Source organism: Blastococcus sp. CT_GayMR19 (assembly GCF_004570385.1).
In the GTDB taxonomy this organism is placed as follows: domain Bacteria; phylum Actinomycetota; class Actinomycetes; order Mycobacteriales; family Geodermatophilaceae; genus Blastococcus_B.
Genome location: NZ_SPQL01000013.1, coordinates 57672 through 112121, shown reverse-complemented (window position 1 = coordinate 112121; position 54450 = coordinate 57672). Strand labels below are relative to the sequence as shown.

The window sequence follows — 54450 nt, the reverse complement described above, 5'->3', positions numbered from 1 at the left end:
GGCCGCACTCCGAGAGCGCGTCCGCGAAGCCCTGGCTGCGGTCCTGGGTCAGCGGCAGCGAGTCGATGCCGGCGATCTCGGCGATGACGGCATCGGGGTTGTCCTCCAGCCGCGAGCAGATGTACGCGCCGGCCGAGACGCCCATGCCGTAGTTGTCGCCCAGGATCGTGGCACGGGAGGCGGCCGGGTCGTTGAACTCGCGGTCGACGTTGATGACCGGGATGCCGGCCTCCATGGCCTGGAGGGCGACCGGCGTGAGGGCGGCGCCGTCGAAGGGCAGCAGCACGATGGCGTCGACGCCCTCGTTGATGAAGGTCTCCACCTGACTGATCTGCGTGCTCACGTCGTTGGTGCCCTCGGCGACCTGGAAGTCGATGTCGTCGTACTTCTCGGCCTCGGCCCTGGCGGACTCGGTGATGCCGGCGATCCAGCCGTGGTCGGCAGCTGGGGCGGAGAAGGCGATCGAGACGGTGTCGCCGGTCTCGTCGTTGTCGCTCGCGGCGCTGTTGCCGCCGCCGTCGCCGGAGTTCTCGGGGGTGTTCCCCGTGCAGCCGGCGAGAAGCGCACCGACGCCGATGAACGCCACCGCGGTGGACGTCAGGCGACGGTATCCGCGCTGTCTCGTTGCAGACATGTTCTCTCCTCGGGTAACGCCTCCCTGGCCCGTCGCCAGGTGGTCGGTGTGCCGCTGGTGCTGTGCTCGGTGCTGTTGCCGGGAGGCCGGGCGGCCTCCGGGGTGGTGCTGACCCGTGGAGGGTCAGGTCGTGGGTTCGCCCGCTCCGCCCTGGCGGGCTCCGGCAGGGGCGCCGGGGGTGGCGCTGCCGCCCCCGGACGCGCCGCCGGGACCGCCGGGGGCCGACCCGGCGATCGCCTGCTTCGACCGCCGGGTCCGGCCTTCGCCGGTGGCCAGCCGCATCTGCAGCAGGACGGCGAGCACGATGATCACGCCCTTGGCGACCGCCTGCGCAGAGCTGGAGAGGTCGTTCAGCACGAAGACGTTGCTCAGCGTCTGGAAGATCAGGACGCCCAGGACGGTGCCGACGATCGTCCCGCGGCCGCCGATCAGGAGCGTTCCGCCGATGACGACCGCCGCGATCGTGTCGAGTTCGTAGAGCGTGCCGTGGGTGGAGCTGCCCGTCGTCGTCCGCGCCATGAGCATCACGGCCGCGATGCCGCAGGTGACACCGGAGAGCACGTAGAGCTTCACGGTGTGCCGCTGGACCCGGATGCCGGCCAGCCGGGCGGCCTCGGCGTTGCCGCCCACGGCGAAGGTGCGACGGCCGAACGTCGTGCGGTTGAGCAGGACCCAGCCCGCTACCGCGACCAGCGCGAAGATGAGGACCAGGCTGGGGATGCCGAGCACGTCCCCCGAGAAGAAGTCGAGGAAGTCCTGGTTCTGGACGATCTGGGTCCGCCGGTTGGCGAGGATCTCGGCCAGGCCACGGGCCGCCGCGAGCATCGCCAGGGTGGCGATGAAGGCGACCAGCTTGCCGTAGGCGATGACGACGCCGTTGATCAGCCCTGCGCCCGCAGCCACCGCGATCGCCGTGAACACCATGACGATCCAGTGGAAGTCCTCGGCCATCGCCTGGGTGGCCAGCGTGGTCGCCCAGATCGAGCCGAGAGCGACGAGCGCGCCGACCGAGAGGTCGATCCCGCCGCCGATGATCACGAAGGTCATGCCGACGCTGACGACGCCGATGACCGAGGCCGCTCGCAGGATCGTCAGCACGTTGTCGACGTCGGCGAACCTGTCCCCGGCGGTGGCCACGCCCACGACGCAGAGGATCGCCAGGGCGACGACCAGCCCGAGGTTGCGCCCGAGCGGACCCGACATCAGTCCGGGCCGCCCGCCTGACGATGCCGCGGCGGATTCCCGGCCCACGTCCCGCTTCGTCGCCGTCGCGCTCTCACTCATGCCACGTCCCCTTCGGACTGCCGTGCTGGCTGGGAGGTCCCGGGCACGGCACCGTGGTGGCCCGTGCCCTCCATGATCAGGTCGAGCACGCGGTGCTCGTCGAGAGCCTCGGCCGCGTCCGCATGGACGACGGCGCCCTCGGCGACCACGAGCACGCGGTCCGCCAGGCCGAGCACCTCGGGGATCTCGCTGGAGACGACGACGACGGCCACGCCGCGGTCGGCGAGGTCGCGGACCAGCGCGTAGATCTCCGAGCGTGCGCCGACGTCGACCCCGCGGGTGGGCTCGTCGAGCAGCAGCACCCGGCAGTCGCGCAGCAGCCAGCGGGCGAGCACGACCTTCTGCTGGTTGCCGCCCGAGAAGGTCCGCACGATCCGCATCACGTCGGGCGGCCGGACGTCCAGCGCCTCGGTCTGCTCCCGGGCCGCTGCCTTCTCCGCGCTCCCCGACAGGAACCCGCCGCGGGCGAAACGGCCCAGGCTGGAGACCGTGATGTTGCGGTAGACCGCGTCGTCCAGCAGCAGGGCCTGGCTCTTGCGCTCCTCCGGGGCCAGCCCGATACCGGCGGCCACCGCAGCGCCCACGTTGCCGGGACGCAGTCGCCGCCCGGCGAGGCGGACGGTGCCCGCGGTGGCCTTCCGCGCACCGTAGATCGTCTCGAGGATCTCCGAGCGTCCCGAGCCGACCAGTCCGGCGAGGCCGAGGATCTGACCGGGATGCACCGCGAAGGAGACGTCGGCGAACCGGCCGCGCAGGCTCAGCCCCTCGACCTCGAGGAGGGGGGCCTCCTCCGTGTGCGGAGCGGTGCGCCGCTGGGGGAAGACGTACTCGATCGTCCGCCCGGTCATCAGCGTGATGACCTCGCGGGTGGGCGTCTCCCGCGCCGGCAGTCCGGTGGCCACGGTCCGCCCGTCCTTGAGGACGGTGATGCGGTCGCCGACCTGGCGGATCTCCTCCAGCCGGTGGGAGATGTAGACGACGGCGACATCGTGCGCGGTGAGGTCGCGGATGACACCGAAGAGCCGCTCGACCTCCTCGTTGTCCAGCACGGCCGACGGCTCGTCCATGATGATCAACTTCGCGTCCTGGGAGAGCGCGCGGGCGATGCTCACCATCTGCTGCTGCGCCGCCGACAGGGCACCCACCTCGGCCGTGGGCCGGATCTCCGGATGCCCGAGCCGGGTCAGCAGCTCCGCGGCTGCGCGGTTCCCGGCCGCGGGACGGGTGATCCCGAAGCGGGAGACCTCGCGACCGAGGAAGATGTTGTCGGCCACGGTCAGGCCGGCGACGAGATCCAGCTCCTGGTAGATCGTGGCGATGCCCAGGCTCATGGCGGCCTGCGGATCGCCGAGCGTCACCTGCTCGCCGCGCCAGGCGATGGTGCCTTCGTCGGGCTGGTGCGCGCCGGCGAGCACCTTGATCAGCGTGGACTTGCCTGCGCCGTTCTGGCCGAGGAGGCAGTGCACCTCGCCCGGTCGGACGTCGAGGTCGACCCCGCCGAGCGCCCGCACACCCGGGAAGGTCTTGACGATGCCGTGCATCTCGAGCAGCGGAGCCACGGCCGTGCCTGCAGGATCGTTCACGCCACCACCCGGGGACTTTTGCTCAGCGTTGACCATTAGTCGGTAGAGGCGTCAACATATGTCCGGGGCGGGATGTGGTCAAGGTCGCATTTCCGGGGTTACCGAAACGCAATAACACCGCCGTCCTCCGGACCGCACCGCGGTCACGTGCCGTCCTCGGCTCGCGCGGAGCCGCTGCGTCCTGCCTGCCCGGAACCCTGACACTGCGGTCCTCCGGACCGCACCGCCGCCACCTGCCGTCCCGGTTGACGCGGAGCCGCTGCGTCGCGCCCTGCGCGGACCATCACACTGCGGTCCTCCGGACCGCACCGCGGTCAGGTGCCGTCCCCTGTGACGCTGAGCCGCTGCGTCGCGCCTGCGCGGACCATCACACTGCGGTCCTCCGGACCGCACCGCGGTCAGGTGCCGTCCCCTGTGACGCTGAGCCGCTGCGTCGCGCCTGCGCGGACCATCACACTGCCGTCCTCCGGACCGCACCGCGGTCAGGTGCCGTCCCCTGTGACGCTGAGCCGCTGCGTCGCGCCTGCGCGGACCCCTCCGGGGCCCACTCGGCGCGACCGTCCTCGCTGGCGCCCTGACCAGGCGTGCGCCCGGATACGGTGCCGCGGGCGTGCGTACGCGTCGGGCTCTCTTGCCCCCCCCTTCTGCTTTACTGTGATCCTAGTAAAGCAGTAAGGGGCAACCGTGTTCGTCTTCCGGCTCGACACCCACTCCGGCGTGCCGCCGTACCTGCAACTCGTCCAGCAGGTCCGCCAGGCAGTCCTGCTGGGCTTCCTCCAACCCGGGGACCGCCTCCCGCTCATCCGCGAGGTGGTCGAGCACCTGGCGATCAATCCGAACACCGTCGCCAAGGCGTACCGGCAGATGGAGCAGGAGAACCTGGTCACCGGCCGGCCCGGCCAGGGCACGTTCGTCAATGAACAGCAGTCGGCCGCGATGCCGGCATCGACGTACACGTCGCTGGGCCGCGGCCTGGCGACCTGGCTGCGCCGCGCCTACGCCGCCGGCCTCGACGAGCAGGCGGTCAACGCGCTTTTTGCTTCCGTCCACCAGCAGACCAGGAATGAGGGCGTGGCGTGACGGAGACCGAGTTCGCGCTGCGCACCGAGGGTGTGGGCAAGCGATACCGGAAGGGCTGGGCGCTGCGCGACTGCACCCTGACCCTGCCGGCCGGCGGCGTGATCGCCCTGGTCGGGCCGAACGGCGCGGGCAAGACCACGCTGCTGCGCCTGGTCGTCGGGTTGCTGGCACCGAGCACCGGCACCGTGGAGGTCCTCGGCCACGACGTCACCGCCAGCACCCCGCACACCCTGTCCCGGGTCGGGTTCCTGGCCCAGGACCACCCGCTGTACAAGCGCTTCACCGTCGCCGAGATGCTCCGATTCGGCCGGGCCTGCAACCTGCGGTTCGACCAGGGGCTGGCCGAACGCCGGCTGGCGAAGCTGGGTATCCCGCTCGACCGCAGAACCGGGTCGCTCTCCGGTGGGCAGCAGGCCCAGGTCGCGTTGGCCCTTGCCCTGGCGAAGCGTCCGGACCTCCTCGTCCTCGACGAGCCGGTGGCCAGCCTCGACCCGCTGGCCCGGCACGAGTTCCTTCAGGTCCTCATGGGCGCGGTCGCCGAAGGCGGGGTGACCGTCCTGTTCTCCTCCCACCTCGTGCACGAGCTGGAGCGCGTCTGCGACCACCTGATCGTGCTCAACCACGGCCGGGTCACGCTCACCGGTGACATCGACACCCTCCTCGCCGAGCACCGGCTGCTCGTCGGCCCGCGCACGGCCACCGACCTCGACCGGGCGGGCGCCGTCGTGGAGGCCGTCCACAGCGACCGGCACACGACCCTGCTGGTCCGCGACGGCGCACTTCCCACCGCGCCAGGCTGGCAGGCCCACCCGGTCGCGCTGGAGGACCTGGTGCTGGCGTACCTCCGTCGGCCGTCCGAGCCGAGCGCCACGGTTCCGTCGGGGGCGGCGGCATGACGTGGTTGATCTGGCGCCAGCACCGGGCCGAGGTCTGCGTCCTGGGCCTGCTCGTCGGCATGTTCGGCATTGCCCTGCTCGTGCTCGGGACGCAGGCCCACGACCTGTTCCCCGGCGGTCCCGCCCGATGTGCGGGCGAGGCCGGCATCAACGAGGGCTGCGCGGCCTCCTTCCGCCGGCTCGACGAGGACTTCGGGTTCGTCGAGAACCTCCTGGCGGCGTTCTACCTGGTCCCAGTCGTCATCGGTGCGTTCCTCGGTGCGCCGCTGCTCGCGCGCGAACTGGAGGACGGCACCTGGCAGCTCGCCTGGACGCAGGCCATGCCGCGGATGCGCTGGCTGGCGGCCAAGCTCGCGGCACTGGCCGGCGTCACCGTCATGCTCACCGCGCTGTTCTCCGCGGTGCTCACCTGGTTCCGTCAGCCATTCGACGCGTGGGAAGGGCGGTTCCAGTACGACGCCTTCGACCTGGAGGGACTCGTTCCGGTGGCGTACGCGCTGTTCGCGTTCGGCGTCGCCACCGTCGCCGGGGCGATCCTGCGGCGCAGCCTGCCCGCGTTCGGCGTCGCGTTCGGGGCGTTCCTCGCCGCCCGGATGTCGGTGGCGCTGTTGGCCCGTCCCGCGTACGCCACGCCGCTCACCACCATGGAGCCGGTCCCCGTCGGCGGCTCGACGGACCAGGCGGGGAACGGGACCGTGCCCAGCTTCGCCGACTGGACGATCGAACACGGCTACGCAGACGCCACCGGGCGCAAGCTGAGCGGGACCGAGTACTACGAGCTGGAGGGCGCCGCCAACCAGGCCGGCACCAACTTCAACCAGTTCCTGCACGCGCGGGGCGTCCAGCAGTTCGAGGTCTACCACCCGGCCGACCGGTTCTGGACGTTCCAGCTCATGGAGGCGGCCCTGTTCGTCGCCGTCGCGGTGGTCCTGATCGGTGTGGTGGTTTGGCGGGTACGGCGCCGTATCGTCTAGTGCCCTGACCAACACCCACACGGTGTTGGTTGACACGCTGTTCGGCTTGTCGGCCGGGCGGCGTGTCGACGTTCACGCTCTGTGGATGGCAGAACCCGTGCGTGTGCGGAGGCTGTCTGACCGGGAGGATCAGCAAGTTGCCGCGGATCACTCGAGAGGTACTGGCTCGGCGATTCGGCTGCGTCGGGCGATAGTGGTGCCGGCCTCGGCCGGTGGGATCACCGTGGCGGCGAATGCCCGGCTGCTGCAGGCCGACGAGGACTCGGTCCGCCAGGTCATCCATCGGTTCAACGAGCTGGGGATGGCCAGCCTGGACCCCGCCTGATCAACACCACGGACGTTTCTGGTCCAGGCACTAGCTGCCGTGGAGCAGCGCGAGGGCCTGGACCGAGTCCTCGTCCAGGAACTCGTCGATCGCCATCAGCGCGGCGCCGACCCTGCCGGAGAGGTCGGGCGCATCGCTGACCGTGATCTCCAGGGCCCGGGCAGCCAGCGGCATGGAACGGCCGTAGACCGCCTCCCGGATCCCCGCGAGCAACGGGGCGCCCGCGCGGGCCACTCCTCCGGTCATGACGATGGAGTGCGGGTTGAAGAAGTTGACCAACGCGGCGAGCACCGTGCCGATCGTCCGGCCGGCATTGCGGACCAGCTCGATCGCCGGACCGTCGCCCTGGGCCGCCAGCTCGACGAGCTGCCGCACCGTGGTCACCGGCAGGCCCGCCGCGATGGCGTCGCGGAGCAGTGCCCCGCCCCCGGCGATCGCCTCGAGGCAGTTCTCGTTGCCGCACCGGCAGACCACCGTGCGCCCGTCGGGCTGCGCGACGTAGATGTGCCCGATGTCGCCGGCGCTGCCCTGCGCCCCGCGGTACACCCGCCCCTCCACGATGACACCGCAGCCGATGCCCGTCCCGACCTTCACGACGAGCACGTCCTGGATCGATCCGCCGATCCCGATCTCCCCCAGCGCCATCACGTTCACGTCGTTGTCGACGTAGACCGGGCACTCGTAGCGGCCGAACGCGCCGGGGATCGGGTAGTCGTGCCAGCCCGGCATGATCGGCGGATGGGACGGCCGCCCGGTCGAGAATTCCACCGGACCGGGCACTCCCACGCCCACGACGCACACGTCGGCCGGGGTGAGGCCGGCCTCGGCGAGTACCTGCTGGGCCAGCCGGTCGACCTCCGCGAGGACCACGACGGGACCGTCGGCGATGTCGATCGGGTGACCCACCGTGGCGAGGATCCGCGCGGACAGATCGGTGACCGCGACGTCGACGCTCGTGACTCCCAGGTCCACCGCAAGGACGCACCCCGCCCGGCTGTTGAACTGCAGCAGCGTGGGCGGTCGCCCTCCCGTGCTCCACCCCCGCCCGCCCTCTTCCAGGAGGTTGGCCGCGATCAGCTCGTCGACCCGCGCGCTCACCGTGTTGCGTGAGGCTCCGGTCAGCGCCACCAGCTCGGTGCGGCTGCGCGCGCGCCCGGTACGCACATGGCGCAGCAGGGCGCCGGCCGAGGCAGAGGTGTGCGCCACGCCGCCATAGTGGCACGCCGCAGCGTCCGGTCCTCCCGCCCGCGAGACCGGTTCCGGGGAGGCACCACCCGAAAGCAGGAGCCGGCCGGTCATCCGCCCAGGGCGTCCCGCAGGATGCCCGCGACCTCGTCCGGGTGGGTCTGCACCGTCATGTGCGCGGCACCGGGCAGCTCGACGAGCCGCCCCCGCGGCGCGGCGTCGGCGAGCCGGACCGCCCAGTCATGCGGGCAGAGCCGGTCGCGGGTCCCCCGGACGACGACCACCGGCACGCGCACGTCCCGCAGGCGGGAGTCGATCCGGTCCGGGGCCGCGGACCGCCACAGCGCGACCATCGCCCTGGGCCCGGTGTGCCACCACTGCGCGAGGACCAGCGGCAACTGCCACCACGACTCCGCCCACGCCGTCCCCAGCCACCGCCCGGCCAACCCGGCGGCCGACCGCAGCCGGGGGTCCGTCGTCGGGCCGAGCAGCACGACGGCGACCACCCGCGGGTCGCGCGCCGCGACGGCCACCACCTGACAGCTCTGCGAGTGCCCGGCCAGGACGACCGGCCCCTCCCCGACCTCCGCCAGCAGCCGGCGGGCCAGCTCGTCCAGCGGGGGGACCGGCCCGGGCAGGCCCATGCCGGGCAGGGCGACGACGGCCGCCGGTATGCGTTCGCGCACCCGGGCCGAGGACCGCTCGTCGAGGCCGAGGCCGGGCACCAGTACGACGCAGGCAGGGGCAGCACGCATCCCGAGTGGTCTACCCCGCTCCCGCGGGACCCGCGAACCGGCGCCGGAGCGGGCAGACTGTGTCCCGGATCGCTCAATGGCACCCAGGGCGGCACCCCCCGAAGTGGGAGGATGAAGTCATCATGACGACATCACTAGCGCGTGCTCCTGCAGGTCACGACTCCGCCGGCGGCCGGCCGCGCGTGGTCATCATCGGTTCCGGGTTCGGCGGCCTGTTCGCGGCCCAGGCGCTGCGCAAGGCCCCGGTCGACGTCACGATCATCGCCAAGACCGGCTACCACCTCTTCCAGCCGCTGCTGTACCAGGTGGCGACCGGGATCCTCTCCGAGGGGGAGATCGCGCCCGCCACCCGCGAGATCCTGCGCAAGCAGGCGAACGCGCTGGTCCTGCTCGGTGAGGTCACCGACATCGACCTGGCCGGCCGCACCGTCACCTCCTCGGTGCTGGGCCGCACCACTCTGCACCCCTACGACGAGCTGATCGTCGCGGCCGGCGCGGGCCAGTCCTACTTCGGCAACGACCGGTTCGCCGAGTTCGCACCCGGCATGAAGAGCATCGACGACGCCCTCGAACTGCGCGGGCGGATCTTCGGCGCCTTCGAGCTGGCCGAGCTCGCCGAGGACCAGGCCGAGATCGACCGGCTGCTCACCTTCGTGGTCGTCGGCGCCGGCCCCACCGGTGTCGAGATGGCCGGGCAGATCGCGGAGCTGGCACGGCGCACGCTGCGCCGCGACTTCCGCCGCATCGACCCCACCACCGCCCGCGTCGTGCTCCTGGACGCCGCCCCCTACGTGCTGCCCTCGTTCGGGGAGAAGCTCGGCGGGCGCGCCCGCCGCCAGCTCAACCAGACCGGCGTCGAGGTGCAGCTCGGGGCGATGGTCACCGACGTGGACGCCGACGGCATCGAGATCAAGGAGGCCGACGGGCAGGTCCGCCGCATCAACGCGGCCACGAAGATCTGGGCCGCGGGCGTCCAGGCCAGCCCGCTGGCGCGCCTGCTGGGCGAGCAGTCCGGCGCCGAGGTCGACCGCGCCGGGCGGGTCGCGGTGCTGCCGGACCTGAGCCTCCCCGGGCACCCCGAGGTCCAGGTCGTCGGCGACATGATGTCGCTGGACAAGCTGCCCGGTGTCGCACAGGTGGCCATCCAGGGCGGCCGCTACGCCGCGGACCAGATCAAGCGCCGCATCGCCGGCAAGGCCCCCCGCGAGCCGTTCAAGTACTCCGACAAGGGCTCGATGGCGACGATCTCGCGGTTCCACGCCGTCGTCGACCTCGGGAAGCTGAAGTTCGAGGGATTCATCGCCTGGCTCATGTGGCTGGCCCTGCACCTCTTCTACATCGTCGGCTTCAAGAGCCGGATCACCACCGTGCTCCACTGGCTGGTCAGCTTCATGGGCCGCGGGCGTTCCCAGCGGGTCGCCACCCAGCAGCAGGTGTACGGCCGCCTGGCGCTGGAACACCTGGGCCCCGACTTCGAGGCGTCCAAGACCGGCGGTCCGAAGACGTCACCCGTGGACGAGGACATCACCGGGCGCGAGTCGGCCTGACCTGCCGGGTCACGGCCCGTCCGGCCACCGACGCGGGAGCCAGGACCAGGACGCCGCGGTCGCCCGCGAGCCGGCCGATGACCGCGGGGCTGTGCCCGCCGCCGCCCCCCGCGCCGTGGATGAAGACGACGAACGGGCGCGGGCGTGGCGTGCCCCGGTGGCACGGCGAACATCGCCTCCGCGCCCGGTCCCGGCTCGAGAGCGTGCAGACCAGCGGGCAGCGGAGCGGACGGGAGCTCCGGTGGGGGCCGGCTCGCCAGGCGCGCGTCGCGGGTACGCCCGGGGAAGACCACCGCTCAGACCGCGTGGGCCAGGCGCGGGACGTGCTCGTCGGCGCGCTCCAGGTGCAGCGGCTGCAGCGCCGAGGTCTCCTCCAGGTAGAGGAAGGCGTCGTAGCGGTCCCCCAGCACGGTGGACACGTAGTTGCCCCACTTCTCCCGCTCCGGCCGGTAGACGACGCCGATCGCCCGGTGATCCAGCCGGCGGTCGAGCCACTCGGCGCGGCCCCGCCGCGGCCAGACGAACAGCGCGTCCTCGCCCACATTGTCGTGCAGCAGCGCCTCCAGGCTGCCGGAGCGCGCGGGCGGGACCGCCATGCGCGCCATCTGCGCGCCCCACTGTCGCGCGGTAGTAGCGCTCGGCGTCGACGACGACTGCGGCGTTCTGCTCGGCCGAGAAGCGCTCCTCCGGGTCGTCGTCGAACCTGCGGCTGCCACGTTCCTCGCACAGGTGGTGCCACAGGTCGACGACGGTCTGCTCGCAGGAGTTGGGTGCGAACCGGCTGGCGAAGGCGTACTCGGCGCCGTCCTCGCCGAACGGCTCGAAGCACGCGAGCGCCTGGACGGCCCGGTCGACCTGGCCGGGCTCGTGCTCGCGCAGCCAGCCGATCAGCGCGTGCATCGAGTCCCACAGGCTGTAGATGCCGTCCATCGCACTCCCCCGGCGTTCCGCGGCAGTCGGACCTGCCCTGCCGTGGGCCTGCGATACCCCGGCGGCCGGGCCGGCTCACCCGCGTCCGGTCGGTTCAGACGCCGGGGACGCCGTCGGCGACCATCCGGGCGGCGATCGCCCGCCGGTCGCCGGTGCGCAGCCAGATCTGCCGCTGCCGCGCCGCCGAGGTGCCCCGCGAGAACAGCCGCGCCACCAGCTCGCTGACCTCGGTCCACTCGTCGCGACCGCGGAGGTCGTCCTCCAGTTCGGCCAGCAGGCGACGGACCGCCAGTCGCGCGTCCACGGCCGCGCCCAGCACCGGGTCGAACAGCTGGCCGCCGATGCCGTGCCGGGCGGCCCGCCAGCGCGCCGCCCGGAGCAGCTCCGCGCGCGGCTGCGGGCACGGCTCGCCCCGCTCGGCCCGCGCGGCCAGCACGCGCACCAGCGACCGGACGAGCGCCGCGTGCAGGACGGCGTCGTCCACGTGCGTGCAGACGTCGGCGAGGCGGAACTCCAGGGTGGGCAGGTGGTAGGAGGGCCGCACGTCCCAGTACAGATGCGACCGGTCCGCGACGACGCCGGACGCGACCAGCCCGGCCACTACCTCCTCGAACCGCTCGGGGCTGCCCATGTACTCGGGCGGCCCGGTGGTCGGCCAGCGCGACCACCAGAGGGTGCGGTAGCTCTCGTAGCCGGTGTCGACGCCGTCGTGGAACGGCGAGCTGCCGGTCATCGCCAGCAGCACCGGCAGGTAGGGCCGGGCGCGATCCATGACCGCGACGGCGGTGGCCAGGTCGGGCACGCCGACGTGCACGTGGCAGCCGCAGATGTCCTGCTGGGAGGCCAGCCCCGCCCACCGGTCGACCATCGCCTGGTAGCGCGGCGCGGGCGTGATGACCTGCTGCTGCCAGCCCCCGAACGGATGGGTGGACGTCGGCAGCACCGCGACGCCGGCCGCCGCGGCGGCCGCGGACGCCTCCCTCCGGGCGGTGACCAGCTCGGCCCGCAGCCCGTCCAGCGACTCGCAGATGCCGCTGGCCGTCTCGAGCTGGGTGGTGGCGATCTCGGCGTGGATCCGGGGGCCGATCTCCCGGCGCAGCGCCGCCGCGCAGAGGTCGGGGCTGGGGGTCAGCTCGAAGGTGACGGGGTCGACGAGGTGGAACTCCTCCTCGATCCCGAACGTGGCGCCGGCGGGAACCGGTTCGGGCACCGGCCCCGGCAGCACCGGGCCGGCGCTCACCGGGTCAGGGGGAACCATCGGAGGAGCCGCGGCGGAGTGCGCCAGGCGTGCGTCGGGAAAGGTGTCGGGACCTGCCGGCCGGACGGTCCACGCGCGGCTCCAGTGCACGGAGGGGACGTCGGCCTCGACGCCGCCGGCTGCCCCGCACGCGGGGTCGGCTGGTCATCAGCCGCGCGTGAAACGGTACGGCGCAGGGGTCCGGCCCGCATCCATTTCCGCGGCCGTCGCTCAGGGCTCGGCGAACCAGGCGTACCCGAGCCCCGGGAGCAGCAGCCGCCCGTCGCGGATGTCGGGCTGACCGTCACTGGTCAGCACCGGCTCGAACGTCCCGAAACCGGTCACCGTGTCCGCGTGGACGACCTGCATCGAGCGGCTCATGTTGGCCAGGCCGATGAAGGTGCCGTTGCGCGCGCTGCGCCGGCGCCACGCCAGCACGGCTGGGTTGCCCACGTCGAGGACCTGGCACTCGCCCCCGCCGCGCAGCACCGGGAGGGTGCGCCGTGCCTCCCCCAGCCGCCGCAGGGCGGTGAAGACCCGGCCCTCCAGCGAGGTGGGGTCCGACCGGCGTGCGGCGGCGGTCCAGTCCATCGGCGGACGGTGCATCCAGCGGTTGTCCGGGGCGCGCTCGGGATCGTCGAGGTACCCGGCGTCGTTGCGGAGGGCGAGCTCGTCGCCCATGTAGAGGAGCGGGATGCCGCCGAAGGCGTAGATGACTGAGTACAGCAGGACGAGGCGGCGGATCCCGCGTTCCAGCGCCACGGCGTCGCCCCGCTGCAGGGCGTCGTCGATCCCGCAGAGCGAGGCGGCCGACCCGGAGATCCGCGCGTCGCCGGTCGCCTCGTTCTCCTGGAACAGCGCCCCTCGCGCGAACGACCCGGGGAACCGGCCGCTGAAGAACTCGTTGAGGAAGCGCCGGTGGCCGTGGCCGCTCACGCCGACGGACCAGGCGTCGGTGTCGCTGACCGCCCAGCCGATGTCGTCGTGCCCCCGGACGTAGGTGACCCACGACGTCGACGGCGGGATCTGCGGGAGTCGGGCGAGCGCGTGCGCGGCCAGCCGGGCGTCCTCGGTGGCCAGGCTGCTCCAGAGCATCACCATGAGCTGGTTGTGGTACGCCAGCTCGCACTCCGGGCGGTACCGCTCGTGGCCGCCGAGGTAGGGCACCAGGTCCTCGGGCGACACGATGGCCTCGGCCTTGAAGACGACGCCGGGCGCGGCGAGCCGGGTCAGGGCGTGCAGCAGCTGCAGGAGGGTGTGCCCCTCGGGCTGGTTCTGGCAGGTGGTGCCGAGCCGCTTCCACATGAACGGGACGGCGTCCATCCGGAAGACGTCGATGCCGCGGTTGGCCAGCCAGGTGATCTCGCCCAGCATCGCCAGCGTCACCGCGGGGTTCGTGTAGTCGAGGTCCCACTGGTAGGGCCAGAACGTCGTCCACACCCAGCCGCCGGCGCCGCCGCAGGCCTCCGGTACCCAGGTGAACGAGCCCGGCGCCCGGTCGGGGAAGACCTCGGGGATGGTCGCGTCGTAGGCGTCGGGCATCGACCGGTCGGGGAACGCCGTGTAGAAGCCTGCGTAGGCCGCGTCGCCGGCCAGCCAGCCCTGCGCCCAGGGGTGCTCGCGCGCGGTGTGGTTGACGACGAGGTCGATGCACAGGTTCATCCCGCGGTCGTGCAGCTGCCGGGCGACGTCCTCGAGCTCGTCCATCGTGCCCAGCCGGGGGTCGACCGCGCGGTAGTCCAGCACCGCGTAGCCGCCGTCGTTCTCGCCGGGGCGCGGCGCCAGCAACGGCATCAGGTGGAGGTAGGTGGTGCCGAGCTCGGCGAGGTAGTCGAGCTTCCCGGGCAGCTCGCCGAGGGTGCCGCAGAAGCGGTCGACGTAGCAGACGTAGCCCTGCATGCGGGTGCGCTGGAACCAGCCGGGGTCGATCTCCCGCCGGCGGTCGAGGCGCCGGAGCTCGGCGGGGCGCTCGACGGCGGCGGCCAGCGCGACGCGCAGGGCCCGCCCGAGGAGCTGGTCGACCTCGGCCCGGCCGCCGTAGAGCACCGCGAGCCACTCGTGCAGATCGGCCAGGACGATCTCGACCCGGGCCAGGAAGGCGTCCGCCTCGTCGGGCCCCAGCGCGGCGACGGCGTCCGCCGTGAACGCGGGCCCCAGCCCCACCCACGCCTGCTCGGCCGCGCGGCGACGGGCCGCCTCCGTCGCCGTCACCGGGGCTCCGAGGAGATCACCGGGTCAGTATCGGGGTCGTGTTCGCCGAGGGCATGAGGCCGGAGCTGTTCCGCTCTGCTTCCGAGGGGTTCACTGGTCCTGTAAGCCGGTAATCGCGGAGGAGGCGGCCGATGAGCATCGCCCCGGAACCCGATCTCACCTCGGCGCTGGACGCCTACTCCCGGATCGTCACCGCCGTCGCGGCGGACCTCACCCCGCACGTCGCCGCCCTCGAGGTGACCGGCCACGACGGGCGGTCGGGCGCCGGTTCGGCCGTCGTGGTCAGCGCCGACGGCCTTCTCCTCACCAACGCCCACGTGGTGGCCCGCGCGGTCCGGGGCCGGGCGGTGTTCAGTGACGGCACGGAGGCCGACGTCGAGGTCGTCGGCGCCGATCCGCTGTCGGACCTGGCGGTGCTCCGATCGCGGACGGCGACCCCGCCCCCCGCGACCCTCGGCGACGCCGGCACGCTCCGGGTGGGCCAGCTGGTCGTGGTCGTCGGCAACCCGCTGGGGCTCACCGGGTCGGTGACCGCCGGGGTGGTCAGCGGGCTCGGCCGGTCGCTCCCCACCCGCGACGGGCGGACGGCGCGGGTGGTCGAGGACGTCATCCAGACCGATGCGGCCCTCAACCCGGGTAACTCCGGCGGCGCGCTGGCCGACTCCTCGTCCCGCGTGGTCGGGATCAACACCGCGGTCGCCGGCTGGGGCCTGGGGCTCGCCGTGCCGATCAACGACACCACCCGCCGGATCGTCGGCTCGCTGGTGAGCGACGGCCGGGTGCGCCGGGCCTACCTCGGGCTGGTCAGCACGCCGGCGCCGCTCCCGGCCCCGCTGGCCGAGCGCACGGGCCGCCGCCGCGGGCTGCGCATCGTCGACGTCGTGCCCGGCTCGCCAGCCGACCGGTCGGGGCTGAAGGCCGGCGACCTGGTGCTCGAGGCGGGGCGCCGGCCGGTCGCCGACGCCCAGAGCCTGCAGCGGCTGCTGTTCGCCGACGCGATCGGCCGGCCGCTGCCGATGACCGTGCACCGGCGTGGCGCGATGGTCGACGTGATCACCCTGCCGACGGAGCTGACCGGCGCCCGGTAGACGGGATCAGCCGGGGACGGTTCCGGCCAGCCACGCGTCGATCGTGATGGTCACCGTGCGGCCGATCATCAGGCTGGGCGCGCGGATGCCGACCGCCGTCCGGTCCAGCGTCGCGGTCGCCAACACGTGGACGGCGTCGCCGGTGGAATCGGCCAGGACGGCGCCGCAGAGAACCAGCGGGCAGGAGGTGCCCCGCAGAGTCAGAACGCCGTCGGCACGCCAGCCCGACGAGTCCCGCGTGATCGAGTCCGCCGTGTAGGTCATCACCGGGTGGTCGTCGACGTCGAGCAGACTCCGCTTGCGCAGGTCCAGGTCCCGGCGGGCGATGCCCGTGTCGACGGTGTCCAGGTCCAGTTCGGCCCGCATCCCGACAGGAATGCCGGACCGATCGACCTCGACCTCTCCCCGGGTGACCGCGACACGTCCGTGCACGACCTTGAACCCCAGGTTCGAAACGGTGAACGTCGCGCTGGTGCGGTCGACGATCGCGACCCAGAGGCCGGCGGCCAGCCGGACATCCGGTGTGGTGGCGGTCATGACCGCTCCCCCACGGTCGTCAGCACGGGCAGGTCCGCGAACAGCACCCGGTCGAGATGGACCCGGTCCGGCTCGGCGAGCAGCGCCGGGTCCTCGCCCGGCAGGAGTTCCGTTGCGAAGATCGCGCGCTGCACCTCCTCGTGCGTCTCCAGGTCGGTCGAGAGAGCGACGACCACCACGCCGTTGTCGGTGTCGCGGAGCTCGTGGACGGTGACGATCCCGGCCACGTCCCGGACCGCGGGCCACAGGCGTTCCCGGCCGGCCCGTTGCATGGCCTCGGCCTGGGCCTGGCTGCGCGGCCCGTCGAGGCACGTGCGCTGCGCGAACCGGGGGGTCCGGCCGGCCGCGACGCCGACGTGCGTCGCGGAGACCTCGTAGATCCCGGCGTCGAGCCAGACGGTCGAGCCGCCGGTGCGCCGGTCGACCGCGCCCGCCGCGGCGTCCGCGGTCGGCCAGAAGGCCAGCACCGCGCCGGTCAACCCGCTGAACTCGGCCAGCGTGCAGATGCCGGTGGCCGCTCCGCCGTGCAGGTCCCTCGCCAGGGCGGCGGCCCACTCCGGCGACTCCTCGGCGACCGACCGCCGGAACAGGTGGATGGTGGCGTGCATGGGGCGCTCCTCGGTCTCGTGAACCGGCCGCTCGGATGGACCGGTCATCGCGGTGCCGACCTTCCGGCGGACCGCCCCCGCGCACATCAGTGGGAGCACGCACCCGCACCACGCAATGCGAGGGCCCACGCAAATCCGGTACTGCGAACGGGCGGACGGGCGCGACACTGTGCCGGTGGCGGCGCCCGCGCATCGGAGCCCCTTCGTCGGCCGCGAGCGTGAACTGGCCGAGGTCCGGGAGGCGATGGCGGACGCGCGGGCGGGCACAGGCGCCCTGCTCCTCCTGAGCGGCCCGGCGGGGATCGGGAAGACACGGCTGGTCGAGGAGGCCGCGCCGCGCGGTGGCCGCGACGGCCTCCGCGTTCTCTGGGGCCGGGCAGTGGACGATCCGGGGGCACCACCGCTGTGGCCATGGCGGCGCGTGCTCGGGGCCCTCCCCGAAGTCGCGGCTGCAGTCACCACTGCGCTGGCCGAGGTCGACCTCCGCCCGGGCCGGACGGCCGACGCCGAGGCCGCCCGGTTCCGCTTCGTCGCGGCCGCCACCGAGGCCCTCCTGCAGGCGGCCGAGCCCGCGGGACTCGTGGTGGTGCTCGAGGACCTGCACTGGGCCGACGAGACGACGCTGCGGCTGCTGCGCCACGTCGCCGCGGACGTCCAGCGGTCCCGGCTGCTGGTGGTCGCCACCTATCGTGACCCGTCCTCGACGCCGGCCGCCACGGAGACGGTGACGGGCCTGCTGCGCGTACCGGCGGCGCACGCGGTCGTCCTCCGGCCGCTCACCGAACCGGACGTCCGCACGTACCTCCGCCAGGTGCTCCCCCATCCCGTGGCCGAGGCGACGACCCAGCAGGCCCACAGCCGGAGCGGCGGCAATCCGCTCTATCTGCGGGCGGTGGCCCGGTTGCTGGCCGACGGGCGGGGGCAACTGGCCTCGGGAGCCGCGGACGACGAGCTCCGCCAGGTCGTGCGCAGGACGGTCGCCGAACTGCCCCGCGACGTGCTGGACCTGGTGGCGACGGCGGCGGTGCTGGGCGAGGAACTCGACACCACGGTGCTCGCCGCGGTCTCCCAACGCCCTCCCGACGACGTCACCGAGGCCCTCGACGCGGCGATCCGGGCCGGGGTGCTCGCAGCCGACGCCGACGCCGCCGGCCGCCGCCGGTTCGTCCACGCGGTGGTCCGGGACGCGATCTACGCCGACCTCGACGCCAGCGCCCGCGAGATGCTTCACCGTCGCGCGGCCGAGGCACTGGAGGAGGCGGCGGCGACCGACTCCTCGGCCGCGGGCGTCGTCGCCGGGCACTGGCTGCGCGCGGCGGTCGAGCCGGCGACGCTCCGCCGGGCCGCCGGCTGGGCGCGGCGCGCGGCAGCGGCGGCGACCCGGTCACTCGCGTTCGACGAGGCCGCGCGCTTCCTCACCATGGCCCGGGACGGCCTGGTCCGGGCCGGCGCCGGCGACGACGAGCTCGCCGAGGTGCTGCTTGACCTCGCCACCGCGGAGTTCCGCGCCGGCCGGTTCGCGCAGAGCCTCGACGACGCCGAACGGGCATCCGCGGCCGCGCACTCGTGCGGGCGCAGGGACCTGGTGGCGGCCGCGGCGCTCGTGGTGCACGACGTGTCGTCCCCCGAGTTCCCGCCGATCCTCCTCCGGCTCTGCGAACGGGCACTGGCCGCCGTCGACGGGAGCGCCCAGCCCGCCCTACGGTCGCGGCTGCTGGCGCAGACGGCGTCGGCGCTGTGCGACGCCGGGCAGTTCGACCGGGGCGGCAGCGCGGCGGCCGAGGCGCTCGCGCTCGCGGAGGGCTCCGGCGATCCCGAGGCGCTCATCGACGCCGTCCGGGCGCGCGTCAAGTCCACACCGTTCGGGCTCGACGTCGCTGAGCGCCTGCGGCTGGGACAGATCGCGGTGAGCCTCGCCGAGTCGACCGGCCAGCCGCTCGTGGCGCTCTGGGGACACCAGTGGCGGATCGAGGGTGCGCTGTTGCTGGGCACGACGGCGGTCGTGGACCAGGAGCTGGACCAGGTCGGGGCTCTCGCCCGCGCCACGGGCCTGCCGCTCGTCCGCTGGCACGAGCTGCGGATGCGGGCGTCACTCGCGTGTCTGCGGGGCAGGTTCGCCGAGGGGCGGGCCCTCAACGCCGACGCTCGCGACCTGGCCCTCACCCGGCTGGCGCAGGACCGGTCCGCCCTCGGCATGTCCCATGCCTTCCTGCTGCAGCTGGCGCTGGTCACCGGGGAGCGCCCGCCGTGGGACGACGAGGCGCGGACGACCCTCGCGGACGCACCGGCCGTGCCCATCGTGCGGATCTCGCGCGCCCTCCTCCTACTGCTCGAGGGCCGGCGCGACGAGGCCGCCGATCTGTACGAGGAGCTGCGGCCGGAGGCCGGTGCACCGCACTTCGGCACGATGGTCCAGGGCGTGGTCATCAACCTGGTCCGGCTCGTGGCGGAGTTCGGCGACACCGAGACGGCGCGGGTGCTCGAGGCGGACATCGCCGCGCACCCCTTCGCCTCGGGTGGGGCGGGCATCTACTGCTCAGCGCCGTCGGACTACTACCTGGGGCGCCTCGCCGTGGTCCTGGGCCGGCCCGACGATGCCGCGGACCGCTTCGACCGGGCGGTGACCGTCGCCGCGCGGATGGGCGCCCGGCCCGCCGTCGTGCACGCCCGTCTCGGCGTGGCCGCGGCGCTGCTGGACCGAGCCGTGGGTGCGGAGCTTCCCCGGGCCGAGGCGCTGGCCCGCCAGGCGCTCGACGAGGCACGCCGGCTGGGCATGCCGGGATCGATGCGGTCCGCGGAAGCGCTGCTCCGGCGGGCGCGTGAGGCCGGGCGGGCCGCCGATCCACTGTCCGGCCGGGAGCGCGAGATCGCCACGCTGGTCGCGTCAGCCCTGAGCAACCGCCAGATCGCCGACCGCCTGGTCATCTCGGAGCGGACCGTCGAGAGCCACGTCCGGAACATCCTCGCCAAACTCGGCGTCGCCAATCGGACCGAGATCGCCACGTCGATGCTGCGGTCGGGCAGCGGCGCACGCACGTCCGCCGTACCGGTGAAGCAGTAGGCATGGGATCCGTCCTGATCTGCGGCGGCGGCGTCATCGGGCTGTCGACGGCCCTGATGCTGGCCCGCGACGGCCACCGGGTCACCGTGCTCGAGGCCGACCCGGCCGTGCCCCCGGCGCCCGGCGCCGCCTGGGACTGGGCGCGCCCCGGGATCGCGCAGTTCCACCAGCCGCACATCCTGCAGGCCCGCTTCCGCGAGATCTGCGACGCCGAGCTGCCCGGGCTGACCGACCGGCTCCGGGCGGCGGGCTGCGCGGCGGTCGACTACCTGTCCACCCCGCCACCAGGCCTCGACCGGACGTCGCAGCCCGGCGACGACCGCTTCCGCATGGTGACGGGCCGGCGGCCCGTGGTCGAGGCCGTGCTCGCCGAGGCGGCGGCCGAGGAGCCCGGGATCCGGCTGCGGCGGGGCGAGCGGATCGCGGGGCTGCTGCCCGGACCCGAGGTGCTCGAGGGCGTGCCGCACGCCGCCGGGGTGGCGACCTCCGAAGGTGAGGAGCTCGCCGCCGACCTGGTCGTGGACGCGACCGGGCGGAAGACACCGTCGGCGGCCTGGCTGGCGGGACTGGGCGCGCGTCCGCCGGTGCAGGAGTCCGAGGACCGCGGCTTCGCGTACTACAGCCGCTACTTCACCGGCCCGGTTCCGCCGCGACTTCTCGGGCCGGCGATCTCGCCGATGGGCAGCTTCTCGCTGCTGGCGCTGGACGGCGACAACTCCACCTGGTCGCTCACCGTCTTCGCCCTCACCCGCGACGCCCCGATGAAGGCGCTGCGCCTCCCCGAGGTGTTCGACCGGGTCGTCCGCGCCTGCCCGATGCAGGCGCACTGGCTCGACGGGCGCCCGCTGACCGGCGTCCTCGCCATGGCCGGGGTGCTCGACCGCCGTCGCCGGTTCGTCGTGGACGGCCGGCCGGTGGTGACCGGTTTCGCAGCGGTCGGCGACGCGTGGGCCTGCACCAATCCCTCCGGCGGCCGGGGACTCTCGGTCGGCCTGCTGCACGCGGCGTCGCTCCGTGCGGTGGTCCATGACCACCTGGGCGACCCCGCGGCGTTCGCGGCGGCGTGGGACGAATGCACCGAGCGGGTCGTGACGCCGTTCTGGGAGGCCCAGCGGTCGGCCGACCGCACGCGGATCGCCGACATGGCCGCCCGGGCGGAGGGCCGCGAGCCGCCGCCTCCCGACCCCGTGTTCGGCCGGTTCGCCGCCGCCGCGATGCACGACCCCGTCCTCTTCCGCGGGCTGCTGGAGATCGGGCTGTCCCTGGCCCTGCCCCGGGAGGTCCTCGCTCGTCCCGGTATGACCGAGCGCATCGAGCGGGCGGGTGCCGCCGAGCCGATGCGGCTGCCCGGCCCCGACCGGGGGCAGCTGCTGGAGCTGCTCGGGGCCTGAGGGCGGCTCAGGGCCGGCGCCAGTCGTCGGTCGTCAGGTGCGACCCGGCCATCGGACCCATCTGCAGCATGCCGCCGTCGACAGCCCACGACGCACCGGTGACGTAGGCGGCGGCCGGGGAGGCGAGGAACGCGACGACCGCGGCGACCTCGCGGGCGTCCCCTGGGCGGCGCAGCGGCACGCCCTGTCGCTCGTGCCCGGGGGCGGTCGGGTCCTCGTCCTCCTGCCCGGTCATGGGGGTGGCGATCTCGCCGGGCGCGACCGCGTTGACGGTGATGCCGTGCTCGGCGAGCTCCAGGGCCGCCACCTTGGTGAGCAGGTCGAGGCCCCCTTTCGCCGCGCAGTACGCCGCCGCGCCGACCCGGGGCTGATGCTCGTGGACGCTGGTGATGTTGACGATCCGGCCACCCCGCCCGGCGGTGATCATGCGGCGGGCGGCGCGCTGCAGGCAGAGGAACGCGCCGTCGAGATCGGTGGCCATCACCTCGCGCCAGGTGTCCAGGTCGAGGTCGAGCAGCGGGGTCGAGTGCCCGGTGCCGGCGTCGTTGACCAGGACGTCGACGCCGCCGAGCGCATCGGCCAGCGCGTCGACGACGTCGGCCGCGCCCGGGAGCCGGGTGAGATCGAGGTGCCGGACCTCCGCGCGCCGGCCGAGCCCGCGCACCTCCGCGGCGGTCTCCTCGGCCGCGGACTCCTCGCGGTACCAGGTGATGCCCACGTCGAAGCCCTGCCGTGCGAGCGCGACGGCGGTCGCCCTCCCGATGCCCGACTCCGATCCGGTGACGATCGCGACCCGCTGCCTCTGCCCGACCATGCCGCCACGCCAGGGATGGCGCACGGTCACCGCAGCGCAGCGATCGGCTGTCGACCCACGGCCGAGCCCCGAGGATGCGCGCCGGCGGTCCGGCCGCGGCGGCGGATCGAGCGTCTACTGCCGCCCGGCCCCGACCCGGCCGGCCGGGGCGGACATGGTCGTCGCCGCGGCCTCCGCCGTGACGAGCATCGAGGCAGGCCGGCGGAGGTCGTGGACGACCGCACCCCCTCGCATGATGAGAAGACGCGACACATCGAGGAACTCCGGTCTGCCCCACAACCGAGGCGCCGACTCGCGAAGTGCCTCGGCCGTCAACGACGAGGACGTGAGGTCGACCGCCACCACGCCGGCCTGCTGGTGCTTCTTGGCGATCGCCGACAGGGCGTTGGCCATTCTCGGGGAGCGGACGGTCCGGAACTCGACCAGCTGTCGGCCCACCACGAAGTCGCCGGTCCTGGCGCCGGGCAGATTCACGCCCACGACGGATTCCTGCTCGGCGATCTTGATCACGCGCTCGCCGAAGTGATCGGACAGCGCTGCGGCAGCACGCTGTTCCTCTGCAGTCATGTGTCCGGACAGGTCGACGATCCGCGCCGTCGAGCCGGTCTGCTTCGCAGCACGGAGCGTCTCGCCGACGAGGGCGCCTTCCCGCATTCGGCTGATGATGAAGTTCGCCTCGCGGATCTGAGCGACGGAGAGGGGACGCCCCGCCTTGACCGCCCACGCGAGGCGCCGCAGCCGCGCGGCCTGCCGCGGCGTGATTGCCCGGGTGCCCATCAGCAGCCGCCCGGCCTCCAGGATGGAGATCTGGCCGAACGCGCTGTGAGCGCTCACCAACGCGAGCCGGGCAGCCGCTGGGACCGCTCGTCCCGCACGCAGGAGCGGACCCAGCGCCCCGACCACGGCCGCTCCGCCGAGTATCGCGCGCTGGCCGACGCCCAGCGGCCGCCCGGACAGGTCGCGCCCGAGGATGGCCTCGCCGGCCGCAACGAGCGTGCCGACGATGGGGACCAAGGAGACATAGAACTCGAGGATGTCCTTGCCGACCTCCTCGATACCCGCACCCTCGGAAGCTGCGTACGGCCGCTCGCCGGTGAGCACCTCGAGGTACTCGCGCCCCGCCGAGAGCATCGTGGAGTAGTAGCCCCACGTGCCCTGGGACATCGGCTTCGATCCGTAGTCGGCCGCGATCTGGATGCGTGCCTCCATGCTTCGAGCAGCCTCGACGGAGAACCCGACGAGCATCTGCGCGGACTGGTGGGCGAGGCCGCGATCGCCGTACGCCTCGGCGACCCGTGCGGGGTTGGCGACCTCCCCCAACCACTCGCGGATGCCGGAGACGAGCACTTGCGCCGTCGCGAGATCCGGTGGATCGCGGGTGGCCAGCGCGCGGGCGTGCGCGAACATCGCGATGGCATTCGCCACGTCCGACCGCAGCACCGGCGGCGCGGCTGCCGCCTTGCTCGTGCCTCCGCCGTTCCGCTGGACGACCATCGCCGCGACCGGAGCGTCGCCGTCAGTCCTACCGCTCAACAGGCGCGCCACTGCCACGTTGCCTGCCGACTGCTGGAGCAGTTGCAGTGTGTGCGGCCCGGCGCCGCCCGCTCGGCCATGACGTGGACGCTCCCGTCCCAGGGCCACTGGCACTCCGCCGCGCGCATGCTCCGGGACGGGCCAACAGCCCTTCATCAGCCCAATCTAGATCCGGCGGATGCCCCGCCGAGGCATCAGCGGGTGGCGCAACAGGAACCGTTCGCTGCCCGAAAGGGACAGCCGTTCGAGCCGTGGAAGCACGTCGCGCCAGGGACGGCGCCCGGTCAGCGCAGCACGGCGGCGAGCCGCGCGTCCAGCAACCGGTCGACGTCGGCCACGGCGTCGGCGACGCGCCGCTCGTTCTCGGCCGACGGGCAGCGGGTGAACGAGCCCCGGGCCACGCCCAGTGCGATGTAGGCGACGGAGATGTCGAGGTCGATCTCGTCGACGGACGTGATGGTCGGGCTCATGGCGACCTCCTGGCGATGGCGTCTTCGGGACCGAACCTAGGTCGCAGGTATGACGGAATCGGGGCGCCGGAGTGAGCGGCGGGTTGCGTCCCGCCCCGTCCGTCGCACCCTCCCCCTAGCCTCCGTCCGTACGCCCACGGTGAATCCGAGGAGGCAGTCAATGACCACACCGGCATCGGGTGAGCGCGCCGATCTGCTCGAGAGCCTGGCCGCGCAGCGGCACTTCCTCCGGGTCACCGTGCAGGGGCTCACCGAGGAGCAGGCGCGGCAGCGCACGACGGCCAGCGAGCTGACCCTGGGTGGGCTGATCAAGCACGTGGCCGGGCAGGAGGAGAAGTGGGTGGACTTCATCCTCACCGGTCCCGGGGCGATGGCCACGCCGACCGACGAGGCCGGCTTCGCGAAGTGGGCGGAGGAGTTCCGGCTGCTGCCCGGCGAGACGCTCGCCGGGGTCCTGGAGCGGTACGCGGAGGTCGCGCGCCGCACCGACGACCTGGTCGCGACCGTCGACCTCGACCTCAGCCACCCGCTGCCGGAGGCACCGTGGTTCCAGAAGGGTGCCCACCGCTCGGCCCGCCGGGTGCTCCTGCACATCGTGGCCGAGACGTCCCAGCACGCCGGGCACGCCGACATCCTGCGGGAGTCCCTGGACGGGCAGAAGACGATGGGCTGAGGCTCACCCCGGGTCCCGCACGGCGGCGGCCACCTCCTCCAGGGCCGCCAGGCTGTGGCCGCTGACGAACGCGTCGCAGAACGGCAGCGCCGCCGCCATCCCACCGACCAGTGGCGCGTAGCCGGGCGCGGCCCGGCGCGGGTTGACCCACACGATGCGGTGCGCGAGCCGGCGCAGCCGCGCCATGGCGGCGCGCACGTCCTCCGGGTCGTCCTGCGCCCAGCCGTCGGACAGGACCACGACCACCGCCCCCCGTGCGAGGCCGCGCCGGCCGTGGTCGGCGACGAACCGGGTGACCCCGTCGGCCAGCCGCGTGCCGCCCGCCCAGTCGGGGGACGCCGCGGCCGCCCGGGCGAGCGCCTGGTCGGGATCGCGGACCGCGAGCTGCCGCGTGAGCCGGGTCAGGCGCGTCGCGAAGACGAACGCCTCCGCCCGCGCACCGGCCACCGCGGCCTGGAGCAGGGTGAGGAAGACGCGGGTGTAGGGCTCCATCGACCCCGACACGTCGCAGAGCAGGATCAGCCGCCGCGGCCGGGTCCGCCGGCGGCGCCGCACCAGCCGGGCCGGGTCGCCGCCGGTGCGGTGGGCGGCGCGGACCGTCCGCCGCAGGTCCAGCCGCTCCCCGGACCGGCGGGTCGGCACGGTCCGCCGGCTGGTCCGCTCCGGAGTGCTCAGCACGATGCGGCGGACGACCCGGCGGACGTCGGCCAGCTCGTCGGCGGTCAGCTCGGCGAAGGACGTCGAGCGCAACCGCTCCTCGGCCGAGGCCGCCGCCAGGACGACCTCCCGCTCCGCGTCCCCGCCGTCCCCCTCCCCGGGAACCGACAACCCGCCGCTCCCGGCCGGCGGCGACGACTCGGCGGGCGGTCGATGGTCGGGTGCGGCCGGCCGGACGCGCGGCTCGCTGCCGATCGCCGGGTGCGCCGTCGGGTCGCCACGGCTGTCGGCGGGGTCGAGCCGGCCGTCGAACACCGCCGAGAAGACGGCGTCGAAGACCGGCAGCTGGGCCCGGTCGGTCACCAGCGCGACCCGGCAGGTCCAGTACAGCGCGCTCCGGTCGTTCGGCGGGACGAGCCGGAGGGCGCGGGCCAGCCCGACCGCCCGCTCCGGCGAGGTCGGCAGGCCCGCCCGGTGCAACGCGGTCGTCAGCCCGACGGCCAGCGGCCCCGCGGCGACGACGAGCCGCTCAGCCACCGCCGGCCAGCCACGCCGCCCCCCGGCCGCGGGCCAGCTCCAGGTCCTCGCGGTTCTTCAGCACCGAGCCCCAGCTCTCCTCGACCGCGGCGGCGTCCAGGCGCGGGATGCCGAGGACGCTCAGCGCCGCGACCCAGTCGATGACCTCGGCGATCCCGGGCGGCTTGACCAGGTCCAGGGACCGCAGCCGGGTGACGGCGGACGCGGCGTCCAGGGCCAACGGCTCGGCGCTGCCCGGCACCCGCCGGCGGACGATCTCGGCGACCCGCTCCAGCTGCGGGTAGTCGATCCAGTGGTAGAGGCAGCGGCGGGTGAGCGCGTCGTGCAGGTCGCGCGTCCGGTTGGAGGTGAGGACGACGACCGGCGGGTGCGTGGCGCGGATGGTGCCGATCTCGGGCACCGTGACCGCCGCCTCGGCCAGCACCTCGAACGTGAAGGCCTCGAACTCCGCGTCGGCGCGGTCGATCTCGTCGAGCAGGAGGACGGCGGGCCGGGGGCCGGGGTGCTCGATCGCCTGCAGCAGCGGCCGGCGGAGCAGGTACTCGCGGCCGAAGAGGTCCTCCTCGGCGAGCGGCGCGTGCCGGGCCTCGGCCAGCCGAATGCTGAGCAGCTGGCGCGGGTGGTTCCACTCGTAGAGCGCCTCCGCGGCGTCGATGCCCTCGTAGCACTGCAGCCGGAACAGCGGGCTGTCCAGCACCCGGGCAAGCGCCTTGGCCGCCTCGGTCTTCCCGACCCCCGGTTCGCCCTCGAGCAGCAGCGGCTGCGGCAGGCGGACGGCGAGGAAGAGCGCCGTCGCCAGGCCTGGGTCGGCCAGGTAGTCGACGTCGTCCAGGGCGGCGGCGAGGTCCGCGACGTCCGGGACCCGCGACCGGACCTCCTCCTCGGCCCCGACGCGCGCCGGCTGCGTCACGGCCTCCCCCACACGCTTTCGGTACCGAAAGCGCCGCGGGTCCCGCACGCTTTCGGTACCGAGAGCTCGTCAGGAGGCGGTGGCATACCGGGCCGGGGTCTTCTCGAACGCCTTCCGGCAGCCCTCGCAGCAGAACCACGTCGTGATGCCGTCGACGGTGACGTGCGGGGACGTGGCGACGGCGGCGACGGTCATGCCGCAGACCGGGTCCCGGGCGCTCGCCGGTTCCGGCGCGGCCGGGGCGTGCCGCTCGGCCGCCCGCCGCTCGGCCACCAGCTCGGCCAGGATCGACAGCGCGATCTCCGCGGCGGTCCGCCCGCCGATGTCGAGACCGGCCGGGCTGTGCACCCGGCTGCGCTGGTCGTCGGGCACGTCGAGCGCCGCCAGGACGCCCGCGCCGCGGATGCGGCTGGCCACCAGTCCGACGTACGGCACGCCCAGGCGCAGCGCCGCCGTCAGCGCGGGCTCCTCGCCGCGCCCGTGGGAGGCGACGACGAGGGCGGCGTCGCCGGCCTGGGGTTGCGCCTGCTCCCCCGCCACCAGGTCGACGTCGAAACCGAGCGGGCGGCCCAGCTCGGCCAGGGCCTCGGCGACGGGACTGTCGCCGACCACCAGCACCCGCGGGGCGGGCACCCGCGGCTCGAGGAAGATCTCCACGGCGCCGCCGGACAGGCAGGGGTTGGCCACGGTGACCGCCCCCTCCTCCGCCGGCCCCGCGACCTCCCCCGGGACGATGCGCAGCAGCAGCGGCTGGTTGGTCGACAGCGTCATCAGGCCGTACTCGCGCACCGACGCCTCGGCGCAGGTGCCGCCGACGAACCCGGCGATGGTGCCGTCCGCCCGGACCAGCGCGGTGTCCCCGGCGTGCGCGCTCGTCGGCTTCTGCGCCCGCACCACGGTGGCCTGGACGAAGGGCTCGCGGGTGCGGGTCAGCTCGGCGGCGGTCTCGGTGACCGTCATCGGCGCACTCCTAGATCGGCGGGGTGGGCCGGCCCTGCATGGCCTCCCACACCCGGGCCGGCGTGCAGGGCATGTCCATGTGGGTCACCCCGAACGGCGCCAGCGCGTCGACGACGGCGTTGACCACGGCCGGCGGCGAGCCCACGGTCGCCGACTCCCCGATGCCCTTGGCGCCGATCGGGTGGTGCGGGGACGGCGTCACCGTGTAGCCGGTCTCCCAGTCCGGCACCTCCATCGCGGTGGGGATCAGGTAGTCCATGAACGAGCCGCCCAGGCAGTTGCCCTGCTCGTCGAAGCCGATGAACTCCATCAGCGCCATCCCGACGCCGTCGGCCAGCCCGCCGTGGATCTGCCCCTCGACGATCATCGGGTTGATCCGGGTGCCGCAGTCGTCGACGGCGACGAACCGGCGCACCTTCACCTTGCCGGTGCCCGGGTCGATGTCCACCACGCAGATGTAGGCACCGAACGGGAAGGTGAGGTTCGGCGGGTCGTAGGTGACCTCGGCGTCGAGGTTGCCGTCGATGCCGTCGGGCAGGGCGACCGTGCCGTGCGCACCGAGCGCGACCTCCTGGATGGTCTTGGCCGCGGACGGGTCGCCCTTGACGAAGAAGCGGCCCTTCTCCCAGTCGAGGTCCTCCGGCCGGGTCTCGAGCATCGCCGCGGCGATGGCCTTCGCCTTGTCGCGGACCTTCCGCGCCGCCAGCGCGACCGCTCCCCCGCTCACCGGCGTCGAGCGGCTGCCGTAGGTGCCCAGGCCGAACGGCGTCTGGTCGGTGTCGCCGTGCACGACCTCGATGTCCTCGGGCGGGATGCCGAGCTCTTCGGCGACGATCTGCGCGAACGTCGTCTCGTGGCCCTGCCCCTGGGTCTGCACCGACAGCCGGACGACGGCCTTGCCGGTGGGGTGCACCCGCACCTCGGCGCCGTCGGCCATGCCGAGCCCGACGATGTCCATGTGCTTCCGGGGGCCGGCACCCACGGTCTCGGTGAAGAACGAGACGCCGATGCCCATCAGCTCTCCGCGGGCGCGCTTCTCCTCCTGCTCGCGCCGCAGGTCGGCGTAGCCGATCTGCTCCATGCACATGCGCAGGGCGGGCTCGTAGTCGCCGGAGTCGTACTCCCAGCCGGTCTTGTTCTTGTACGGGAACTGCTCGGGGCGGATGAAGTTCTTGAGCCGCAGCTCGGCCGGGTCCATCTCCAGCTTCTGCGCCAGGACGTCGACCATCCGCTCGACGAGGTAGACCGCCTCGGTCACCCGGAACGAGCAGGCGTAGGCCACCCCGCCCGGCGCCTTGTTCGTGTAGACGCCGGTGACCGAGCAGTGCGCGGCCTCGAGGTCGTAGCTGCCGGTGAAGATCGAGAAGAAACCCGCCGGGTACTTGGTCGGCTGCGCGGTGGCGTTGAACGCGCCGTGGTCGGCGAGCACGTGCGTGCGGACGGCGAGGATCTTGCCGTCCTTCGTGGCCGCGACCTCGCCCTTCATGATGTAGTCGCGGGCGAACGAGGTGCTCATCAGGTTCTCGGAGCGGTCCTCGACCCACTTCACCGGCTTGCCCGTGACGATCGAGCCGACGACGGCGCAGACGTACCCGGGGTAGATGCCGACCTTGTTGCCGAACCCGCCGCCGATGTCGCCGGCGATGATCCGGATCTTGTGCTCCGGGATGCCGGCGACCATCGCGTACAACGTCCGGTGGGCGTGCGGCGCCTGCGTGGTCTCGTAGAGCGTGAGCTTGCCGTCGATCGGGTCGTAGTCGGCGATCGCGCCGCAGGTCTCCATCGGCGCCGGGTGCACCCGCGGATAGACGACCTCCTCACTGACGACGACGGCGGCACGCGCGAAGACCGCGTCGGTCTCGGCCTTGTCGCCGGCCTCCCAGTCGAAGATGTGGTTGTCGGTCTTGCCCTCCTTGTCGTCGCGGATGACGGCGGTGCCCGGCTCGAGGGCGCGGCGCGCGTCGATGACGACCGGCAGCTCCTCGTACTCGACGTCGATGAGCTCGAGCGCGTCGCGGGCGGAGTAGCGGTCCTCGGCGACGACGAACGCCACCTCCTGGCCCTGGAAGCGCACCTTGTCGGTGGCGAGGACCGCCATGGTGTCGGCGGAGAGCGTCGGCGCCCAGGCGAGGTTGAGGCCCTCGAGGTCCTTGCCGGTGATGACGGCGTGCACCTTCGGGTGCGCGAGCGCCTCGGTGGTGTCGATCGAGACCAGCCGGGCGTGCGCCATCGGCGAGCGCAGGATCGCGCCGTGCAGCATGCCGGGCAGCACGATGTCGTCGAGGTAGCGGCCCTTCCCGCGGACGAACCGCGGGTCCTCCTTGCGCTGGATGCGCCCGTAGCCGATCGGGCGGTCCGCCGCGTTCGCCGCGGGGTTGGACTCCCGCTCCTGCGGCATCGTGGAGCGTTCCTCGACGGTGGTCATGACGCCTCCTCGCTGGCGCTCGTCGTCGCCATGCCCAGTGGTGCTCTGCCTTCGCATGACCTCGCAAGCTCGGTCATGTCGTGACCTCCTGCTCCGTGGTCGCGGCGGCCGGGTGGGCGGCGGCCCACTGGACCGAGCGGACGATCGTGGCGTAGCCGGTGCACCGGCAGATCTGGCCGGAGATGGCCTCGCGGATCTCGCCCTCGTCGGGGTCGGGATTGCGGTCGAGCAGCGCCCGGGCGGTGAGCATCATCCCGGGGGTGCAGAAGCCGCACTGGAGCCCGTGCTCCTCCATGAAGCCCTGCTGCACCGGGTCAAGCGTGCCGTTCCGGGCCATGCCCTCGACCGTGCGGACGTCGTGCCCGTCGGTCATCGCGGCCAGTGCCGTGCACGACTTGACCGGCTCGCCGTCGACGAGCACCACGCAGGTGCCGCAGTTGCTGGTGTCGCACCCCCAGTGGGTGCCGGTCAGCCGGAGCGTGTCGCGCAGGAAGTGCACGAGCAGCAGCCGGGGTTCGACGTCGCGGGTGACCTCGGTCCCGTTGACGGTCATGGTGACCTGCATCGTCGGCCTCCTCAGGCGGCGGGAACGGTGGCCCCGACCCGGTCGAGCGCGCGGCGCAGGACCCGGCGGGTGAGTTCGTCGGCGAGGTGCCGCTTGTAGTCGACGGGACCGCGCTGGTCCTCGACCGGGGAGCTGGCCGCGGCGGCGAGCCGCCCGGCTTCCGTGATCAGGTCCTCGGACGGCCGCTGCCCCACGAGGACGGCGGCGACCTCGGTCGCGAGCCCCTCGAGACCGAGCGCGGTCAGGCCGATCGCGGCGTCGGCGATCGTGCCGTCGTCGGCCATCTGCACCGCCGCGCCCGCGGCGCCGACGGCCCAGTCCCCCACCCGGCGCTCGACCTTCTCGTAGGCGCTGCCCATCCGTGGCCGGATCGGGAAGCGGACCTCGGTGATCAGCTCGTGCTGCTCGCAGGCGGTCTCGTAGGGGCCGCGGTGGAACTCGGCCATGTCGACGACCCGCTCGCCGCCGGGGCCGGCGATGACGACGGAGGCGCGGAGGACGTCGCAGACGGTGGTGAGGTCCTCGGCCGGGTCGGCCTGGCCGAGCGAGCCGCCGATCGTGCCGCGGTTGCGGACGACGGGGTCGGCGATGACCTTCTCGGCGTCGTGCACGATCGGGAACAGCCGCCCGACGACGTCGGAGGCGAGCAGCGCCGCGTGCCGGGTGAGCGAGCCGACCCGAAGCCGGTCGGGCTCCTCGGTGATGTGCCGCAGCTCGGCGACGTCGTTGATGTCGATCAGCCACTCGGGCCGGGCGAGCCGCAGCTTCATCATCGGCAGCAGGCTGTGCCCGCCGGCGACGACGCGGGACTCGGGGCCGTGGCGTTCGAGCAGCTCCAGCGTGTTGCCGACGCTGGTGGCGCGGACGTAGTCGAACGGAGCCGGTACCTGCACGGGGGCACCCCCTTCCCGAGGACCCCGACGCTGGAGCCCTGGTGGACCGGGACCTTGTCCGTGACGTGGGTCACTGTCAACATCGCGATAACCGTCCGGTTATGAGGCCCGTGATGACGTTCACCCAGCTCCGCGCCTTCGCGCTCGTCGCGGAGCTCGGCTCGCTCCGCGCGGCAGCGACCGCGCTCGGCATCAGCGAGCCGGCGGTCTCCGCTGCGGTCGCCGCGCTGCGGACCGACCTGGGCGACCCGCTGTTCCGCCGCACCGGGACCGGTATCGCGCTGACCCCCGGCGGCCGCGCCCTGGCCTCACGCGCCCGGGAGCTGGTGCGGCTGGCGGAGCGGACCCGCCGGGAGGTCGCCCACGCCACGACGACGGGCCGGCTCCGAGCGCTGGCGACGGCGGCGTGCGCCGAGCACGTGGCGGGACAGGTGGTCGCGGCCTTCACCCGCCGGGTGCCGCGCGCGGCCGTGGACCTGACCGTCGGCTCGACCGACTGCGCTGCGGTCGCGCTCGCGGAGGACGACGCCGACATCGTGCTCGGCGTACGGCCGGCGCCCTCGCCGGGACTGGTCATCGACGCCGTGCCGTTCCTCCGGTACTCCCGCGTGGTCGTCGCGGCGCCCGGTTCCCCCCTGGCAGGGACGCCGACTCTGCGCATCGGAGACCTGTCCGGGCACCCGTGGCTCACCGGGCCGGCCGGTCTGGAGCCCGGCAGCGAGGAGGAGCGCTGGGCGGACCTCGGCGGGGCCGCGCAGGAGGTCGAGCGGCACGACAGCGAGGCCGCGGCGCTCGCCGCGGTGCGGGCCGGCGCGGGTGTGATGCTCGCGCTGACACACTCCGTCGGCGCCGACCTCGCCCGGGGCGCCCTCGTCCGCCTGCCGGTGGAGGGCACGCCGGTGACCGGGCTGTGGTGGGCGAGCGTGCCCGGCGAGGGGCGCTCGACCAGCGCCGCTCGGGCGCTGCAGCGGTTCCTCACCACGCCGGACGCGACGAGCGCCCTGCTGTCGCGGCCGGAGCGGCCCGCCCGGGCGCGCCCGACCGTCCGGGTGGAGCTCTGGAGCTGACCGGCCGATATGGCCGTCGTGGCCGCTCAGCCGGCCGGGGTCTCCGGCTCCTGTCCGGCCGCCACCTGGTCGGTGCGGCGGGCGCCGGGGACGGACTGGGCCACGCCCGAGCTCTCGGGCGTCGCACCGGGCGACGTCCCAGGTGCGGCGCCCGAGCCTTCGGCGTCGCTGCCGTAGACGACCTGGCCCTCGGTCATCTCCGGATCGTCCGCCGAGCGCTCGACCGGCGCCTCCCCGGACTTCGCCTCGGTGCCCCGGTCGTGGACCTCCTCGACCGCGCTGCCCCGCTCGGCGACGTCGATGGCCTCGGCGATGTCCTTGCCGCTGCGGGAGCGGTCGGCCGAGGTGTCGTCGGTGCCTGGCTGCTGACTGGTCATGAGAATCTCCGCGCGCGTCGTCGGGCCGGGGGTGCGAGGAGTGTCGACCCGCGTCCGGCACGGAGCAAGGCGGTCAGGACCGGCTGAGCTCCTCCACGCGGGCGCGGGCGTGCTCGAGCGCGGCGTCCGCCTCTCGCCGGCGGTGGTCAGCGGCCTTGCGCCGCCGCTCGACCCGGGCGAGGTCGGTGCCGACGGTGCTGCACTCCTCGCGCACCCGGGCGAGCTCGCGGGTGAGGAACTCGATGCGGGTGGTCAGCTCGTCCTCGCGCGCGGACAGCTCCTCGGCCTTCGCCCGCTCGGCCTCGGCCGCCTCCGCGGCCTCCTCGGCGGCGGCCTCGGCGTCCTCCGCCGCCTGCCGGGCCTCGGCCAGCTCCCGGCGGCGCTTCTCCTCGGCGGCCTGCCGGGCCTCCTCCTCCTTGCGGCGCCGGCGCTCCTCGGCACTGCCGGTCCGGTCAGGAACGGGCTTGGGCGCCGCGGCGGGCCTCTCGGCCTTCGGCGGAGGGACGACGCGCAGGTGCGGCCGCTGCTCGCCGAGACCCATGCCGCTGTAGGTCAGGGACGAGGTGAGGCGGCCCGACAGGAGCGCCTCCCCCGCCTCCTGATCAGCCATCGCCGCGCGCAGCGTCTCCTCGACCTGGGTGGCGACCGCGGTGCTCACGGAGTGCCCGCGCTGGTAGGCCAGCGAGCGCGCCCGGCGGGTGAGCGCGGCGATCAGCTGACGACGCTGCACGTCCAGCGCCCGCACCTGGTCGCCGGCCAGGCTCTGCTGCGCCTCGCGGACCAGTTCGCCGAGCTCGACCAGCCCCGCGATCTCCTCGTGCGCCTCGCGGACCAGCAGGTTGCACACCCAGGCGGCCGTGGACGGCTTGGGCAGCGCGCCGATCTCCTTGGCCAGCGCCTTGTCGCCGTCGGCCTTCGCCTCGTCCTCCCGCGCCTTCCGGGTGGGGATGAAGTCCTCCGGGGGCAGCACGTAGAGCTCGTCGGCCACGTCGTCCAGATCCACGGGGCCATCCTCCCGCCCGAACCCGTCGAGGGGCCACGAGCGTGCTCGTGGCCCCTCGACCGAGCGGGTCAGGCGGGGCAGCAGGAAGGCCTCGCGGCTCCGGTGGCGCGGTGCAGGGCGGCGGTCGCCCGCTGGACCATCGCGCGGATCCGGTCCGTGACCGGGTGTCCCGCGACTCGGGAGCAGCAGGTGGCGGCGGCCTCGCGGACCAGGTCGGCGACGTGGGCGGCCGCCGACTCCGCGCTCAGGTAGGGGTGCATCGGACGCTCCTCAGCAGCACGCGGCGGCCGGGACCGCCGCCTTCTCGGTGGCGTCGTCGGTGACGCAGCAGGTGCCGTCGCCGGCGACGGCGGAGAGCTCGGCGGCGGTCGTGCCCTCGAGGTCGGGGCGGGCGTCGCCCGTGACCGTGTAGACCTCCCACGGCTCGCCTCCGGGACCGGTCACCCAGACCTTGTCCTGCACGGCGTAGCAACAGGTGGTGTTGTCCTCGACGCGCGTGGCCAGGCCGGCGTCGGCGAGCCGGCCGGTCGCGGCGGTGACCTCGTCGGTGGAGGCGACCTCGACGCCGAGGTGGTCCATGCGGGTGGCCTCGCCGGCCTCGCCCTCGAGGAGGACGAGCTTGAGCGGCGGCTCGGCGATCGCGAAGTTCGCGTACCCGGGACGGCGCTTGGCGGGCACGGCGTCGAACAGCCTCGAGTAGAAGTCGATCGCGGCGTCGAGGTCGGCGACACGGAGGGCGAGCTGGACGCGGGACATCGGGGACCCTTTCGGTCGGTACGCATCGACGTTTGTCGATGTCTCGGGTGACCCTGGCAGGAGACATTGATGCTTGTCAATACGACGTTCGTCGTTATGATGATCGGCGATGTCTACGAACGAGCTGTCGATGACGAGCGACGCCGGGCTGGCCTGCTGCACCCCGCTGGCCACCGGGGCGGCCATGTCCGCCGCCCAGGCCGAGCAGGTCGCCCCCCTGCTGAAGGCGCTGGCCGACTCGGTGCGCCTCCGGCTGGTCAGCCTCATCGCCGCGAGCCCGTCGGGCGAGGCATGCGTCTGCGACCTCAACGACGCCTTCGACCTCACCCAGGCCACCATCAGCCACCACCTCAAGGTGCTGCACTCGGCCGGCCTGCTCGACCGCGACAAGCGCGGCGTGTGGGTCTACTACGCGGTGCGGCCTGCCGCGCTCGCCGCCGTCGCGAACCTGTTCGACACCGCCGCGCTCGCCCCGGCGTGACCGGCTTGCCACGACCCAGGCTCCTCGCCCGGCAGGCGCTGGCCGAGTTCCTCGGCTCCGCGGGTCTCGTAACCGTCGTCATCGGCTCGGGCATCGCCGCCCAACGGCTCTCGCCGGACGACGTGGGGCTCCAGCTGCTGGAGAACGCCCTCGCCACGGGCGCCGGCCTGGTCGCGCTGATCCTCGCCTTCGGACCCGTGTCGGGTGGCCACTTCAACCCCGTGGTCACCCTGGCCGACCGGTTCTTCGGCGGGGTGACCAACCGGCAGGTCGCGATCTACCTGCCGGCCCAGCTCGCCGGCGGAGCGGTCGGCGCCGTCGTGGCCAACCTGATGTTCGGCCTGCCCGCGGTGTCGATCGCCACGACCGACCGGTCCGGGAGCGGCCTCTGGCTGTCGGAGGCGGTGGCCACGTTCGGCCTGGTGGTGCTGATCTTCGCCCTGGTCCGCGCCGGTCGTGCCGCCCTGGCCCCGTTCGCCGTCGGCGCCTACATCACCGCGGCGTACTGGTGGTCGTCGTCGACCAGCTTCGCCAACCCGATGATCGACCTCGCCCGCACGCTGTCGGACACCTTCGCCGGCATCGCCCCGGCGTCGGTCCCCATGTTCGTGGGAATGCAGCTCGCCGGTGGCGCGGCCGCCGTCGCCGTCGTGGCCGCGCTCCATCCGACCGTGGCGGACGTCGCCGACGCCGTCGTCGTGCCCCACGAAAGGAGGGAGACCTCATGACCACGCCCAGCGTGCTGTTCGTCTGCGTGCACAACGCCGGTCGCTCCCAGATGGCCGCCGGCTGGCTGCGCCACCTGGCCGGCGACTCGGTCGAGGTCCGGTCGGCCGGGTCGGTGCCCGGTGACCGGGTCAACCCGGCAGCGATCGAGGCCATGGCCGAGGTCGGCATCGACATCTCCGACCAGCGACCGAAGGTGCTCACCACCGACGCCGTCGAGTCCTCGGACGTCGTCATCACCATGGGCTGCGGCGACGTCTGCCCGGTCTTCCCGGGCAAGCGCTACCTGGACTGGGAGCTCGAGGACCCGGCGGGCAAGGGCGTGGAGTCGGTGCGCCCCATTCGCGACGAGATCGAACGCCGCATCCGGAACCTGCTCAGCGAGCTGCCCCCGGCTCGCTGACTCCGATCGCCTCCCCGGCGGGGACGACGGGCGCGGTCCGCTGCGTCCGTGGGGTCATCCCGATCGCGACGACGGCCGCGAGCACCCCGATCGCGGCCAGCACGATCCACGCGGTCGTGAAGGCCTGCAGGACCTCTCCCGAGTCCGGCGTCCCGAGCACCGCGACGAAGACCGCGATGCCCAGGACGGCGCCGATCTGCCGGCTCATGTTGACCACCGCGCTCCCCGTCGCGGACCGGTCGGCCGGGAGGTCGGCGGTTCCGGTCGACAGGATGGTCGGTAGCGCGAGCCCCACGCCGGCCCCGCCGACCAGCATCGACGGCAGGATGACCGCGGCGTACGACGGCTCGAGGGTCAGCCGGAAGGCGGCGAGCGAGACCCCGGCGGCGAAGAGCAGGCATCCCAGCGCGGCGATCCAGCCGGCGCCGATGCGGCGGGACATCCGCTGCCCCACCGCCGCGAAGACGGGGACCATCGCCGGACCGACCGCGACACCGAGCCCGGTGCGGAGCGCGGAGTAGCCCCAGACGTCCTGCATCCACAGCACGACCGCGAGCAGGTTGCCGGCGAACCCCACGCTGAAGACGACGGCCGTCAGGTTGGCGAAGGCGAAGCTGCGGACCCGCAGCAGCACGGGGTCCACGACCGGGACCGGATGCCGGAGGGAGCGCCGCCAGAACCAGGCGGTGCCCGCGACGGCGATCGCCAGCGCCCCGAGCGTCGGCGCGCTCGCCCACCCCCAGTCCGGGCCCTTCACCAGGCCCATCGCCAGGGCGCCGATCGCCACGGTCAGGACCGCCGCGCCCACCAGGTCGGGCAGTGGCGTCCGGCCGTCGTCGCGGGAGCGCGGCACGATCCGTGCGGCCTGGACGACGGCCAGGAGGCCGATCGGTAGGTTGATGAGGAAGACCCAGCGCCAGGACGCGTCGACGAGGACGCCGCCCAGCGCCGGTCCCGCCGCCGCGGCCAGCGCCCCCGACGCCGCCCAGATGCGCACCGCGCGGGCGCGGCTCGCCGCCGGCGTCGCGACGAGCAGGAGGCCGAGGCTGGTCGGCGTGAGCAGCGCGGCCCCTGCCGCCTGGAGGATCCGGAAGGCGACGAGCAGTTCCAGGGATCCGCTGGCCGCACAGCCGACGCTGGCCAGCGTGAACACCCCGACGCCGAGCACGAAGCCACCCTTGCGCCCGTAGCGGTCGGCGAGTCGGCCGAACGGCACCAGCAGTGCGGCGTAGACGATCGCGTAGGCGTTCAGCGTCCAACTGAGGTCGCCCAGCGACGTCGTCCCCAGGTCACGGCCGACCTCGGGCAGTGCGACGTTGACGATGAACAGATCGAGGCTGGCCATGAAGGCCGCGGCGGACAGCACCGCCAGGACCGCGCCGGGCCGCACGGCGGGCGGCGGCGCTGCTGTCGTCCCGGTCCCGCTGTCGCTCTGCATGGTCCCGCAGCCAAGCACCTGACTATACGAATGGCAAGTCAGGCTAGGATCTCGGCATGTCCACCGGTCACGCAGCCTTCGAGCCGCCCCTGTCCGACCGCAGCACGTGGCAGGCGCACGACCGCTGCTCCATCGGCCGCGCCATGCAGGTCGTCGGATCCCGCTCTGCGATGCTGCTCATGCGCGAGGCCTTCTACGGCACCCGCCGCTTCGACGACTTCGCGGACCGGGTCGGCATCACCGAGGCCGCCGCCGCCAAGCGGCTGCGCGAACTGGTCGACGCCGGGCTGCTGGAACGCACCCCCTACCGCGAGCCGGGACAGCGCACGAGGCACGAGTACCAGCTCACGCCGATGGGCCGCGACCTCCTCCCGGCCGCGCTGGCGCTGATGCAGTGGGGCGACGGCTACCTGGCCGACGATGAGGGCCCGCCCATCGTCCTGCGCCACGCCGACTGCGGGGCGCCGGTCGCCGTCGAGATCCGGTGCGCCGAGGGCCACGACGTCCCGATGCACGAGCTCCGCGCCGGCCGTCCCCGGCGGGGATGAAGCGCGCTCAGCCGGCGGGGTCAATCGCGCCGCAGCACGAAGAAGAACGGCTGCGGCAGGCCGCGCAGGTCCATGAGCCCGAGCAGGGTGTCCGGGCCGGCGCGGCGGAAGACGTCGATGATCGGCAGGGTGTCGTAGACCATCACCGCCGTCGCGACGCCGCGGTGCTCCATCACGCGCAGCCGCGCCTTCGGCCGCTTCGTGTGCAGCAGCGGTCGGACTCCGCCGAACGCCGCCCGGGCCATCGGCCAGCGCGCCAGCCCGGCGTGGTCGCGGAGCAGGCCCACCGGCAGGAGCGCGGGGTCCACCGGACGCGGCCGGCCGGCGCGGTCGAGGAACAGCAGCGGGTGGACGGACTCGGCGTCCAGGAACTCCTTGCCGTACCAGCCGCAGCTCTCCAGCAGGCCGTCCAGCGGCGAGCCCGTGGGCAGTCCGCTCCCCCGCCATCGGCCGACCATCTCCTCGGCGACGGCGGCCGGCAGGGAGTCGAAGTAGGCGAGGACGTCGTCCGGATGCGCGCCGTCCCGGTGCTCGTCCAGCCAGCGGTCGCCGTCGTCGGCCGTGCTCAGGCGACCGGCCGCTCGAAGGTGACCAGCACACCCTCCACGCCGCCGGGCCCGATGCGGCCCTTGACCTCGACGGCCGTGATGGCCTTGAGCTGCCACCCCTCGCGGGCGTGCTCGTTGAGCACCTTCTCGAGCTTGCCGCCGGACATCTTGCCGCCGATCATCCCCTCGCGGAGTTCCTCGACCTTGTACTCATAGCGTCCCGCCACCAGGTGCTCCGATCGTCGCGCCGGCCGTCTTCCCGAGCCACCCTGCCCGGCGGCCGGCGGGACGTCGAGGGCCTCGGGCGCGTCAGCCGCTCTTCTGCATGACGCCCGCGGCGTCGAAGGTGGCGACGTCGCGCAACGCCCGCGCCGCCCCGGCGACCAGCGGCCAGGCCAGGAGCGCACCCGTCCCCTCGCCGAGCCGGAGATCCAGCCCCAGCAGCGGACGCAGCCCGAGGTGCCGCAGCGCGAGCGCATGCCCCGGCTCCTGCGACACGTGCCCCGCCAGCACGTAGTCCAGCGCGGCCGGGCACAGCGCCGCCGAGACGAGGGCGGCGGCCCCCGCGATGGCGCCGTCGAGGATCACCGGCGTCCGGTGCGCGGCCGCGCCGAGCAGGAACCCGGCCAGGGCGGCGTGCTCCAGACCGCCCACCTCGGCCAGTGCGGCGATCGCCGCCTGCGGCGTCGAGGGCCGCCCCGGCACCCGTGCGACGGCACGCTCGACCACCGCGACCTTGCGCTCCCGGGTGCGGTCGTCGATCCCGGTGCCGCGGCCGGTCGCCGCCTCGGCGGCCGCTCCGGTGAACGCGCAGACCAGCGCCGCCGAGGCCGTGGTGTTGCCGATCCCCATGTCGCCGGTGACGAGGCTGCCCGAGCCGGGCGCGATCCGCGTCGCCACCTCGATGCCGATCTCGACCGCCCGCACGGCCTCGTCGACGGTCATCGCCGGGCCCTCGGCGAGATCGGCCGTCCCGCGCCGCACCTTGCGGTCCCACAGCCCGGGCGCCGGGTCGAGGGTGCCCAGCACGCCCACGTCGACCACGATCACCTCCGCGCCCATCTCGGCGGCGAACGCGTTCACCACGGCTCCGCCCGCGAGGAAGTTGGCCACCATCTGCGCGGTGACCTCCTGCGGCCACGGCGTCACGCCCTGGGCGTGGACTCCGTGGTCGGCGGCGAAGACGGCCACGGTCGCGGGGGCGGGATGGGGCGGGGGGCAGGCGCCGGCGATCCCGGCCAGCTGCGCGGCGACGTCCTCGAGGACACCGAGCGAGCCCCGCGGCTTGGTCATCCGGTCGAGCCGCTCGCGGGCGTCCCGCTCGGCCGCGGCGTCCCGAGGGGTGATCGCGGCGATCGTCGTCCCCAGCAGGGTGCCCGCGAACGGCTGGGTGGCAGTCATCCGCGGGATGGTGCCAACCGCGGACGAACGGTACTGACGCGGGTACCTAAGGCCAGAGCGCGGCGGCGGTCAGCAGGGTCACGGCCGTCGCCACCTCGCCCATGGCGCCCATGACGTCGCCGGTCGTCCCGCCCAGCCGGACCGTCGCGCGGCGGTGCACGACCTCGGCCGCGAGCAGCCCCGCGGCGCCGGATCCCAGCAGCACGACAACCCCCGTCAGGCCGCCGACGAGCAGTGCACCGCCGGTGACCAGCGCTGCGACGGCCAGCACCGCCGCGACCCACCACGCCCGGGAGACGGTGCCCGCCACGGCTCGCCCGAGCGACGAGCCGGCCGCGACGGCCACACCCGGCAGACCCGTACGGACCATCGCCAGCCGGGCCACCAGCACCGCCGACCAGAGCGGCAGCCAGCCGCCGTCCGCCGAGAGCAGAGCGGCGGCACAGGAGACCTGGAGCAGCAGGGTCAGCACCACCGTGACGACCCCGAACGGGCCGACGTCGCCCTGGTGCATGACCTGCAGCGCGCGCTCGCGGTCGCGCAGCGGGCCCAGTCCGTCGGCGGTGTCCGCCAGCCCGTCCAGGTGCAGCCCGCGGGTGAGGAGCGCGGGGACGGCGACGGCCAGGACGGCGCCCACCAGCGGCGACACCACGTCGGCGAACAGGACGGCGACGCCCGCGGCGAGCCCGCCGAGGACCAGCCCGACCAGCGGCGCCCAGGGCAGGACGCCCCGCGTCGAGGGCGCCAGCCGGGCGGGCACGGGCAGCGCGGTGAGCAGGGCGGCCGACTCGAACGGCCCGGTCCACCTCACCGGGAGAGCTCCAGGCGGGTCACCGAGCCGTTGTGCGGGGTCACCGCGGGCAGGTCGGCGGGGCCGAGCCCGGCGGCGACGGCCTGGACCGCCCGGATCGTGTCGCCGTGGGTGACGAGCCCGACGACGTCGGCCGGCGGCTCGGCCAGCAGCCGCGCCAGGTACGCCGCCACCCGCGCGTGCAGCCGGGCCAGGCTCTCCCCGCCCTCGGCGGCCCAGTGCGGATCGGTCCAGTCGACGACGTCCCACAGCTCCCGGGACGGGCGCCCCTCGAGGACGCCGTAGCCCTGCTCCCGCAGCGCGGGGGTCACCGCGACCGGGAGGCCGGTGGCCCGCGCGCAGTGCTCGGCGGTCTGCCGGGCGCGCAGCAGGTCGCTGGAGACCAGCGCGCCGGGACCGAGGGCGGCGAGCTCCGCCGCACCCGCGGCCGCCTGGGCGTGGCCGAGCGCGGTGAGCGGGATGCCGTCCGTCTGCCCCTGCATCAGCCCCCGGGCGTTCCACTCGCTCTGGCCGTGCCGGACGAGCAGCAGGGTGAGCGATCGGGCCATGGTGGGAGGCAGCGTAGGCGGCCGGCCCCACCCGCCCGCCGGACACGTGAGCGGCGACGGCCATGCTGGCCGCGTGATCGGGACCTTCCGCAGACCGCGGCGGACGCTCGTGCTGGGCGGCGCGCGCTCGGGCAAGTCCTCGTTCGCCGAGCAGCTGCTCGCCCGGGATCGGGCGGTGGACTACGTCGCCTGCGGGCTGGTGCCCGACGGGAGCGACCCCGAGTGGACCGGCCGGGTGACCCTGCACCGCGCCCGCCGGCCGGCGTCCTGGCGGACCCTCGAGACCGTCGACCTGGCCGCCGTCCTCGGCCGGCCCGGGCCCCCGGTCCTCGTCGACTGCCTGACCACGTGGCTGGCCCGCGTCATGGACGACTGCGGAATCTGGTCGGAGGCGCCGGACGCCGACGCCCGGCTGGCCGCCGAGATCGACGGACTCGTCGACGCCTGGCGGGGTACCCGCCGCCGCGTAGTCGCGGTGAGCAACGAGGTCGGCTCCGGCGTCGTGCCCGCGACGCCGTCCGGCCGGCGGTTCCGGGACGAGCTCGGCGTGCTGAACACCCGCGTCGCGGCGACGTCCCGGCGGGTCTGGCTCGTCACCGCCGGCCTGCCCCAGCGGCTGCGCTGACGAGGGCGCCGGCTCAGGCGGTGCGGGGGCCTTCCCAGAGGTCGATTCCGGCGTCGACGGCGTGCTCGTCGATGGCCCGCAGCTCGTCGTCGGCGAAGCCGAGGTTGCCGAGCGCGCCGATGTTCTGCTCGAGCTGGCTCACGCTGCTCGCGCCGATGAGGACGGTGGTCACGCGGGGATCCCGCAGCGCCCAGGCCAGCGCCAGCTGCGCCAGGCTCTGGCCGCGCCGCTGCGCGATGTCGTTCAGCGCGCGGATGCGGGTCAGCGCAGCCTCGGTGAGCAGGTCGGTGGACAGCGACTTGTCCTGACTGGCGCGGGAGCCCTCCGGGATGCCGTCCAGGTACTTGCCGGTGAGCATGCCCTGGGCCAGCGGCGAGAAGGCGATGCAGCCGGCGCCGGCGTCCTCGAGGACGTCGAGCAGGCCCTCGGTCTCGATCCAGCGATTGAGCATCGAGTACGAGGGCTGGTGGATGAGCAGCGGCGTCCCGAGGTCGGCGAGGATCGCCGCGGCCTTGGCCGTGTCGGCCGGCGAGTAGGAGCTGATGCCGGCGTACAGGGCCTTGCCGCTCCGGACGGCGGTGTGCAGAGCGCCCATCGTCTCCTCGAGCGGCGTCGTCGGGTCCGGCCGGTGGGAGTAGAAGATGTCGACGTAGTCCAGGCCCATCCGCGCGAGTGACTGGTCGAGGCTGGACAGCACGTACTTCCGGCCGCCGCCGCCCTGCCCGTAGGGACCGGGCCACATGTCGTAGCCGGCCTTCGTGGAGATGACCAGCTCGTCGCGGTACGGGGCGAAGTCGTCGGCGAGGTGCCGGCCGAAGTTGGTCTCCGCGGAGCCGTACGGCGGGCCGTAGTTGTTGGCCAGGTCGAAGTGGGTGACACCGAGGTCGAAGGCCCGCCGCAGGATCGCCCGCTGCCGGTCGAAGGGGACGTCGTCGCCGAAGTTGTGCCACAGCCCCAGGCTGATCGCCGGGAGGTCCAGACCGCTGCGGCCGGTCCGCCGGTAGGTCATCGAGTCGTAGCGGTCGTCGGCTGCGGTGTAGGCCATGACCGCGATCCTCGCAGCCGCCCCGCAGGTCAGCGAGGGACGGCGGGGCCTTCGGTCCGGCCGGCGGCGAGCCGCACGAGCCAGGGGTCCCCGAGATCGGCCACGGTGCGGTGCGCCCCGGCAGCCAGCAGGTCGGCCGCCGAGGACGTGGTGGTGATCCCGACGACGTCGCCGATCCCCGCCGCCAGCAGCGCGCGGATCCCGGACGCGGAGTCCTCCACGCCGGCACAGCCCGCCGGGTCGGCACCGAGGCCTTCGCAGGCGCGCAGGTAACCCTCCGGCGAGGGCTTCCCCATGACGACGTCCTCACCCGTGACGAGCACCGACACCCTGTCCCGCACGCCGAGGACCGGCCCGAGCACCTCGTCGGCCCACGCGGGACCGGCACTGGTCACGACGGCGAGCGGCACGCCGGCGTCGGTCACCTGCCGGATGAGCGCGGCCGCCCCGGGCACGGTCTCGACCGCGTGCCCCAGCGTCTGCGCGTGGGCCAGCATCTCCGCCTGGATCGCGCCCAGGTTCCGTCCGGTCCACGGCCCGGACACCGCGGCCAGCACGTCCCGGGCCCGTCGGCCCATGAACGTCCGCTCGTACTCGGAGTCGTCGACCTCGGCGCCCCAGACGTCGAAGAAGTGCCGCCAGGTGAGCCGGTGCACCGGCTCGCTGAGCACGAGCGTGCCGTCCAGATCGAGAAGGAGCCCGGCGGGGCGGCCGGACGACCCGGTCACGAACCGGGCGCCGGCGACCAGGTGAACAGCGGCGCCCCGACGACGACCGGGCTGCCGACCGCGACCGCGGGCTCGACGTCGTCCGGCTTCGACTGCATCACGACCACCGGGCACACCGCCGAGTAGCCGGCCCGACGCACGGCCGTGGGATCCCACGTGATCATCCGCGCGCCCCGCTCGACCTCGTCCCCGTCGGCGACGTGCACGGTGAACCCCTCGCCCTCGAGCTTGACGGTGTCGATGCCGAGGTGCACCAGGACCCCCGCGCCGGACTCGTCGAGGAGGACGAAAGCGTGCGGGTGCACCTTCATGACGCGGCCCGCGACGGGTGAGACGACCAGCACCTCGGTGGCGCCGTCCTCCGGCTCGAGCGCCAGCCCGGCTCCGACGATCAGGCCGGCGAAGACGGGGTCCGGCACGTCGGCCAGCGCGAGCACCTGCCCCGCGAGGGGCGCGTCCACCACCGTCACAGAAGGTCCTGGACGTCGTCCGCCAGCGAGTCGGCCTCCGGTCCGACGACGACCTGCACGATCGCCCCGGCGACGATCACACCGTGGGCGCCCAGGCGCTTCAGAGCCGCCTCGTCCACCTTGGCCGGGTCCTTGACCTCGGTGCGGAGACGCGTGATGCAGCCCTCCACCTCGACGATGTTGTCCGCGCCACCCAGGCCGGCCACGATGTCGCTCGCCTTGGACATGGATCTCCCTCTCCTGCGGCCGGTCGGGCCGGCCCCGCGGTCGGTCACGCCGATGTCACGAGGCGCTCCGGATGTGTTGACTTTGCCACCTTAGTGAGACCAAAGTCTCACCACTGGTCATGACAGGACCCTACCGGTGCACGGCGGCGTGGGACAACGGCTCGCGACTCGGAACCGCCGCCGCGCACCGGAGTCAGGCCGGTCGCCCCACCCGCTCCAGTCGCCCAGATCTCGACACCCCAGATCCCTGAGCCCAGCCCCCTAGATCCGACGAGGCAGGTCCCGCCCATGAGTTCGACCGTCAACCCGACCGCTGACGCCGCCACCGGCGCCCCGAAGAAGCGACTGAACCTCGCCGGCCTGCAGCGCCTCGGCCGCAGCCTGATGCTGCCCATCGCGGCGCTTCCCGCGGCGGCGCTGCTGCTGCGCCTGGGCCAGGACGACATGCTCGGACGCTTCTCACCCCTGGGCACCGTCGCGGACGTCATCGCCGCGGCCGGTGGCGCCCTCTTCAGCAATCTCCCGCTGATCTTCGCGGTGGGCATCGCCATCGGGTGGGCCAAGAAGGCGGACGGATCGACGGCGCTCGCCGCCGTCGTCGGCTACCTGGTGCTCGAGGGCGTGTTCGAGGCCATGAGCCCCGTCGTCCTCGGCGTGGACGAAGCCGGCGAACAGCAGATGATCAACTTCGGCGTCCTCGGCGGCATCATCACCGGCCTGATCGCTGCGGTGCTCTGGCAGCGCTTCTACCGCACGAAGCTGCCGGACTACCTCGGCTTCTTCGGCGGACGCCGTTGCGTCCCGATCATCACCGCCGTCGTCATGATCTTCGTCGGCGTCCTGATGAGCTTCCTCTACCCGCTGTTCTACAGCGCGCTGACCGCGCTCGGTGAGGCCGTGAACGCCAACACCGTCATCGGTGGCGGCATCTTCGGCGTCGTCAACCGCCTGCTCATCCCGCTGGGCCTGCACCACATCATCAACTCGGTCGTGTGGTTCATCCTGGGCGACTACAACGGCGTCCAGGGGGACCTCACCCGGTTCTTCGAGGGTGACCCCACGGCCGGCACGTTCATGACCGGCTTCTTCCCGATCATGATGTTCGCCCTGCCCGCGGCCGCCATGGCGATCTGGCACGAGGCGCGGCCGGAGAACCGCAAGGTCGTCGGCGGCATCATGCTGTCGACCGCCCTGACGGCGTTCCTCACCGGCATCACGGAGCCGCTGGAGTTCTCGTTCCTGTTCGTGGCCTGGCCGCTCTACGTCATCCACGCGCTGCTCACCGGCACGTCGATGGCCCTGACGAACGCACTCGGCATCCACGACGGGTTCGGCTTCTCCGCCGGCGCCATCGACTACGCGCTGAACTTCGGGCTGGCGACCAGGCCGCTGTGGCTCATCCCGATCGGGTTGGCCTACGCCGCGATCTACTACGTCCTGTTCCGCTTCGTGATCCGCAAGTGGAACCTGCGGACGCCGGGTCGCGAGGAGGAGACGACCGAGGCCGGGCAGCCGGAGCTCGCCGACGCCCCGGCCACGGACGCCGCCGTCGGGAACACCCCCGTGGTCGACGCCGCCCGGCCGGACGAGTCCCCGCGCGGGACCTCGACCAGCTGATCCCCGCGACGCGGGACCGGCGGCCCGCCCGCCGGTCCCGCGATCGCCACCCCTTCTCCCGACCGACGACCTTCAGGAGTGCCCGCGTGACTTCCGGACCAGCGGGGCGCGAGTTGTTCCGGGGTGACCTGGTCAGGTCGGGCCGCCGGCTGGACGACGCCCTCGTGCTCGTCGAGGACGGGCGGATCGCGTGGGTCGGACCGACTTCCTCCTGGCCCGGTGGCGCCGACGACCTGCCCGGCCCCGCACCCGGGCGCCTGATCCTTCCCGGGCTCGTCGACGTGCACTGCCACGGTGGCGCGGGGTACGGCTTCCCCGAGGCCGATGCCCCCGGGATGACGGCCGCGTGCGAGCACCACCTGCGAGCCGGCACGACGACCCTGCTCGGCAGCCTCGTCTCCGCGCCCGCGGCTCAGCTGGAGCACCGGATCACCGCGCTGCTGCCGCTCGTCGCGTCCGGGCATCTCGCCGGCATCCACCTCGAGGGGCCGTTCCTCTCGGCGGCGCGGTGCGGTGCCCAGGACCCCCGGTCGATCGTGCCCGGGGACCCGGAGCTCCTGCGCAGGCTGATCGACGCCGGCCGGGGCACGATCCGCTCGATGACCCTCGCGCCCGAGACCCCGCGGCTGACCGAGCTGCTCGACGTGCTGGCGGCTGCCGGCGCCACGCCGAGCTTCGGCCACACGGACGCGTCGGCGGGCGAGACCCGCGCGGCGATCAGGGCCGTCGGCGGGGGCCGGCTCGGGGCCACGCACCTGTTCAACGGCATGCCCCCGCTGCACTCCCGCTCCCCCGGTCCGGTGGCTGCGTGTCTGGCCGCCGCGGCCCGGGGCTCGATGGTGGTGGAGCTGGTGGGCGACGGCGTGCACCTCGCCGACGAGACCGTCGCGACGGTCTTCGACCTGGTCGGCGCCGATCAGATCGCGCTGACCACCGACGCGATGGCCGCGGCCGGCATGCCCGACGGCCGCTACCCACTGGGTCCGATGACGGTCGACGTCGTCGGCGGCACCGCACGACTCGCCGCCGACGCCGGCACGATCGGGGCGATCGCCGGGGGAACGGCCCGGCTGCTCGACGTGGTCCGCCGGGCGGTGCGGGACGCCGGGATCCCGCTTCCGGACGCGGTCACGTCTGCCACCGCCACGCCGGCCCGGCTGCTGGGCCTGGAGGCCGAGGCCGGCGACGTCGTCCCCGGTCGACGGGCCGACCTCCTGATCACCGACTCCGACCTGCTGCCGCACGCGGTGCTGCGTGCCGGTCGCCGGGTCGCTCCCCTGCCCGCCGATCCAAGCGTTCCTGCCACGGAGGTCCACTGACATGGAGGTCGCGATCCTCCCCACGCCCGCCGACTGCGGCCGGGTGGTCGCCGACGTGCTCGCCGCGACGGTCACCGGCCGGTCGGCGGGTCATCGGCCCACCCTCGGGCTGGCCACCGGCTCCTCGCCGGTGCTGGCCTACCGGGAACTGATCCGCCGGCACCGCGAGGAGGGGTTGTCCTTCGCGGGCGTGCGGGCCTTCCTGCTCGACGAGTACGTGGGCCTGCCCCCCGGGCATCCGGAGAGCTACCGCGCGGTGATCCGCCGCGAGCTCACCTCCTCCGTGGACTTCGTCGACAGCGACGTCGACGCTCCCGACGGCTCCGCCCCCGATCCCCTGGTGGCCGCCCGTGAGTACGAGGAGCGGCTCCGCCAGGGCGGTCCGGTCGCCGTCCAGCTGCTCGGCATCGGAGCCAACGGCCACATCGGCTTCAACGAGCCCGGCTCGTCGCTCTCCTCGGTCACCCGCGTGAAGACCCTCACCGAGCAGACCCGCCGGGACAACGCCCGCTTCTTCGAGCGGCCCGAGGACGTCCCCCGGCACGTGATCACCCAGGGCCTGGGCACCATCAGCCGGGCACAGCACCTGCTCCTGACCGCCACCGGCGCGCGCAAGGCGGCAGCCGTGGCGGCGGCCGTCGAGGGGCCGCTGACCGCGAGCTGCCCCGCGTCGGTGCTCCAGCTGCACCCGCACGCCACGGTGGTCGTCGACGAGGCCGCGGCGGCGATGCTGGAGCGCGCGGACTACTACCGCTACACGCTGCAGCACAAGCTGCCGCACCAGCCGTACTGACGGCTCGGACCGGAGCCGCCGGCGTCCGGTCATCCTGGGACGGCGCCGGACGGGGCGTCGAGCAGAGGGAGGGAGGGAGGTGTGCCGTGACCGAATCGCTGCACCTGGCGAACAGCGTGGTGCCCAAGCATCAGCAACTGCGCACCATCCTGGCGGAGCTGGCGACGACCCACCTGCGGCCGGGCGACATGCTGCCGAGCGAGCGGCAGCTCTGCGCCGACTACGGCGTCAGCCGGATCACGGTGCGCGAGGCGGTCGGTCAGCTGGTCAGCGACGGCCTCCTGGTCCGGACGCAGGGCAAGGGCACCTTCGTCGCTCACAGGCCCGCGCGCTCCAGCCTGCACATCGCCTCCTTCCACGAGGACATGCGCCGGATGGGGATGGAACCCTCGACCGTCGTCCTGACGGCCGCCCGGGTGACCCCTCCCGCGCCCACCGTCGAGCGGCTGCGGCTGCCTCCCCAGGGCGCGGCGTACCACGTGCGGCGTCTCCGCCTGGCCGATCGGGTGCCGATGTCGGTCGACGACGCCTGGTACAGCGCCGAGTTGCTCCCGGGCCTCGACCGGCTCGACCTGCAGGCGTCCCTGTACGACACCCTCGCCCGGCACTACGGGCGTCCGATCGATCATGCGGAGCAGACGGTGAGTGCCGGCCTGGCCGGGGAGGAGATCGGGCGGCTGCTGGGCATCCCTGCGTCCGGACCGGTCCTGAGGTTCGACCGGGTCTCCTACAGCCGGGGGGACGCCGTGGAGCACGCCCGCTCCTGGTACCGAGCCGACCGGTACGAGCTGTTCATGAGCCTGGACACCAGCGGCCCGGTGAGCGAGCCGGTCCGCGGGGTCGCGGGCTGACCGGAATCCGGGCCGCGCCGCGACGGTCCCGCGGCGCGGGGGATGCGGCCTAGGCTCGAGCCCGCACCGCACCCCGGCGAACGGAGACCCCCATGTGGCGCCTCATCGGCTTCCTGCTCGTCGTCTGGCTCGTGATCACGGTCGTCGGCGCGGTCGTGGAGGGCCTGTTCTGGCTGGCCGTCGTCGGCCTGCTCTTCTTCGCCGCGACCGCGGCGCTGGGCCTGACGAAGCGCGACAAGCCGCGGCTGACCTCGGGCCGTTAGATCCGTCCGAGCGCCCGCAGGCGCTCCTCCCGGGCCCGGTGCAGAAGCGGCACCAGCCGGGGATCCGCCAGGTCGTCGGCCGTCCGCACCGTCGTCTTGCGCATGTTCTGCCCCGTGCCCTCGAGCAGGCCACCGTCGTCCAGGTGGGCCCCGTAGTTGCACCCGAGGTTGACGTGGCGGGGATGGACGGCGAGATAGGCGTAGTGCTCCGACATCTTCTTCGGGCCGACGCCGTAGCCGACCGTCCTCTGATGGGGCCAGACGACGCGGACCACGGCGGGATCGGTGCGCCGGATGAGCTCGTCGGCCGCCGCGACCAGCGCGGCGACCTCGGACGAGAGCCGGCCGATCAGCTCGTCCCAGTCGTCGGACCCACGCTCCGGGTCGATCTCCGACGGGGACCGCGGGTCAGTCGCCATCGGCGTCGCCGGCCATCCCGTCGGCCCAGGACATCGGGCCCGGGTACGGGTTCCCGGGGACTGCGCGGTGCTCACCCTGCCCCTCGACCTGTTCGGCGACGGGCACCCGCGTGCGGTCCACGAGGTCCTCGACCGGGATGGCGTACGGGCTCGTCGTCATGGCGAGAGCGTCACCCGACCCGGATCCGTTGTCCAGCGCTCGGTCAGGAGCCGGCGCCCCGACCGCCGCCCAGTCCGGCGTCGCGGGCGCGGGCGACGGCCGCCGCGCGGTCGGGCACCTGGAGCTTGGTGAGGACCGCCGAGACGTGGTTGCGCACCGTCTTGTCCGACAGCGTCAGCCGCCGGGCGATCTGGGAGGTGGGCAGGCCGGCCGCGAGCAGCTCGAGCACGTCGCGCTCCCGCGCGGTCAGCTCCGGAAAGGCCGGGGAGCGGGCCGCGGTGCCGGTCAGGAAGTCGACGACCCGGCGGGCGACCGCCCCGCCGTACACGGCGTCCCCGGCGGCGACCGCGAGCACCGCCCGGACGATCTCGTCGCGGTCGGCACCCTTGAGCAGGTAGCCGCGGGCGCCGGCCCGTAGCGCGCCGAACAGCGACGCGTCGTCCTCGTGCATGGTGAGCACGAGCACGCCGAGGCCCGGGAACCGACGGGCCAGCTCGTCGATCGCGGCCGTGCCGGACAGCTTCGGCATCGACAGATCCGTGAGGACGACGTCGGGTGCGCTCCGCGCCACCAGCGCCAGCAGTTCCGCGCCGTCCGAGGCCTCGCCGACGACCTCCACCTCCGGCGAGGTATCCAGCACCGCGCGGAGCCCGAAGCGGAACATCGGGTGGTCGTCGGCCAGCGCCACGCGCACGGTCACGGACGCACCTCCAGCGGCAGACCGGCCACGACGCGCGTGCCGTCGGGGCCGCTCGTCACGGTGAGCTCGCCGCCCACCGCCTGTGCCCGGGTGCGCATGGAAGCCAGTCCCACGCCGTCCGGCCGGCAATCGTCGTCCGCAGGCCCGAAGCCGGTGCCGTCGTCCACGACCGCCACCTCGAGGCGGCCCTCCCGTGCACGGAGGCCCACCTCGGCCGAGCGGGCCCCCGAGTGCCGGGCCACGTTGGTCAAGGCCTCCTGCGCGATCCGGTAGGCCGCCGTCTCGACGTCCGGCGGCAGCGGCGGCAGCTCATCGGCGGTCACCCGCACCGGCACGGACGGGGCGAGGGCGTCGGCATGCCGCTGCACCGCCGCCACGAAGCCGACCTCGTCGAGTGGCGCCGGCCGCAGCCCGTCGATGATCCGGCGCACCTCCCCGACGGCCGCGCCGACCTCGTCCTTCAGCCGCGCCAGCAGCCCCGCGGTGGGCGGGTCGGCCCGCTCCCCCAGCTGGGCCTGCACCGCCTGCACGGCCAGGCCGATCCCCGCCAGCGACGGGCCGAGGCCGTCGTGCAGGTCGCGGCGGATCCGGTCGCGCTCGTCGTGGGTCGCCGTCAGCACCCGGTCGCGCTCCCGCTCCAGCGACCGGGTCAGCTCCAGCGCCCGGACGACGACGGCGACCTGCGGTGCCAGCGCGGCCAGCAGGCGGCGGTCGCCGGCGGTGAACGGCTCGCCGGGATGCCGCTCGGCGACGTGCAGCGTGCCGACGTCCCGTCCGCCCACCCGGAGTGCGACGGCAACCGTGCCGGTGTCCCCGGCGGCCGGCTCGCCCGGCCCCGTGACCCGGGCGGCCGGTGCCCGCAGCGCGGCGGTGACCGTGCCGAGTACCGCCGGCAGCAGGTCGGCCTCCTCCGCGCTCGCCACCCGGTCGCCGAGCTCGGTCACTGCGGCCACCGGGTCCCGACGACGTCCGTACACGAGCCGGTCGGCGGCCGACTGCAGCCGCGTGCGCGCCGGGCTCAGGGCGACGGCGATCAGCGCCGCCGCGACCGTGCCCGGCACCGGCGAGAGGGTGCGCCCGAGCGCCGCCGCGGCAAGGGTCGCCACCGCGAGATAGAGGACGACGACGGCGGCCGTGAGCGTGGCGTAGACCAGCGCCCGGCTGACGACGATCCCGAGCAGCTGGTAGCGGACGACGCCGATGACGATGGAGCCCGGCACCATCATCGCGAGCAGCACGAAGACCCACTCCGGCGCCGGGACCGCGAACGTCACGACCATGAGCGGCAGCACCACGCAGACCAGCCAGGCCAGCTGCTGGCGCTCAGGCGGACCGGCGCGCACGAGCCGGACGACGGTCGCTCCCCAGATGGTGACCGCGCCGGCGAGGACGGCCACGCCGGCGCTCGTTCCCACCGCCGCGACCCAGGCGTCCGGCAGCACGACCGGCGCCGGCCCGGAGGCGATGTCGTCGTAGGCGTCCTGCGTCAGGCCGGTCGCGACGGTCACCAGCAGGAGCCCTGCCGAGACCGCGCCCACCGGCCACTGCCACCAGCGCGCGGGCAGCCGGCCGGACGGATAGACGGCGACCAGCACGGTCGCGGGCAGGACAAGGGACGGGAGCCAGACCATCGAGCCGGCCTGCGCCACGACCGGGGCCAGCGGCCAGTCCGGGGCGGCGAACTTCACGCCGTAGCTGCCGTAGGCGTTGGAGCCGACGCTGAGCCCCTGCAGCAGACCGGTGAGCACGAGCAGCCAGCCGATCGCGTTGCGTGGGCGCAGGTGGACCAGGAGCGCCCCGAGGGCGGCGCAGGCGACGCCGTAGACGCCACCGAGCGTGGACGACTCCGGCTCGGGCACCCGGGCCTCGACCCAGGCGGACAGGCCGACGGCGGCGGCGCACAGCAGCGTGGCCGCGAGGGCGGCGCCGGTGGCCTGCGGACGGGAGTGCACGACGTCAGTGTGTCGCCGACGACGTCCCGGTCGGGGCCTTCCGTGTCCCGGTCGACCGGGAGGACTTCCCGGTTCCGCGGGCCGTGCGGCCCATCCGGGGGGATGCCCGGGACGGCCACGGTGGCATCCGGTCGGCCACCGGGGCCGGCCGTGACCCGGGAGGACCGACATGTCCGTCAACTCCACCGTCCCGTCCACCGCCGCGCGGCGGGCGGTGCCCGCACCCGATGGCTTCACCGCCGCCGGCGCGGTCGTCGCGCTCGGTTGCACGCTGACCGGCAACTACGTCCAGAACCCATGGAAGGGCGACCCCGTCTGGGGCGTCGACTTCTTCGGCAACGGAGGCTGGGCCGCACTCGGGGTGACCACCGCCTTCGTCGCGGGAACGCTCGTCCTCGTCGGCGTCGCCACCGACCGGGCTCGCGCGGTGCCGCCGGAGCGCACGTCCGTGCGAGCGCTGGTGCTCGCCGGGCTCGGCGGTGCGGCGATCGCCGTCTTCTACCTCGGCATCCCGTCGGTCCTGGCGGGCGGTGCGGCCGGGCTCGCCCTCGATGCCCGTCGCCGGCTGGGCCGGTTCCCCGGACCGGCGGCGGTCGCGCTTCCCCTCGCCGTCCTCACCGTCGCGTCCGCCGTCTACCTGGCCTTCACCGGCTGACGTCCGCCCCCGACCGATATCCCGACCACCCGACCTCCGAGGAGCCCACCGATGACCCCGATCCGTTCCGCTCGCCGGCCACTTCTGGTGGCCGCCGTCCTGGTCGCCGGCGCCGGCGCCGGCACGACGCTGGCCGTCGTCCCGGCGGCGAGCGCCGACCAGACCCTGCGACTGACCACCGTGAAGGTCCCCGACCGGTCCACCGAACTCGATCTCGGGAACCCCGAGTTCGGCCCGGGCGACACCGAGATCTTCGTGGACGACGTGCAGCGACGCGGCCGGACGATCGGCAGCCAGGCCGGCAGCTGCACGGTTGCCGCCGCCTCGGAGACGCGACTCGTCGTCCTGTGCACGACCACCTGGACGCTTCCGGACGGGTCGCTCACCACCCAGGGCGCGGGCGACGAGAACCCGAGCCAGGGACCGGCGGGCATCCGCTGGGCCGTCACCGGCGGAACCGGGCGCTACGCCGGAGCGGCGGGTGAGGCCGTGGGTACCTTCCGGCCCGACTCCGACGTCATCGACTGGGAGATCCGTGTCGACTGACTCGCCCTCCGATGAACCTCGCCGGGACCGGTCTGGCCCGTGGAGAGCGGTCCCGGCGTCGTGCTCGTCGTCGTCGCGGCGCAGTCGGCCGGTCCCGCGCCCAACGTGCCCGCCGCTTCGTTCAGCCGTGGAGGCGGCGTCCCGATGGGGTTCTGGTGCCATGGCGTTCTTGAACCGCGGCGAGTAGCTTCGGGCACCGCCGTCGACGCC

Annotated in this window: 59 protein-coding genes and 1 pseudogene (1 of these 60 cut by a window edge); 22 read left to right on the top strand and 38 right to left on the bottom strand. The window is 74.0% G+C overall.

The features are described 5' to 3' along the window. The 3 genes from E4P39_RS17390 to E4P39_RS17380 all read right to left on the bottom strand — a co-directional run. A protein-coding gene (locus E4P39_RS17390) for a substrate-binding domain-containing protein (RefSeq protein WP_135137831.1) crosses the window boundary here: on the bottom strand, positions 1-634 show its 5' portion. It extends 419 nt beyond the left edge of the window; only the first 634 of its 1053 coding nucleotides appear in the window; it begins with the start codon at positions 632-634; its stop codon lies beyond the left edge, outside the window. Between the two features lie 123 nt (positions 635-757). Then, positions 758-1918, bottom strand: coding sequence for an ABC transporter permease (locus tag E4P39_RS17385; RefSeq protein WP_135137830.1), 1161 nt, complete (start codon positions 1916-1918; stop codon positions 758-760). Beyond that, on the bottom strand, positions 1915-3501 hold the full coding sequence (locus E4P39_RS17380) for a sugar ABC transporter ATP-binding protein (protein ID WP_245159916.1): 1587 nt from the start codon (positions 3499-3501) through the stop codon (positions 1915-1917). The genes E4P39_RS17385 and E4P39_RS17380 overlap by 4 nt, the downstream gene beginning before the upstream one ends. A gap of 684 nt (positions 3502-4185) precedes the next feature. On the opposite strand from E4P39_RS17380, the gene E4P39_RS17375 reads away from it, so the two are divergent. The 4 genes from E4P39_RS17375 to E4P39_RS22695 all read left to right on the top strand — a co-directional run bounded on the left by E4P39_RS17375 (position 4186) and on the right by E4P39_RS22695 (position 6776). After that, a complete protein-coding gene (locus E4P39_RS17375) occupies positions 4186-4581 on the top strand; it encodes a GntR family transcriptional regulator (protein WP_135137829.1) in 396 nt (131 codons plus the stop codon). Next, the gene (locus tag E4P39_RS17370) at positions 4578-5477 is read left to right on the top strand and encodes an ABC transporter ATP-binding protein (protein ID WP_135137828.1); all 900 of its coding nucleotides are present in this window, start codon (positions 4578-4580) and stop codon (positions 5475-5477) included. Before E4P39_RS17375 ends, E4P39_RS17370 begins: the two co-directional genes overlap by 4 nt. Further along, positions 5474-6451 carry an ABC transporter permease subunit gene (locus tag E4P39_RS17365; protein ID WP_135137827.1) on the top strand — a complete coding sequence of 326 codons (978 nt, stop codon included), beginning with the start codon at positions 5474-5476 and terminating at the stop codon, positions 6449-6451. Before E4P39_RS17370 ends, E4P39_RS17365 begins: the two co-directional genes overlap by 4 nt. Positions 6452-6647: 196 nt before the next feature. Continuing rightward, positions 6648-6776: a helix-turn-helix domain-containing protein gene (locus E4P39_RS22695; protein WP_209306586.1), complete on the top strand. Its 129-nt coding sequence runs from the start codon at positions 6648-6650 to the stop codon at positions 6774-6776. Positions 6777-6806: 30 nt separating this feature from the next. Here the strand turns inward: E4P39_RS22695 and E4P39_RS17355 are convergent, their stop codons facing one another. Both E4P39_RS17355 and E4P39_RS17350 read right to left on the bottom strand, forming a co-directional pair. Then, positions 6807-7982, bottom strand: coding sequence for an ROK family protein (locus tag E4P39_RS17355; RefSeq protein ID WP_135137826.1), 1176 nt, complete (start codon positions 7980-7982; stop codon positions 6807-6809). An 89-nt stretch (positions 7983-8071) separates the two neighbouring features. Next, positions 8072-8716 carry an alpha/beta hydrolase gene (locus tag E4P39_RS17350; RefSeq protein WP_135137825.1) on the bottom strand — a complete coding sequence of 215 codons (645 nt, stop codon included), beginning with the start codon at positions 8714-8716 and terminating at the stop codon, positions 8072-8074. Between the two features lie 122 nt (positions 8717-8838). Here E4P39_RS17350 and E4P39_RS17345 point away from each other — a divergent pair, with 122 nt between their 5' ends. Further along, complete coding sequence (locus tag E4P39_RS17345; RefSeq protein ID WP_135137824.1) at positions 8839-10263, top strand: NAD(P)/FAD-dependent oxidoreductase; 1425 nt, start codon at positions 8839-8841, stop codon at positions 10261-10263. A 296-nt stretch (positions 10264-10559) separates the two neighbouring features. Here the strand turns inward: E4P39_RS17345 and E4P39_RS23005 are convergent, their stop codons facing one another. The 4 genes and pseudogenes from E4P39_RS23005 to E4P39_RS17330 form a co-directional block, all read right to left on the bottom strand. Next, complete coding sequence (locus E4P39_RS23005; RefSeq protein WP_245159915.1) at positions 10560-10859, bottom strand: erythromycin esterase family protein; 300 nt, start codon at positions 10857-10859, stop codon at positions 10560-10562. Positions 10860-10913: 54 nt separating this feature from the next. Then, positions 10914-11193: pseudogene (locus E4P39_RS23000) on the bottom strand (erythromycin esterase family protein); the annotation flags it as partial. A 94-nt stretch (positions 11194-11287) separates the two neighbouring features. Further along, entirely contained in the window at positions 11288-12433 is a 1146-nt protein-coding gene (locus tag E4P39_RS17335) for a glutamate--cysteine ligase (protein ID WP_167761924.1), read from the bottom strand. Between the two features lie 228 nt (positions 12434-12661). Further along, a complete protein-coding gene (locus E4P39_RS17330) occupies positions 12662-14641 on the bottom strand; it encodes an alpha-amylase family protein (RefSeq protein WP_135137822.1) in 1980 nt (659 codons plus the stop codon). 131 nt (positions 14642-14772) lie between these two features. Between E4P39_RS17330 and E4P39_RS17325 the strand changes: the two genes are divergently transcribed. Further along, positions 14773-15729, top strand: coding sequence for a trypsin-like peptidase domain-containing protein (locus tag E4P39_RS17325; protein ID WP_135137821.1), 957 nt, complete (start codon positions 14773-14775; stop codon positions 15727-15729). Between the two features lie 6 nt (positions 15730-15735). Here E4P39_RS17325 and E4P39_RS17320 read toward each other — a convergent pair whose 3' ends face one another. Beyond that, entirely contained in the window at positions 15736-16266 is a 531-nt protein-coding gene (locus E4P39_RS17320; protein WP_135137820.1) for a YceI family protein, read from the bottom strand. Then, positions 16263-16874: a hypothetical protein gene (locus tag E4P39_RS17315; RefSeq protein WP_209306585.1), complete on the bottom strand. Its 612-nt coding sequence runs from the start codon at positions 16872-16874 to the stop codon at positions 16263-16265. The genes E4P39_RS17320 and E4P39_RS17315 overlap by 4 nt, the downstream gene beginning before the upstream one ends. A gap of 175 nt (positions 16875-17049) precedes the next feature. Here E4P39_RS17315 and E4P39_RS17310 point away from each other — a divergent pair, with 175 nt between their 5' ends. Both E4P39_RS17310 and E4P39_RS17305 read left to right on the top strand, forming a co-directional pair. Further along, positions 17050-19935 (top strand): AAA family ATPase, encoded by a 2886-nt coding sequence (locus tag E4P39_RS17310; RefSeq protein ID WP_209306584.1) that lies wholly within the window; start codon positions 17050-17052, stop codon positions 19933-19935. Positions 19936-19937: 2 nt separating this feature from the next. After that, positions 19938-21326 carry an FAD-dependent oxidoreductase gene (locus tag E4P39_RS17305; RefSeq protein ID WP_135137818.1) on the top strand — a complete coding sequence of 463 codons (1389 nt, stop codon included), beginning with the start codon at positions 19938-19940 and terminating at the stop codon, positions 21324-21326. A gap of 7 nt (positions 21327-21333) precedes the next feature. Here the strand turns inward: E4P39_RS17305 and E4P39_RS17300 are convergent, their stop codons facing one another. The 3 genes from E4P39_RS17300 to E4P39_RS17290 form a co-directional block, all read right to left on the bottom strand. Beyond that, positions 21334-22140, bottom strand: coding sequence for an SDR family oxidoreductase (locus E4P39_RS17300; RefSeq protein ID WP_135137817.1), 807 nt, complete (start codon positions 22138-22140; stop codon positions 21334-21336). A gap of 114 nt (positions 22141-22254) precedes the next feature. Further along, complete coding sequence (locus E4P39_RS17295; RefSeq protein WP_167761922.1) at positions 22255-23634, bottom strand: pre-toxin TG domain-containing protein; 1380 nt, start codon at positions 23632-23634, stop codon at positions 22255-22257. 323 nt (positions 23635-23957) lie between these two features. Beyond that, positions 23958-24143 carry a hypothetical protein gene (locus E4P39_RS17290; protein WP_135137815.1) on the bottom strand — a complete coding sequence of 62 codons (186 nt, stop codon included), beginning with the start codon at positions 24141-24143 and terminating at the stop codon, positions 23958-23960. Positions 24144-24303: 160 nt separating this feature from the next. Between E4P39_RS17290 and E4P39_RS17285 the strand changes: the two genes are divergently transcribed. Continuing rightward, the gene (locus E4P39_RS17285) at positions 24304-24816 is read left to right on the top strand and encodes a DinB family protein (RefSeq protein ID WP_135137814.1); all 513 of its coding nucleotides are present in this window, start codon (positions 24304-24306) and stop codon (positions 24814-24816) included. A 3-nt stretch (positions 24817-24819) separates the two neighbouring features. Here E4P39_RS17285 and E4P39_RS17280 read toward each other — a convergent pair whose 3' ends face one another. The 6 genes from E4P39_RS17280 to E4P39_RS17255 form a co-directional block, all read right to left on the bottom strand. After that, positions 24820-26010: a VWA domain-containing protein gene (locus tag E4P39_RS17280; protein WP_135137813.1), complete on the bottom strand. Its 1191-nt coding sequence runs from the start codon at positions 26008-26010 to the stop codon at positions 24820-24822. Next, positions 26003-26920, bottom strand: coding sequence for a MoxR family ATPase (locus E4P39_RS17275; protein ID WP_135137812.1), 918 nt, complete (start codon positions 26918-26920; stop codon positions 26003-26005). The genes E4P39_RS17280 and E4P39_RS17275 overlap by 8 nt, the downstream gene beginning before the upstream one ends. 69 nt (positions 26921-26989) lie before the next feature. Next, positions 26990-27880, bottom strand: coding sequence for an XdhC family protein (locus tag E4P39_RS17270; RefSeq protein WP_135137811.1), 891 nt, complete (start codon positions 27878-27880; stop codon positions 26990-26992). 10 nt (positions 27881-27890) lie between these two features. Next, a complete protein-coding gene (locus E4P39_RS17265) occupies positions 27891-30305 on the bottom strand; it encodes an aerobic carbon-monoxide dehydrogenase large subunit (protein ID WP_209306583.1) in 2415 nt (804 codons plus the stop codon). Between the two features lie 73 nt (positions 30306-30378). Further along, positions 30379-30870 carry a (2Fe-2S)-binding protein gene (locus tag E4P39_RS17260; RefSeq protein WP_135137810.1) on the bottom strand — a complete coding sequence of 164 codons (492 nt, stop codon included), beginning with the start codon at positions 30868-30870 and terminating at the stop codon, positions 30379-30381. A gap of 11 nt (positions 30871-30881) precedes the next feature. Next, positions 30882-31763: a xanthine dehydrogenase family protein subunit M gene (locus E4P39_RS17255; RefSeq protein ID WP_135137809.1), complete on the bottom strand. Its 882-nt coding sequence runs from the start codon at positions 31761-31763 to the stop codon at positions 30882-30884. A 101-nt stretch (positions 31764-31864) separates the two neighbouring features. On the opposite strand from E4P39_RS17255, the gene E4P39_RS17250 reads away from it, so the two are divergent. Further along, positions 31865-32830, top strand: a complete 966-nt coding sequence (locus E4P39_RS17250) for a LysR family transcriptional regulator (RefSeq protein WP_135137808.1) — start codon at positions 31865-31867, stop codon at positions 32828-32830. 26 nt (positions 32831-32856) lie between these two features. Here E4P39_RS17250 and E4P39_RS17245 read toward each other — a convergent pair whose 3' ends face one another. The 4 genes from E4P39_RS17245 to E4P39_RS17230 all read right to left on the bottom strand — a co-directional run bounded on the left by E4P39_RS17245 (position 32857) and on the right by E4P39_RS17230 (position 34966). After that, the gene (locus E4P39_RS17245; protein WP_135137807.1) at positions 32857-33207 is read right to left on the bottom strand and encodes a hypothetical protein; all 351 of its coding nucleotides are present in this window, start codon (positions 33205-33207) and stop codon (positions 32857-32859) included. A gap of 73 nt (positions 33208-33280) precedes the next feature. Continuing rightward, positions 33281-34210, bottom strand: a complete 930-nt coding sequence (locus E4P39_RS17240) for a hypothetical protein (protein WP_135137806.1) — start codon at positions 34208-34210, stop codon at positions 33281-33283. Between the two features lie 68 nt (positions 34211-34278). Next, positions 34279-34470, bottom strand: coding sequence for a hypothetical protein (locus tag E4P39_RS17235; protein WP_135137805.1), 192 nt, complete (start codon positions 34468-34470; stop codon positions 34279-34281). A 10-nt stretch (positions 34471-34480) separates the two neighbouring features. Next, positions 34481-34966 carry an ArsI/CadI family heavy metal resistance metalloenzyme gene (locus tag E4P39_RS17230; protein WP_135137804.1) on the bottom strand — a complete coding sequence of 162 codons (486 nt, stop codon included), beginning with the start codon at positions 34964-34966 and terminating at the stop codon, positions 34481-34483. 109 nt (positions 34967-35075) lie between these two features. Between E4P39_RS17230 and E4P39_RS17225 the strand changes: the two genes are divergently transcribed. The 3 genes from E4P39_RS17225 to E4P39_RS17215 are packed head-to-tail and all read left to right on the top strand — an operon-like array spanning position 35076 to position 36576. After that, entirely contained in the window at positions 35076-35447 is a 372-nt protein-coding gene (locus E4P39_RS17225; protein ID WP_135137803.1) for a metalloregulator ArsR/SmtB family transcription factor, read from the top strand. A gap of 5 nt (positions 35448-35452) precedes the next feature. Next, on the top strand, positions 35453-36175 hold the full coding sequence (locus tag E4P39_RS17220; RefSeq protein ID WP_135137802.1) for an aquaporin: 723 nt from the start codon (positions 35453-35455) through the stop codon (positions 36173-36175). Then, on the top strand, positions 36172-36576 hold the full coding sequence (locus E4P39_RS17215; protein WP_135137801.1) for an arsenate reductase ArsC: 405 nt from the start codon (positions 36172-36174) through the stop codon (positions 36574-36576). The genes E4P39_RS17220 and E4P39_RS17215 overlap by 4 nt, the downstream gene beginning before the upstream one ends. Here the strand turns inward: E4P39_RS17215 and E4P39_RS17210 are convergent. After that, positions 36551-38014: an MFS transporter gene (locus E4P39_RS17210; RefSeq protein ID WP_135137800.1), complete on the bottom strand. Its 1464-nt coding sequence runs from the start codon at positions 38012-38014 to the stop codon at positions 36551-36553. The genes E4P39_RS17215 and E4P39_RS17210 overlap by 26 nt on opposite strands. Positions 38015-38070: 56 nt before the next feature. On the opposite strand from E4P39_RS17210, the gene E4P39_RS17205 reads away from it, so the two are divergent. Beyond that, positions 38071-38562: a helix-turn-helix domain-containing protein gene (locus E4P39_RS17205; RefSeq protein WP_135137799.1), complete on the top strand. Its 492-nt coding sequence runs from the start codon at positions 38071-38073 to the stop codon at positions 38560-38562. Positions 38563-38582: 20 nt separating this feature from the next. Here E4P39_RS17205 and E4P39_RS17200 read toward each other — a convergent pair whose 3' ends face one another. From E4P39_RS17200 to E4P39_RS17180, 5 genes are all read right to left on the bottom strand, one after another. Continuing rightward, positions 38583-39101, bottom strand: coding sequence for a DUF4334 domain-containing protein (locus E4P39_RS17200; RefSeq protein WP_280790872.1), 519 nt, complete (start codon positions 39099-39101; stop codon positions 38583-38585). Between the two features lie 26 nt (positions 39102-39127). Then, positions 39128-39337, bottom strand: a complete 210-nt coding sequence (locus tag E4P39_RS17195) for a DUF4177 domain-containing protein (RefSeq protein ID WP_135137798.1) — start codon at positions 39335-39337, stop codon at positions 39128-39130. Between the two features lie 82 nt (positions 39338-39419). After that, positions 39420-40511, bottom strand: a complete 1092-nt coding sequence (cobT, locus tag E4P39_RS17190) for a nicotinate-nucleotide--dimethylbenzimidazole phosphoribosyltransferase (protein WP_135137797.1) — start codon at positions 40509-40511, stop codon at positions 39420-39422. Positions 40512-40557: 46 nt separating this feature from the next. Beyond that, positions 40558-41322, bottom strand: coding sequence for an adenosylcobinamide-GDP ribazoletransferase (locus tag E4P39_RS17185; RefSeq protein WP_135137796.1), 765 nt, complete (start codon positions 41320-41322; stop codon positions 40558-40560). Continuing rightward, on the bottom strand, positions 41319-41870 hold the full coding sequence (locus E4P39_RS17180; protein WP_135137795.1) for a histidine phosphatase family protein: 552 nt from the start codon (positions 41868-41870) through the stop codon (positions 41319-41321). Before E4P39_RS17180 ends, E4P39_RS17185 begins: the two co-directional genes overlap by 4 nt. 73 nt (positions 41871-41943) lie before the next feature. Here E4P39_RS17180 and cobU point away from each other — a divergent pair, with 73 nt between their 5' ends. Then, complete coding sequence (gene cobU, locus E4P39_RS17175; RefSeq protein ID WP_245159913.1) at positions 41944-42495, top strand: bifunctional adenosylcobinamide kinase/adenosylcobinamide-phosphate guanylyltransferase; 552 nt, start codon at positions 41944-41946, stop codon at positions 42493-42495. 13 nt (positions 42496-42508) lie between these two features. Here cobU and mgrA read toward each other — a convergent pair whose 3' ends face one another. Genes mgrA through E4P39_RS17155 form a run of 4 tightly spaced genes read right to left on the bottom strand, consistent with a single transcriptional unit; the run spans position 42509 to position 44965 of the window. Continuing rightward, the gene (gene mgrA / locus E4P39_RS17170; protein ID WP_135137794.1) at positions 42509-43540 is read right to left on the bottom strand and encodes an L-glyceraldehyde 3-phosphate reductase; all 1032 of its coding nucleotides are present in this window, start codon (positions 43538-43540) and stop codon (positions 42509-42511) included. 29 nt (positions 43541-43569) lie between these two features. Then, complete coding sequence (locus tag E4P39_RS17165; protein WP_167761919.1) at positions 43570-44268, bottom strand: HAD family phosphatase; 699 nt, start codon at positions 44266-44268, stop codon at positions 43570-43572. Next, a complete protein-coding gene (locus tag E4P39_RS17160) occupies positions 44265-44738 on the bottom strand; it encodes a PTS glucose transporter subunit IIA (protein WP_135137792.1) in 474 nt (157 codons plus the stop codon). The genes E4P39_RS17165 and E4P39_RS17160 overlap by 4 nt, the downstream gene beginning before the upstream one ends. Beyond that, positions 44735-44965, bottom strand: coding sequence for a PTS glucose/sucrose transporter subunit IIB (locus E4P39_RS17155; RefSeq protein WP_135137791.1), 231 nt, complete (start codon positions 44963-44965; stop codon positions 44735-44737). The genes E4P39_RS17160 and E4P39_RS17155 overlap by 4 nt, the downstream gene beginning before the upstream one ends. Before the next feature lie 288 nt (positions 44966-45253). Between E4P39_RS17155 and E4P39_RS17150 the strand changes: the two genes are divergently transcribed. The 5 genes from E4P39_RS17150 to E4P39_RS22415 all read left to right on the top strand — a co-directional run bounded on the left by E4P39_RS17150 (position 45254) and on the right by E4P39_RS22415 (position 49808). After that, positions 45254-46582 (top strand): PTS transporter subunit EIIC, encoded by a 1329-nt coding sequence (locus E4P39_RS17150; protein ID WP_209306582.1) that lies wholly within the window; start codon positions 45254-45256, stop codon positions 46580-46582. 86 nt (positions 46583-46668) lie between these two features. Beyond that, a complete protein-coding gene (locus E4P39_RS17145) occupies positions 46669-47901 on the top strand; it encodes an amidohydrolase family protein (protein ID WP_135137790.1) in 1233 nt (410 codons plus the stop codon). Between the two features lies 1 nt (position 47902). Next, positions 47903-48694 carry a glucosamine-6-phosphate deaminase gene (gene nagB / locus E4P39_RS17140; RefSeq protein ID WP_135137789.1) on the top strand — a complete coding sequence of 264 codons (792 nt, stop codon included), beginning with the start codon at positions 47903-47905 and terminating at the stop codon, positions 48692-48694. Between the two features lie 86 nt (positions 48695-48780). Continuing rightward, complete coding sequence (locus E4P39_RS17135; RefSeq protein ID WP_135137788.1) at positions 48781-49545, top strand: GntR family transcriptional regulator; 765 nt, start codon at positions 48781-48783, stop codon at positions 49543-49545. 92 nt (positions 49546-49637) lie between these two features. Then, positions 49638-49808 carry a hypothetical protein gene (locus E4P39_RS22415; protein WP_167761916.1) on the top strand — a complete coding sequence of 57 codons (171 nt, stop codon included), beginning with the start codon at positions 49638-49640 and terminating at the stop codon, positions 49806-49808. Here the strand turns inward: E4P39_RS22415 and E4P39_RS17130 are convergent. The 4 genes from E4P39_RS17130 to E4P39_RS17120 are packed head-to-tail and all read right to left on the bottom strand — an operon-like array spanning position 49805 to position 53039. Next, positions 49805-50227: a DUF1801 domain-containing protein gene (locus tag E4P39_RS17130; protein ID WP_135137787.1), complete on the bottom strand. Its 423-nt coding sequence runs from the start codon at positions 50225-50227 to the stop codon at positions 49805-49807. The genes E4P39_RS22415 and E4P39_RS17130 overlap by 4 nt on opposite strands. Then, the gene (locus E4P39_RS22410) at positions 50217-50387 is read right to left on the bottom strand and encodes a hypothetical protein (protein ID WP_167761914.1); all 171 of its coding nucleotides are present in this window, start codon (positions 50385-50387) and stop codon (positions 50217-50219) included. Before E4P39_RS22410 ends, E4P39_RS17130 begins: the two co-directional genes overlap by 11 nt. A 43-nt stretch (positions 50388-50430) precedes the next feature. Next, complete coding sequence (locus E4P39_RS17125) at positions 50431-51087, bottom strand: response regulator transcription factor (protein WP_245159912.1); 657 nt, start codon at positions 51085-51087, stop codon at positions 50431-50433. After that, on the bottom strand, positions 51084-53039 hold the full coding sequence (locus tag E4P39_RS17120; protein ID WP_135137786.1) for a GAF domain-containing sensor histidine kinase: 1956 nt from the start codon (positions 53037-53039) through the stop codon (positions 51084-51086). Before E4P39_RS17120 ends, E4P39_RS17125 begins: the two co-directional genes overlap by 4 nt. Before the next feature lie 169 nt (positions 53040-53208). Between E4P39_RS17120 and E4P39_RS17115 the strand changes: the two genes are divergently transcribed. Together E4P39_RS17115 and E4P39_RS17110 are read left to right on the top strand one after the other, a co-directional pair. Beyond that, on the top strand, positions 53209-53694 hold the full coding sequence (locus E4P39_RS17115) for a hypothetical protein (protein WP_135137785.1): 486 nt from the start codon (positions 53209-53211) through the stop codon (positions 53692-53694). A 51-nt stretch (positions 53695-53745) separates the two neighbouring features. Continuing rightward, a complete protein-coding gene (locus tag E4P39_RS17110) occupies positions 53746-54240 on the top strand; it encodes a hypothetical protein (RefSeq protein WP_135137784.1) in 495 nt (164 codons plus the stop codon). Positions 54241-54450 lie beyond the last annotated feature (210 nt).

Bases quoted from the DNA above. Each gene is read 5' to 3' on its own strand.
- E4P39_RS17385 (WP_135137830.1), bottom strand. From the start codon at position 1,918: ATGAGTGAGAGCGCGACGGCGACGAAGCGGGACGTGGGCCGGGAATCC.
- E4P39_RS17365 (WP_135137827.1), top strand. From the start codon at position 5,474: ATGACGTGGTTGATCTGGCGCCAGCACCGGGCCGAGGTCTGCGTCCTG.
- E4P39_RS17350 (WP_135137825.1), bottom strand. From the start codon at position 8,716: ATGCGTGCTGCCCCTGCCTGCGTCGTACTGGTGCCCGGCCTCGGCCTC.
- E4P39_RS17345 (WP_135137824.1), top strand. From the start codon at position 8,839: ATGACGACATCACTAGCGCGTGCTCCTGCAGGTCACGACTCCGCCGGC.
- E4P39_RS23005 (WP_245159915.1), bottom strand. From the start codon at position 10,859: ATGGCGGTCCCGCCCGCGCGCTCCGGCAGCCTGGAGGCGCTGCTGCAC.
- E4P39_RS17325 (WP_135137821.1), top strand. From the start codon at position 14,773: ATGAGCATCGCCCCGGAACCCGATCTCACCTCGGCGCTGGACGCCTAC.
- E4P39_RS17320 (WP_135137820.1), bottom strand. From the start codon at position 16,266: ATGACCGCCACCACACCGGATGTCCGGCTGGCCGCCGGCCTCTGGGTC.
- E4P39_RS17315 (WP_209306585.1), bottom strand. From the start codon at position 16,874: ATGCACGCCACCATCCACCTGTTCCGGCGGTCGGTCGCCGAGGAGTCG.
- E4P39_RS17305 (WP_135137818.1), top strand. From the start codon at position 19,938: ATGGGATCCGTCCTGATCTGCGGCGGCGGCGTCATCGGGCTGTCGACG.
- E4P39_RS17300 (WP_135137817.1), bottom strand. From the start codon at position 22,140: ATGGTCGGGCAGAGGCAGCGGGTCGCGATCGTCACCGGATCGGAGTCG.
- E4P39_RS17295 (WP_167761922.1), bottom strand. From the start codon at position 23,634: ATGGTCGTCCAGCGGAACGGCGGAGGCACGAGCAAGGCGGCAGCCGCG.
- E4P39_RS17290 (WP_135137815.1), bottom strand. From the start codon at position 24,143: ATGAGCCCGACCATCACGTCCGTCGACGAGATCGACCTCGACATCTCC.
- E4P39_RS17285 (WP_135137814.1), top strand. From the start codon at position 24,304: ATGACCACACCGGCATCGGGTGAGCGCGCCGATCTGCTCGAGAGCCTG.
- E4P39_RS17270 (WP_135137811.1), bottom strand. From the start codon at position 27,880: ATGACGGTCACCGAGACCGCCGCCGAGCTGACCCGCACCCGCGAGCCC.
- E4P39_RS17265 (WP_209306583.1), bottom strand. From the start codon at position 30,305: ATGACCACCGTCGAGGAACGCTCCACGATGCCGCAGGAGCGGGAGTCC.
- E4P39_RS17260 (WP_135137810.1), bottom strand. From the start codon at position 30,870: ATGCAGGTCACCATGACCGTCAACGGGACCGAGGTCACCCGCGACGTC.
- E4P39_RS17250 (WP_135137808.1), top strand. From the start codon at position 31,865: ATGAGGCCCGTGATGACGTTCACCCAGCTCCGCGCCTTCGCGCTCGTC.
- E4P39_RS17245 (WP_135137807.1), bottom strand. From the start codon at position 33,207: ATGACCAGTCAGCAGCCAGGCACCGACGACACCTCGGCCGACCGCTCC.
- E4P39_RS17235 (WP_135137805.1), bottom strand. From the start codon at position 34,470: ATGCACCCCTACCTGAGCGCGGAGTCGGCGGCCGCCCACGTCGCCGAC.
- E4P39_RS17230 (WP_135137804.1), bottom strand. From the start codon at position 34,966: ATGTCCCGCGTCCAGCTCGCCCTCCGTGTCGCCGACCTCGACGCCGCG.
- E4P39_RS17225 (WP_135137803.1), top strand. From the start codon at position 35,076: ATGTCTACGAACGAGCTGTCGATGACGAGCGACGCCGGGCTGGCCTGC.
- E4P39_RS17215 (WP_135137801.1), top strand. From the start codon at position 36,172: ATGACCACGCCCAGCGTGCTGTTCGTCTGCGTGCACAACGCCGGTCGC.
- E4P39_RS17210 (WP_135137800.1), bottom strand. From the start codon at position 38,014: ATGCAGAGCGACAGCGGGACCGGGACGACAGCAGCGCCGCCGCCCGCC.
- E4P39_RS17205 (WP_135137799.1), top strand. From the start codon at position 38,071: ATGTCCACCGGTCACGCAGCCTTCGAGCCGCCCCTGTCCGACCGCAGC.
- cobT (WP_135137797.1), bottom strand. From the start codon at position 40,511: ATGACTGCCACCCAGCCGTTCGCGGGCACCCTGCTGGGGACGACGATC.
- E4P39_RS17180 (WP_135137795.1), bottom strand. From the start codon at position 41,870: ATGGCCCGATCGCTCACCCTGCTGCTCGTCCGGCACGGCCAGAGCGAG.
- mgrA (WP_135137794.1), bottom strand. From the start codon at position 43,540: ATGGCCTACACCGCAGCCGACGACCGCTACGACTCGATGACCTACCGG.
- E4P39_RS17155 (WP_135137791.1), bottom strand. From the start codon at position 44,965: ATGTCCAAGGCGAGCGACATCGTGGCCGGCCTGGGTGGCGCGGACAAC.
- E4P39_RS17150 (WP_209306582.1), top strand. From the start codon at position 45,254: ATGAGTTCGACCGTCAACCCGACCGCTGACGCCGCCACCGGCGCCCCG.
- nagB (WP_135137789.1), top strand. From the start codon at position 47,903: ATGGAGGTCGCGATCCTCCCCACGCCCGCCGACTGCGGCCGGGTGGTC.
- E4P39_RS22415 (WP_167761916.1), top strand. From the start codon at position 49,638: ATGTGGCGCCTCATCGGCTTCCTGCTCGTCGTCTGGCTCGTGATCACG.
- E4P39_RS17130 (WP_135137787.1), bottom strand. From the start codon at position 50,227: ATGGCGACTGACCCGCGGTCCCCGTCGGAGATCGACCCGGAGCGTGGG.
- E4P39_RS22410 (WP_167761914.1), bottom strand. From the start codon at position 50,387: ATGACGACGAGCCCGTACGCCATCCCGGTCGAGGACCTCGTGGACCGC.
- E4P39_RS17115 (WP_135137785.1), top strand. From the start codon at position 53,209: ATGTCCGTCAACTCCACCGTCCCGTCCACCGCCGCGCGGCGGGCGGTG.
- E4P39_RS17110 (WP_135137784.1), top strand. From the start codon at position 53,746: ATGACCCCGATCCGTTCCGCTCGCCGGCCACTTCTGGTGGCCGCCGTC.